A 57,671-nucleotide genomic window follows, 5' to 3' on the forward strand; every position below is an offset into this window, starting at 1 on the left:
TACTGTGTTCCGGACTCGCAGCGATGGCCATCGTGGGCAACACCAGCACCGGCGCACTGGCTGTATCCAGCTGTTCGAGTGCGCCGCCCAACAGGCCCTCGCCAATGGTTACATCGGTGGACAACGGCAGATGCGGGCCGTGTTGTTCGATGGCGGCGACCGGCAAGACCGCCAGCGCGCTGTCGTCGGCCAGTTCAGCCAGTTCCGGGCCGCTCAGATCCTGCCAGTGGTGCCAGGCCACGATCAGGCTTCGCTGTCGCGCGGCATCCGGCCCATGAGATAGAACTCGTCGTTGGGCCGCATCGAGGTCAGGTTGGCCATGCGATTCGACAACGCGAAAAAGGCCGCGATCGCGCCGATATCCCAGATATCTTCGTCACTGAAACCGTGTTCGGCCATCCGTGCATGGTCCTCCGGGCCGACCATATGGGCGGCATTGGACACCTGTACGGCGAAATCGAGCATCGCACGCTGTCGCGGCGTGATATCGGCCTTGCGATAGTTGACCGCGATCTGGTCGGCGATCAGCGGATTGCCCTCGCGAATACGCAGAATCGCGCCATGGGCAACCACGCAGTACTGACATTGATTGATGCCCGAGGTCGCCACCACGATCATTTCCCGCTCGCCCTTGGTCAGGCCGCTCGGTTTTTCCATCAGCGCATCGTGATAGGCGAAAAACGCACGAAACTCATCGGGACGATGCGCCAGCGCCCAGAACACATTGGGCACGAAGCCGGCCTTGTCCTGCACCGCGAGAATACGCTCGCGAATATCGTCCGGCAGATCGTCGAGTGCCGGTACGTTGAAACGGCTGATCGGTTTATCCATTACACGCTCGATGCTTGAAAGACGCCGCGCAACAATAGCAGCGATCGGTGCTGCTCGCGGCTAATTGCTGTTCTCGCCGGCGCGCGGGGCGGGCTCGCGTACGAAGCCCAGCGTTTGCGGCATTAAGGCGCGATCGCAGCGATACACGGGCAGGCGCGCACCCGCGAAGGCGATTTCCAGCTCGGTCTGTTCGCCGCTGGGGGTATCGAGCGCGCCTTCGAGCGCCTGCTCGTCGATCTCCGCTTCACTGCCTGGCTCGTGCAGGCGTTCAAGCACCCAGGCGAGATCAGCGCCCTGGATGAGCACCGCACCCAGCGGCGTATCGAGCACGCCCGCACTGTCTTCATCCAGATACAGCGCGGTGGCGCTATCGATGGGGTTGCCGCTATGGGTCACCAGGCGGTCGTCGGCCTGGACCCGTGCGACCAGCGGTGCGTATTCGAGTTCGATATAGCCACGCTGCGGGCCATTCTGAAAGAACCAGCGGCCGTAGTCGTCCACGCCGTAATTGCGCGCGATCGTATCCACGATACGGCGATGGCGAATCACCTCGCCCTGAATCAGCCATTCGCCGCGCCGGTTGAGCCCCAGCCAGCCGAACAGTGCCGGCACGTTCGGCATGCGCGCCATCGCGCGTTCCACCCAGTCGTCCATCGCTCATGCTTGTCGTTGATTCAGAGCGTGATCATACGCTGCGCGTAGCGCGTGCCGACACGTCGACCGCCCGCGACCCGCTTGTGCTGGCACGCCCCGCCGCGATCTGCTGCAATCGCGACATGTACGATTGCATTGTCGTTGGCGGCGGTATCGTGGGCCTGGCCACCGCGCGTGAACTGCTGCGCCGCGAACCGGCGCGCCGCGTGCTGGTACTGGAAAAGGAAGCCGAACTGGCTGCGCATCAGACCGGCCACAATTCGGGCGTGATCCATGCCGGCGTCTATTACCCGCCCAGGTCGCTGAAAGCCCGGTTCTGCGTGGCCGGCAATACCGCCACGCGCGCGTTTTGTGCCGAGCACGGTATTGCCTACGAAACGCCCGGCAAATTGCTCGTGGCAAGCGTCGAGGCCGAGCGCGCGGGGCTCAAGCGCCTGTTCGAGCGTATCGCGGCCAACGGCATCGCACGCCACTGGCTGGAAGCCGACGAACTCGCCGAACGAGAACCCGCGCTACGCGGCGTGGCGGCCATCCACGTGCCGAGCAGCGGTATCGTCGACTACCGCGCGGTCAGCCGCGCGCTGGCTGCGGATATCGAAGCCGCCGGTGGCGAAATTCGTTGCCAGACGCCGGTGCGTGCCCTGCACGAATATGCCAGCGAAGTCGTGGTCGAAACGCCGAACGACACGTTGCACACGCGTGAACTCGTGGCCTGTGCCGGGCTCATGGCCGACCGGCTGGTCCGTATGCTCGATATCACGCCCGATTTCATCATCTGCCCGTTTCGCGGTGAATACTATCGTCTGCGCGCGGCGCGCCGCGATCTGGTGCGCCATCTCATTTATCCCGTACCCGAGCCGGGCATGCCGTTTCTGGGTGTGCATCTCACGCCGATGATCGACGGCTCGATTACGGTCGGGCCGAATGCCGTGCTGGCAACCGCGCGCGAAGGCTATCGCCTGCGCGACGTGAATCTGGGCGACACGGCCGAACTACTGGCCTTTGCCGGCGTACGTCGCATGCTCGCCCGCCATATTCGCCCCGGGTTGCATGAACTACGCAATGCCCTGTCCAAACGCGCTTATCTCGCGCGTGTACAACGCTATTGCCCACAACTCGAACTCGACGACCTCAAAGCCCACCCGGCTGGCGTACGCGCGCAGGCGGTGGCCCGCGACGGCAGCCTGATCGGCGACTTCAAGTTCATCGACACTCCGCGCACCCTGCATGTCTGCAACGCGCCCTCGCCCGCGGCGACCTCGGCCCTACCGATTGCCACCCATATCGTCGACCGGCTGAGTACTCGCGACTGAATACACGTTGGTCTTGCACGCCGCCGTGCGCGCGTTAGCATCGCCGGCATGATGCGCCCCGCCAAGGAAACCCCATGACCGATCAGAACGCCGTTCATTTCTACGAGCCCCGTAACGGCCACGGCCTGCCCCACGACCCGTTCAATGCCCTGGTTGCGCCACGACCGATCGGCTGGATTTCATCGAAAAGTGCGAACGGCACGCTCAACCTCGCGCCCTACAGCTTTTTCAACGCCTTCAATTACACGCCGCCCATCATCGGCTTTTCCAGCGTGGGCTATAAGGACAGCGTGGCCAATATTCAGGAAACCGGCGAGTTCGCCTGGAATCTGGCCACCGAAACGCTCGCCGAACCCATGAACGAAAGCTGTGCCGCGCTCGGCCCCGAGGTCGACGAGTTCGAACTGGCCGGGCTCACGCCCGCGCCGTCTCGCGTAATCGACGTACCGCGGGTGGCCGAAACGCCGGTATCGTTCGAATGCCGGCTCAGCCAGGTACTACGCTTGACCGGCGCCGATGGCAGCCAGACCGATACCTGGCTGGTGCTCGGCGAAGTGGTGGGCGTTCATATCGACAAACGACTGCTCGTCGACGGCGTTTACGATACCGCGGCCGGCCAGCCGATCATGCGCGCGGGCGGGCCGGCCGATTATTTCCGCATCGGTGCCGATCAGCTGTTTCGCATGCGCCGGCCTGGCGCATAGACAGCAGCGCGACTCGGCGACGCCGGCTAGCCGGCGTCGCTATCGGTCTTTCCACTGGCCTTGCGAATACGCTCGATCACCGGCCCACATTGGTTTTCCTCGCCGCCGGTGGGCGAAACCAGCGCCAGGAGTGAGGCGGCCGGGGTGGCAGCCACGCCCAGTGCCACCGCCGCCGCGCCGCGTGCAAGCAGCGGCCCGGCCTTCACGCCGGGCGACGGGTCGGCAAAGGTGCCACGCACATACAACGGCGAGCGCAGTGTGAACAGACGCGGGCCCTTGCTCTTGGGCGTAATGGTCAGATCCAGCGTTTCCGGGCCGAAATCGATATCGCCGGTGATATTCACGATCGCGTTTTCGGTATCGAATACGAATACCGTCGGCGTTGCCAGCCCCTGGTCGACCGGGATATCGGCCGCCGCGCAATTGATACGCACCAGTTCGTCGCCGAACAGCTTGCCGACGACATAATTGCCCACGTTCAACCCGGCCAGTTCCATGAGATTGCGGCTGATCGCACCGCGGTCGATGAGCACGGTCAGCCGCCCGTTCGCCCCGCCGAGCAATGCCGCCACCGAGTTGCCGGTACCGGTAATACTCGCATCGGCATTGATCTGGCCGAGACTGCCGTCCAGCGCTTCGACCTCCGGCACGATTTCGTCGAGCTGCAAGCGCCGCGCATGCAGATCGGCACGCGCGGCCAGCGGCGACTTGTTGCCCTCCAGGCGCACCGTGGTGTTGAGCTCGCCCTTGGCCACACCGAAACGCAACGGGTCCAGCAGAATTTCACCGTTGTCGAGTACGAGGTGGGTATACAGGTCGTTCAGCGGCAAGGTGTCGCCGTGCTGGATGCTTTCGGCGGTGAACTTCACGTCCGCATCCATCGCCGCCCAGCTGTCGGTATCGAAGGTTTCGACGGGCAATACCCTGTCCGCAGGCTGACGCGTGGATTCGCCGCGCTCGGCCTTGTGTTCATTGGAATCCGCGCCGATCAATGACGCGAGATCGGCGAAGCGCAGCTGTTTGGATTTCAGTTCGCCGGTAAGCTTCGGACGTTCGCCGCGCTCATCAAAGCGCAGGCTGCCGTGGATATCGCTGTCGCCGATGTGCCCGGAGAAATTGCGATAGGCAAAAGTCGAGCCCTTGACGTGATTGATCTCGGCGCTCAGATGCCCGCGCGTTGCATAGGCCGGCGTCGGGGGCAGCGTCACGCCGGTCAGGCGCTGGAGGTTGTCGAGACTGGCGCCGGGAAAGGCGACGTCCAGATCCGCGCCGCCGAAATTCAGCGGCTGGCTGATCGTACCGGCCACTTGAACGCGCGTACTGCCCGAGCGCACATCTGCCTGAACCGGGAACGGCGTCGTTTCGCTCTTGAGCGCCAGTACGCCGCCGATCTTGCCCTGGCCGGACAAGGGCGCGCCGCGATAGCGCCCGTCAATACTCCAGCCGAAAATATAATCGCGCACCGCTGCGGGGTCGGTTTCCAGGGCGCTGTCGTCGCCGGTGACCTGGGCAAAGGGCACGGCCTTATCCAATGGCTTGACCGTGAGATTGATATTCGCGTCGAGTGTGGCATCGCGGTAGTGCACCGTGCCCTTGTCGAAGGCGATTTCGTCGATGTCCACCGACCAGGCGCTGCCTTGCGAGGCATTGTCATCGCCGCCCGTGTCGCCGCCGATATCGAAGGTCCAGTTATCGCGCCCATCGCCCTGGCGAACGAGCGTGGCATCGGCGCCAGCGAAGGCAATACGCGGCAACGATATTTCTTTGGAGAACAGCCCCAGCGGCGCCAGCCAGGCATCCACGCGCGCAACACGTGCCATCTTGTCCGGCTCGAAACCTTGCGCATTGGCCAGGGTGATGTCCTGGGCGTGCACATGCGGCCACGGAATCCAGGCCGCCAGACCCTGCTCATGTTCGGGCCGATCCCAGTCCAGACCCAGATCGCCGTTGATGGCGAAATCGCGTCCGATCGCATCGGAAACCTGCGCGTTGAGCCAGGGCTTGATACGGTTGAAATCAAACAACAACACGAATGCGACCAAAATCAACAACACGGCCACCAGTCCGCCGAGGATGCCGATTCCGATTTTCGGTGCACGCTTCAAGGCGCTCTCCTGAAAAGAAATATGGCCTATGCAGAAGCAATTATGGCGCTAAACGGCACGCCGGTGTAGAACAGCCCCCTCGACCCATTTCCAAAACGCAGATCCGCCATGACCCGACTCCCCTTCTCCGCTGTCACGGCCGCGCCGTTGCTTGGCGCGCTACTCCTGGCCACCGGCTGCGCGAGCAGCGTCGATCAGACGGCACCGGCGCCGGCACAATCCGCACCGGCACCCGCGGTCAAATTACTGACCTATCGCTGCGAAAGCGGTGCCCGTGTACGCGCGACCTATCCCACCGATTCGGTCGCACTGGTGCGCTATCAAGGCGAAACGCGTCAGTTGCAGGTGGTGCGCGCGGCCAGCGGCGTGCGTTATGTCAACGACGATCTCGAATGGTGGACGAAAGGCAGCGGCACCGGCTCCACCGCCATGCTTTCGCGGCGCGCCAGCGATGACGTACTCGAACGCTGCGAGCAGGTCGCCGTCGAGGGCTGAGTCAGCCGCGCCTGCCAACCCGAACGGTCGCGCGTATCGATCGGGTCACAGCGCTTGAAGGCCTGCTATCCCGCCCCGATAATCCGGGCATCACGTTGAATCACGCACCGCGCGCAAGGACTTTTCATGGCCGACAAAAAATCCATTCTCACCGAAGATTCGCTGGATTTTCTCGAGCGCTATCTCAACAACGCGTCACCGACCGGCTATGAGTCGGCGGGCCAGAAACTCTGGATGGATTATCTGGCGCCCTATGTCGATGAATTCATTACCGACGCCTACGGCAGCGCGGTGGGCGTGATCAATCCGGATGCCGATTACAAGGTCGTCATCGAAGGGCATGCCGACGAAATTTCCTGGTATGTGAATTACATCACCGACAACGGCCTGATCTACGTACTGCGCAACGGCGGCTCCGATCATCAGATCGCCACCTCCAAGCGGGTGAATATTCATACTAGCAACGCCATCGTCGACGGTGTGTTCGGCTGGCCGGCGATTCATCTGCGCGATCCGCAGAAGGAAGAGACACCCAAGAAAGACAATATCTTCGTCGACGTGGGCGCGACCTCGAAAGAAGAGGTCGAAAAGCTGGGCATTCACGTCGGCTGCGTGATCACCTACCCGGACGAATTCTTCGTACTCAACGGCGACAAGTTCGTCTGCCGCGCGATCGACAACCGCATGGGCGGCTTCATGGTGGCCGAAGTCGCTCGCCTGATTCACGAATCCGATGAGCGTCCGAACTTCGGGCTCTACGTGGTCAACTCGGTACAGGAAGAAGTCGGGCTCAAGGGCGCAGGCATGATCGCCGAGCGCATCAAGCCCAATGTGGCGATCTGTACCGACGTGACCCACGACACCACCACGCCGATGATCGAGCAGAAGAAGACCGGCACCGCCAAGATCGGCGCCGGCCCGGTGATCACCTATGCGCCCGCGGTGCAGAACCGCGTGCGCGAGCACTTGATCGCGACGGCCGAAAAACACGAGATCCCGTTCCAGCGGCTGGTCAGCGCGCCGGCCACCGGTACCGATACCGACGCCTTCGCCTACAGCAACCAGGGCGTACCCTCGGCGCTGATCGCGCTGGCCCTGCGCTATATGCACACGACCGTGGAAATGGTGCATCGCGACGACGTCGAGAACGTGATCCGCCTGATTCACGAATCCGTGCGCAGCCTGGAGTCGGGCACGACGTTTAGCTACTTCGACTAAAAACGCCGGCGAGGCGCGCGGTGCTTAAAAAGATTCTCATCGCCTGCGGTGTCTTTTTCATCGCGCTCCTCGTCATTTATGCCGGTTTGTTTATCTGGGCGTTCCGCCAGTCCTATGTGGTGGCCGAGGACGTCACGCCCTACGTAGAAGGCGTATTGCCCGAGCTGACAACCTGGCAATATGCGTCGTTCGAACAGGAACTCACACCAACCCTGCGCGAACAGCTCGAGACGACGAACGGCGAGAAGGTTCTGCGCCAATTCGCCACACTCGGCGCGCTTGAGTCCCATGAGCCGCTACAGGTAATACGCGCTGAACGCGGCTTCAATTTGAGTGCCGGTCGCTATAACCGCGCGATCGTACTCATTCCGGCGCACTTCGAAGCCGGAGACGCGCAGATTCAGTTGACCTTGGACAAAGTCACGAACGGTTATGTCATCAACGGCATTCATATCTCATCCGTTGTCTTCCTCGAATAGCTCGGTTGCGCGCACTGAGATGGCGTCTTGATCGGTAGCCTGGCCGCCCTGCTTCTCTTCCAGCTGGCTGGAGAAATCATCGTGCGCCTGACCGGCGCGCCGTTGCCCGGCCCGGTGCTCGGCATGATTCTGTTGTTCGTCGCACTCGTCGTACGGGGGCGCACGCCCGCCGTGTTTGCCGATACCAGCCGCGGGCTGCTCAATTACCTTGCGCTGCTGTTCGTGCCGGCGGGGGTGGGCATTATCAGCTATCTGGGGCGCGTGGCCGACGAATGGCTGGCGATTACGATCACCCTCGTTGCCAGTACCGCGCTCGCCGTTATCGTGACCGCGTTCACCCTGCGCGCGCTGACCGCCAATCGGGGCGATTGATATGGACCGGCTAGCCCAGATCTGGGTCTATATCGAGGAAACGCCGCTACTGTGGCTGACCCTCACGCTGTGCGTGTTCTGGCTGGCGCAACAGCTGTATCGACGCCTGGGCAACTTTGCCCTGCTCAATCCGGTACTGGTGAGCGTGATCGTGCTGGTCGTCATCCTCAAGGCAACCGGCACGCCGTATGCGGATTATTTCGCGGGCGCCCAGTTCATCCATTTTCTGCTCGGCCCTGCCACGGTCGCGCTGGCGGTACCGCTAGCGGCGCAGGCCGCCGAGCTGCGCCGCTACTGGCTGCCGATCACCATCGCGCTGACTGCCGGCTCGGTTACTGCGGTGGCGAGTGCGATGCTCATCGGGTGGGCACTGGGGCTGGATTCGCAGACGCTGCTGTCGATGCTGCCCAAATCCGTGACCACGCCGATCGCCATGGGCGTGGCCGAACAGATCGGCGGTCTGCCCTCGCTGACCGCCGTGCTGGTGATTCTCACCGGCATCACGGGCGCGGTGATCGGTATTCCCCTGTTGCGCCTGCTCGGCCTGCGCGATCCGGTAGCGAAGGGTTTTGCCATGGGCGTGGCCGCGCATGGTATCGGTACCGCACGCGCCTTCGAGCACAGCGAACGCGCCGGCGCCTATTCCGGGCTTGGCATGGGCCTGAACGGCGCCCTCACCGCCCTGCTCGTGCCGCTGCTGGTGTGGCTATTCGGCCTGTAGACACAGGGGCTTGTCTCGACCGTGCCCTGTACCCATGCTGGATCTTATAAAGACCCACGCCAGGTTGGACTCAAACCGATCGAGTCTGCGGCACGGCGCTTAACGATTTAGCGCCCTGCCTGCGCGCCCGCCCTGGCCCGATTCGAAGACATCATGAACGACGAAACCAACGAAGCGACCGAACAACACAGCACGCGAAGCAACCATGCCGACGAGATCAGCCATACGCTGGTCCACAGCGGCCCGGCCCCCAAGCCGGAGGTGATCCAGATTCTGCCCATGCGCGAGACGGTGCTGTTTCCGGAACTGGTCATGCCGGTGGTGATCGACCAGCCCGGCGCGATCGCCAGTGCCCAGCATGCAACGCGCAACAAGCAGCCGGTCGGCCTGCTGCTCTCCGCCCCCGATAACGACGACGACAATGGCGATACGCCCGGCGCGGGCCTGCACCGTATCGGCACCGGCGCCAACATCATGCGCTATGTCACCAGCCCCGACGGCGAGCATCACCTGGTGTGCCAGGGCATTGCGCGCTTTCGGGTACGCGAGTTTCTCAAGGACGACGAAGGCCGTCTGAGCGCAAAAGTGGAGTGGCTCGAAGAGCCCGCGCCGGAGGGCGACAAACACGTCGATGCGCGCATGGATAACCTGCGCAACAGCGCGCTGGAGGCCATCGAGCTGATGGATCAGCCCTCGCGCGAGCTGGCCCATGCCATTCGTTCGATCACGTCGGCCGCCCTGCTCGCCGACGCCGTGGCCGGCTATCTCGGCCTCAAGGCGAAGGAAAAACAGCAGATTCTCGATGCCGTGGATCTGGAATCGCGTCTGGATCGCGTGCAATCGTTTCTCGACTATCGCCTGGAGGTCATGCGTCTGTCGCGCGAGATCAACCAGCAGACCCAGCAACGCATGGGCGAACACCAGCGCAAGGCCATGCTGCGCGAACAGATGCGCTCGATCCAGCGCGAACTCGGCGAAGACGAAACCGTGGCCGAAGAGGTCGAGCGGCTGCGCGAAGCCCTCGATGAGGCCAAGCTGCCCGAGGAAGCCGCCGAACAGACCGACCGCGAGCTGCGCCGGCTTTCGCGCATGTCGGATGCCTCGGCCGAATATTCGATGGTACGCACTTATCTCGAGCTCATGGCCGAGTTGCCCTGGTCCAAGCTGTCCAGGGACCGGATCGATATCGACGAATCGCGCGCGATTCTCGATGAAGACCACTACGGCCTGGACAAGATCAAGCGCCGTATTCTCGAGCATCTGGCCGTGCACAAGCTCAACCCCGAGGGCAAGGCGCCGATTCTGTGCTTCGTCGGCCCGCCCGGCGTGGGCAAGACCTCGCTCGGGCGCTCGATCGCGCGGGCAATGAACCGCGAATTCGTGCGTGCGTCGCTGGGCGGCGTGCACGACGAATCGGAAATCCGTGGCCACCGGCGCACCTACGTGGGTGCGATGCCCGGCAGCATCATCAGCCATCTGCGCAAGGCCGGCACGCGCAACCCGGTGTTCATGCTTGACGAAATGGACAAGCTCGGCGCGTCGGCCCACGGCGACCCCGCCTCGGCGTTGCTGGAAGTGCTCGACCCGTCGCAGAACGACAGCTTCAACGACCACTATCTGGGCGTGCCCTTCGATCTGTCGAAGGTGATGTTCATTGCCACCGCCAATGTGCTCGATTCCATTCCGGGGCCGCTACGCGATCGCATGGAAGTCATCGAAGTGCCTGGCTACACCCGCGAGGAAAAACTCCAGATCGCCAAGCGCTATCTGGTGGATCGCGCGCTCGAACAGGCCGGACTGACGCGTACGCAGTGCGATATCGCCGATGCGACGCTGGAAGCGCTCATTTCCGATTACACCCGCGAGGCAGGCCTGCGTAACCTCGACCGCGAAATCGGCGCCATCGTGCGTCATGCCGCGGTCCAGGTCGCCGAAGGCAAACCCGGCCCGGGCACGATCGCGCCGCAAGATCTCGCCGAGATTCTCGGCCCGAAACGTGTCGATAACGAAATCGCCATGCGTACCAGCATCGCCGGTGTCTCCACCGGCCTGGCCTGGACGCCCGCCGGCGGCGATATTCTGTTCGTCGAAGCCTCGCGCGCGCCGGGCAGCGGGCGGCTGACCATTACCGGCCAGCTCGGCGATGTCATGAAAGAATCCGCCCAGGCCGCGCTCAGTCTGGTCAAGGCCCGCGCCAAGGATCTGGGCATCGAGCAGAAACGCCTGGACAAGTCGGATATACATATCCACGTACCGGCCGGCGCGATCAAGAAGGACGGCCCCAGCGCGGGCGTGGCCCTGTATACCGCGCTCGTGTCGCTACTCACCGACCGCAAGGTGCGTGCGGATGTCGCCATGACCGGCGAGATCAGCCTGCGCGGGCAGGTACTGCCCATCGGCGGCGTGAAAGAGAAAACACTCGCCGCTCACCAGGCCGGCATCAAGACCGTCATGCTGCCCGAGCGCAACCGCAAGGACGAAGAGGATATTCCCGACAACGTACGCAGCGCACTGGATATCCGCTACGTGTCGCATGTCGACGAGGCGATCGAAATCGCGCTGTCCGGAACGGACTAGCCAATACTGCGTTGGCGCGCTGGTTTCGACACCGGCGCGCGAGCGCAATGCTCCGACGCATCTGCGTTGCTCCGGGTCACGCTGCGGTTAGCTTTAAACCTGGCCCCACGCGAAAAGCTATGCGTGGTTGGAACGGTTTTGAGGCACCTTCGTTGAAGGCATAACCGCCGATTGCGCGGGCTGACTCATTACCGGCCCTGCCGTGCGGTGGGCACAGGCGCGATTGCGCTTTACATGTCCGCAGATCGACGCCGATCAGCACAGATCGGGAAAGCCTTTCGGCGCATTGTCGAGATACATCTGCGTAGATCTGCGTCGATCTGCGGACAATGCTTGAGGAACCTCGCCTCCGCACGAACATCTACGCCGAGGCTGGAAAGGTTGCTGGGCGCGGCCGCGCCGCCTCGATTTAGCGCTTAGCGCCCGTGTTCAGCTTCGATCTCGCGCAGCCGTGCCTCGATGGCGCATACGTGGGCATCATCGGCCTCGAGCTTGCGTAGCGCGTCGGCCAGATTGAGCAGGTAATCGCGGTTGGGCCCGCTGGGCCCGTGCGAGACGGCGATCTGGCGGGCGATGGCATCAATGGGTGCCTCGCCCAGCCAGGCCTCGTTGTCGGCCGTGGCGATATACGCCAGACCTTCATCGTGGCTGCCGTCGGCAAAGGTCATCTCGGTGGAAAAACGCAGATAGCCGTTTTTCTCGCGATGATCGAGATGCCCGAATACGGCCGGGGTAATACGATAGGCCATGCCGGTGCAGACCATGCCCGGCGCTTCGACCAGCGTAGCCACCCGCCCGGGCGCCTCGGGCGTACCCCGATGATCGTGCGAGCCCTGCCAGAAACGCCGCTGCCAGCCCGTGATCGTGGCCGGCGTTCGGTCGATATAGTCGAAACCGGCCTTGTAGATCAGCGAGCCGTAGCCGAACAGCCACAGCTCGTCACGGTCTTCGAAACGCGCCGCTTCGCGGTTGGCCGCCGTCGTATCGAAAGACATGCGTCTGCTGCGTTCAGGCGGCCTTGGGCTCGGTTTCGCCGGCCACGCCGAAGTGGGTATACAGCCGATCGAGCACGCCCCGCAGCGCCTCACCCTGCAAGGCCACTCGCGCGGTGAGCTCGGCCACGGCATCGCCGGCGTCGAGCGAATCCAGATCGTCCTGAATCAGATCGAGCGCGCGAATACGCTTGAGATCGAGATTCTCGTCGAGATCGAACTCGATGGCATCGTCGACCGCCACATTGAGCTTGACCACCTGCATGCCGGCCGCCAGATGCGCCAGCACTTCGTCGCGCTGCAAATCCATGGCCGTAATACGCACGCTGGATTTCACCTCGTCGGTGGTCTCGAACACGCAGCGATCGCCACATTCAAAGCCGTTGGGCAGCGCGTTGACGTCTTCGAGCCAGCGCGACATTTCCTCGGCCGGGCGCACACGGGCATCCGGACGCGCGACCGGCAGGCTGCCCAGGGCTTCGCGCAGGCGCGCCACCACATCCTCGGCGCGTTTTTCCGACGAGGCGTCCACCCAGACACGATTGGCCCGCAGATCGATGATCAACGGGGTGCGCTTGGAGCGGGTGAATGCCCGCGGCAACAGCTCGAAATGGGCCTCGTCCTTGATATCGGCCTTTTCGCGGCGACTGACCTTGCGCCCTTCGGAGGTTTCGATACGCTCCACGCGCTCGTCGACTTCCTCGGCCAGCACGGCATTGGGCAACACGCGTGTGATTTCCTGATGCACGCAAATCACCAGACCATCAACCGCATGCACCATCGCATGTTCGCCCTTGATCGGCGGCACGAACCCATCGACCCGCGTGGCCTGGTCGCCGCATTCCGGGCAGAGCGCATCGGCCAGCTTTTCGTCGAGTTCGGCCGCTGTCCAGGAAAAGGATTCGGTGCCGAGAAACACACAGAGATTACGTATCCACATAGCGATCGATAACCCATGGTCGGGGAAGGACGCGATCGGCTCGAGCCGACGGCGACAATGGAGCGCGACCATACCCAACCGCGCAGATCGCCTCAAGCCGACGCCCGGCCGGTCGCTATCCCTGACCGGCGCGCTGTGGCAACATTCGCGCCGCATCGCGCCGGCCGGGCACGCGCATGCAAACGCTGCGCGCGAGCGCATGGTAACGACCCGGCGTGAAAACATAGAACACAGGGTTTTACCGGGGTGACCTGCCGCATGTGCCTAGCGCATGTGGCCCGCGGCCCAGCGCCGCGCCGCCGATAAGAAAACGAAAGACCGACGTGCGCCCACGTGGGCTTGCAACGGCCGACGCACCGCTGTGCCGATGCGTAACGCGTATGAACCGGCTGTTATAAGCATCGAACGCTTTCGTATTGGTGAAGTCGGCCCGGTGCCCGCATGTCCAACGCTTTACCCAGCCAGAGCAGGCCTGCCATGTATCGATTGTCTTCCGTCGCCCGTGTGTTGTCGCTGCTGCTGTTCGTTAGCGCCGTGAGCATGCTCGGCGCCTGCTCGTCCGAAAGTAACGACACCAACGACAACGCGCAGCCTGCCGAACGCGTACAGGCCGAAATCGGCTATATGCCGATCCTGCCGGACGCGCCGCTGTTCGTGGGCCTGGAAAACGGTGATATCGCCGAGGCCGGTATCGATACCAAGCTGGTGTCGTTCCAGAACGGACCGGCGATGGTGCAGGCGCTGCTCGGTGGCCAGCTCGATATCGCCTATTTCGGCATCGGCCCGACGATGGTCGCCCGCGGCAAGGGCGCGGATATCAAGGTGGTGGCCTCCAACATCATCGAACAGATCAGTTTCGTGGCACTGGGCAACCTGGCGCCCTATTTCGAGAACGGCGACCCAGCCACCGCGTTCGCGCGTTTCGAAAAAGACAACGGCCGCAAGGCCAAGATTTCGACATTCCCTGTGGGTTCCGTGCCCCAGACCGTGCTCGCCTACTGGCTCGACAAGCAGCTGGGCGTTGAAGACGATGCCATCGACGTGGTCTACCAGGGTGCGTCGCAGGTCCAGCAAGCGCTGCTAACCCATGCCGTGGACGGCGCGGCCATCCTCGAGCCGGTGGTCAGCATCGTGAAAAACCGGTTGGACGAAGCACGCGTGGTCGCCCACGGCGAAGCCATGTTCCCGGGTCAGCCCGGCGCCGTACTGGCGGTCCGTGCTGAATTCATCGACGCCCATCCCGAGATCGTGCAGAAACTGGTCGCGGCCCATGTCGCAGCCACGGAACAGCTCAAAGCTGGCGACGAGGCCGCTATCGATGCCGTGCATAAATATGTGGGCGGCGGGCGCCTGCCGCGCGAGGTCGTGGCCGAAGCAGTCGCCCAGTCGGCCGACAGCTTCGTGGCCGACCCCAATCGCATCATCGATGGCACCCGCCGTATGCGTGATTTCCAGCAGGCCACGGGCACGCTCGGCGCGGATACTGATATCGATGCGCTGTTCGAAACCCGTTTTTACGACGCGCTCGGCTCCAGCGAATCTGACTCGCAGCCGTAGCGCATGGTAACGAGCCCGAATAAAACACGTTCGCGCCGCGTTGCCCGACCGGCGCATGCCGCAGCCGCGCGGCTGCGCCGTATCCTGCTCGGGCTGGCCGGGGTGGCCGCATTCATTGCCCTGTGGAAGCTCGCCTATCTATTCAACTGGGCACCGCGGGGCACGATACCGGATCCGTTTGCCGTGCCGGGCGCGCTCTGGGATGAGTATCAAGGCGGGCGCCTGATCCCGGCGATCGGCTCCAGTCTCGTGCACTATGTCTGGGGCCTGGGCATCGGCACACTACTGGGCTTTGCGGTCGGTCTGCTCGCGGCCAGCCTGCGCGTATTCGACGAGGCCCACTACATGCTCGCGCGGATTCTGCGCCCGATTCCGCCGCTGGCCTGGGTGGTGTTCGCCATCGCCTGGTTTCAGGTCAGCCACGCCGGCGCCGCCTTCGTGATTTCCATCGGCGTGTTCTGGGTGAACTATTTCGCCACCGCGGCCGGCGTACGCGATGTCGACCCGCGCTATTACGAACTGGCGCGTGCCTTCGGCCACGGCGGCTTTTTCAAGCGAATTACCAGCATCACGCTGCCCGGCGCGGCCCCCGGTATTCTTTCCGGTATGCGCACGGGTGTCGGCCAGGCCTGGATGACGCTCATCGCCGCCGAGCTGCTCGGCGTACCCGGCATGGGCCAGGAAATGAATTCGGCCGCGGGCGTGGGCGCCTATGATGCCGTGGTGGTCTACATGCTCACGATATCGTTGATCTATACGCTTTCGGACGGGCTGTTCGCACTCGTGGAAAATCGCGTACTGCGGTGGCGACCATGAGCGGCACAGGCGCAAAACTGCTGGCGCTCAACGAGGTCGGTTATCGCTACCCGAACAGCGAACAGCCGGTTTTCGATGGTCTGAATTTCAGTATCGGCCCAGGCGAATTCGTCGCCCTGGTGGGCGGCTCCGGCGTGGGCAAATCCACGGTGCTGCGCTGCGTGGCTGGATTGGCCGAAGCCTCGTCCGGCCAGATCGTGCGTCCCGCACATACCGATCGCGGCACGCGCCCGAGCGCGGTCGTCTTTCAGGATACGCGCCTGCTGCCGTGGCGGCGTATTCGCGCCAATGTGGGCTACGGGCTGAGCGGGCTGGGCCTGTCACGCAGCGAGCGGGATGCGCGTATCGACGAGGTGCTGGATTTAATCGGTATGACCGAATTCGGCGACCGCTGGCCGCACGAGATCTCCGGCGGTCAGGCACAGCGCGTGGGCCTGGCCCGTGCGTTGGCCGTGCGCCCGCATATCCTGCTCATGGACGAGCCGTTTTCGGCGGTCGATGCGCTCACGCGTAGCCGCCTGCAGGATGAACTGCTGGCCATCTGGCAACGCCTGAACATGGCCGTGCTGTTTGTCACCCACGATATCGCCGAAGCCGCCTATCTGGCCCAACGCGTGTGTGTGATGCGCGGCTCGCCCGCACGGCTGGTGTTCGACGAAGCCGTTCCCGCCCCCTATCCGCGTGAACGCGACGACAGCCAACTCAATGCATTCGCCCAGCGCGTGGCGGATGCGCTCTAAAGGTGTACCGATGTCCGATTCGCCGTTGCAACTGATCATTCATGCAGCCGACGCGGCCTCGCTGGCTCGGGCTCGCAGCAATGCCGCGAACTTCGTCGCCGCCCGGCCACAGGCCGAAGTGGAAATCGTGGTCAACGCCGATGCCGTGGCCGCGGCACTCGAGGCGCCGCATACCACCGACGACTATCTGCGTCTGTGCGCGAATACCCTCGAAAAAAAGCAGCTCAACGCGCCCGCCACGCTGGCACGTGTGCCGGCTGCGGTGGTGTATATCGCCGAGCGCCAGCGCGCCGGCTGGGCCTATATGCGTGCCTGACCGCGCCGACGCGCTGCGCTTACGCGCCGGCGCGTATCTCGGCGATCAAATCGTGCGGGCAGTCCGAAAGCGTCTCGATAGCCGGGCGTGCATACAAATAACCCTGCTGGAGCGTAATACCGCGCGCATAGAGCCAGCGCGCCTCCGCCAGCGTCTCCACGCCCTCGGCGATCAGGCGAATATCCAGCCGATCGGTCAGGGTTACCAGGCCATCCATGATGGCCTGGCGGCGTTCGTTACGATCGACATCGATGATCAGATTACGGTCGGCCTTGATTACGTCCGGGCGAATATCCACCAGCAGTTCGAGATTGGCGTAGCCGGCGCCGAAGTCGTCGATGGCGGTCAGAAAGCCCATCGCCCGATAGGATTCGACGATACGCTGCAAATGCAGACGATCGCGCACGTATTCGGTTTCGGTGACCTCGAACATGATGTTATGCAGCGGCCAGCCAAGCTCGGAGGCCAGCTTCAGGGTCGCCTGGATACAGGCATTGGGTTCGTACACCGCATTCGGCAGGAAGTTGATCGATACCGGCCGCTCACAGCCCAGACCGTGCGCGATTTCGATCGCGCGGGTACGACAGGCCTGGTCGAACCGATACAGTGACGCCGGTGTGACCTTGGCCAGAATCTCCCCCGCGGACTGGCCGTCTACCCCGCGCACCAGTGCTTCCTGGGCAAAAACCTCGCCCGCGGCGATATCCACGATCGGCTGGAAAGCCATGGTGAAATCGAAGTCGAGGCCGTGGTCGCAACGACGACACGTCCCATTCTCATCGCGAAGACATTTGGACATTATTTCCCCGTGTTGCTTTTTTGCGCGCGCAAGAACTTCGGCCGATACAGAGTCTTATCGGCAAGCAAGGGGCGAACTTGCCCCCTGCGGGCGCACATTTTCGGCAAATAACGCCACAGCGCGACACCGGCGCCGGCCGCCGTGCGTGCGGGTGGCGGCCGATCATCGCCGATCGTGGTCATGAAGATATCGCCGTGCGACGGTTTGGCTTGAGCATGACGCGCAACCCTGCTGTGATGTCGGCGATGACGACCCGATTGAATCCATTCGTATACCGCGCCCATGCCCACAGGGAGCCTGCGCAATGACGCTTCGCAATATCGATGCGCTGTTTCATCCGCAAGGCGTGGTGATCTACGGCGCCGCGCAAGGCGCCGCCCAGACCCAGCTGCTGCGCAATATCGAAGCCAGTGTGGATGCCGAGCACTGCCGGCACGTCAAGACACGGGCCGATCTCGCCCGGCTCGAATCCTTCGACGCACGCCTGGCGGTCATCCTGGATGCACGCTGGGGCACCGAACAACGCATCGACGCGCTCGGGGCGCGTGGATGTCGTGCCGTGCTGTGGGCGGCCGAGCGGCGTATCTCCGGGAAGGTGCTGCGCGCCGCCCAGCCGTACAACCTGCGCCTGCTGGGTTCGCGCACCGCCGGTATCGTCCACACGCGCGACGGCCATAATTTCAGCACCCTCGCGCTGGAACCGCGCCCGGGCAAGGTCGCGCTCATCACCCAGTCGCAATCGCTGGCGGCCGCCTCGCTCGACTGGGCACTCGGGCGCAATATCGGTTTTTCCTGGCTTGCCTGCAGCGGCGCGGAAGCCGATATCGATATCGCCGATCTGCTCGACTATGCCGCGCTCGACCCGCGCACCCGTGCGATCGTGCTGCAGGTCGGCCATATCCGCTCGCCGCGCAAGTTCATGTCATCGGCCCGCGCGGCGGCGCGGGTCAAGCCCGTGCTGGTACTTCAAACCCGACGCGCCGTGGATGACGGCCCGCTCGGGCCGGACCCGGTGCGCTCGGCGGCCTTTGCCCGGGCCGGCCTGGTGGAATGCGAAAACCTGGGTGGGCTGTTCGACGGGCTGGCCGCCATGGAGCTCTTACCCACCATCGGCAGCCATCGGGTGGTCGTCGTGGGCAACGGCGCCGGGGCCTGTGCGCTGGGTACGGATGCGATGTTTCGCCACGCCATCGAACCGGCACGCCTGTCGAGTGCCAGCCGAGAAGCGCTCACCGAGCAAGCCCCGCAGGCCGTGGATCTGGGTGTGGCCATCGATATCGGCCGTTCGGACATCGATGAAACGCTCGCCGCACTGGCCCATACCTGTCGCGATGAGAATGTCGATGCCGTGCTGTTCATTCACAGTCCCATCGCCGGCCAGCCGCACGAACCCATGGTCAAGGCGATCGGCGCGGCCGAGTTCTCGCATCGCATCATGAGTGTCTGGCTGGGTCTGCATACTGCGCTGCCGGCGCGCGCCGCCAGCGCGAAAGCACGGCTGGCCACTTTCGTGACCGCGGACGATGCCGTGCGCGCGGTGCGCTATCGTGCCCGCTATCAGTTCACCCGCGAACTGCTTACGGCCACGCCGCCCCCCGACCCGACCGTGACGGCGGATGTCGACAGCCTGCGCGAACGCCTGACCATGCTGGCCAGCAGCGGCGTGGAATGGCTATCCAGCGACGAAGCCAGCCATCTGCTCAGTGCCTACGGCATCGCCGGCGAAACCCCGGCAGAAGCGGCCGTGCGCGTGCGCGTTCGTGTCTATCGCCACGGCGAACTGGGCATGGTGATGAGCGTGCGCGACGAAGCGCTGGGTATCGAACCCGCTTATGGCTTCGCACCACTCGATGCGTTGCTGGCACGGCGCATGCTCGAAGGCGCCAGTGCCGGGCGCCTGCGCGGTACGCGGGCAGCCTTCGAAGCGCTGGCCCAGGCGCTGGTGCGACTGGGCAAGCTCGTGGTGGACCTGCCCCAGCTCGCGGGTCTGGACGTACGCGTGGCCGCCGGCCCGCGTGGGCGCTTGCAGGCGCCGGCCGATAGTCTGATCGAAATCACCGATAAACCGCTTGCCGAGCGCGACCGGCTGGCGATGTCGCCCTACCCGGCGCGCATGCGCCATATCGTGTCGTTACGCGGCGGCACTCGCTATATCGTGCGCGCAATTCGCCCTTCGGACGAGCCGCTGGTATTGGATTTGCTGGAAAGCCTCAGTCCGGAAGAAATCCGCCTGCGGTTCTTCAATTTCATCCGCCATTTCTCGCACGATATGGCCGCCCGTATCACCCAGGTGGATTACGACCGGGAGGTCTCGCTCGTGGTCAGCCCCTACGACCGCCCGGACGCGCTCGCCGGCATGGGCACGCTGATTGCCGACCCGGATAACATGGAAGCCGAATTCGCCATTCTCGTGCACCACGACCACACCGGCGTCGGGCTGGGCCGGCATCTGCTCGACTGTTTGCTGCGTCAGGCCAGTGCCCGCGGTACCGAGATCGTCTATGGCGATGTGCTGGCTCAGAACCGGCCCATGCTGCAGCTCGCTCGCAGCCTGGGCTTCAAGGTCAAGCGCTCGCTCGACGATGCCAGCAGCGTACGGGTGGAAATTTCCGTGCGTAACTATACGAGCGTCTTACCGAGCTAGGAGATTCCGCCATGGCCGGATGCTGCCACGAAGACGATGCCCACCTGCAAGCCATGCGCGACGGCCAGCGACGTGTGCTCTGGACCGTGCTCGCGCTCAACGCGGTGATGTTCGTCGGCGAATTCACGGCCGGCTGGATCGCCGGTTCCACGGCGCTGCTCGCCGATTCGCTGGATATGCTCGGCGATACCCTGGTCTACGCCTTCAGCCTGGCCGTGATCGCGCGCGGCGCACGCGCCAAGGCATTGTCGGCCGGCTTCAAGGGCATGGTCATGCTCGTATTCGGGCTCGTCGTCTGTGCCCAGCTTGTCGCCAAGCTTGTCTATGGCCTGCCGCCGGCCGCGCCCATCATGGCAGTCGTGGGCACGCTTGCATTGGTCGGCAATATCGTCTGTCTCGTGCTGCTTACTCGTCATCGGGAAGACGATATCAACATGCGTTCGGTATGGATCTGCTCGCGCAACGACCTGTTCGCGAACAGCGGTGTCATCGTGGCGGCCGCGCTGGTTGCCTTCACCCACAGTATCTGGCCGGATCTGATTATCGGCGCGGCGATCGCGGCCCTGTTTCTACGCTCCGCCTTTGGCGTGCTCGGTGATGCCCGCGGCGCCTACCGGGAGGCAGCACAACCCGGGCACGTCTTGGACCGGTCGGCATGAGTCATCACGGCGTCGAAACGCCTGACACGACGGTATCGCCGGGCTCGGTCATCGACTTCTGGTTCGACACCCTCGCGCCCCGCGACTGGTTTCGAAAATCCGCCGCGCTCGATCGCCGGATCGCCCAGCAGTTCGGTGCCACCCTGACGGCCGCGGCCCGCGGCGAGCTTGCGCACTGGCGCGCCACGCCGCTGGGGCGGCTGGCCGAAATCCTCGTACTCGACCAGTTCTCCCGCAATATCCACCGCGACAGCCCGCGTGCCTTCGAAAACGACGAGCGCGCGTTGAACTGTGCCCGCGAGGCCATTGCAAACGGCGACGACACAATGCTTACGCCCCAGCAGCGTGCCTTCGTCTATATGCCGTTCATGCACAGCGAAACATTGGCCGATCACGAACGGGCACTCGCGCTGTATCAAGCGCTCGGCCTGGCCGGACATCTCAAATCCGAACGTGAGCACTACGCGATCATCGAACGTTTCGGCCGCTATCCGCACCGCAACAGCCTGCTCGGCCGTACCAGCACGCCCGCCGAAGCCGCTTTCCTTCGCGAGCCCGGCTCATCGTTCTGAACGGCGAGCGGGTAGTGGCTCGAGCGCTTCGGCGAGTGAATACTGGCTGACAATCCGCCGCGGCTTTTCGCCACGCATTCGAAAAACAGGAACGAGGATATTCGCGGCTGACGTCGCTTACCCTTCGGGCTCGTCGCTACGCGACGATTCGGCTCCGCTGCGCGAAGCCGTCGAACCAGCATTGTTGGTTTTGTCGCAGGTTCGACGCTTATTCGAAAGACCATATCAAAAGCCGGCGCTACGGCCGGCTTTTGATATGGTGCCCCGAGCAGGAGTCGAACCTGCGACCTGCCGCTTAGGAGGCGGCTGCTCTATCCTGCTGAGCTACCGGGGCATGGCGCGCGCCGCGGCTAGCCTACCGCAACCGCCGCAATATCTCGACCGCGTTTTGATGTGCGTCATTGAACTACGCGCCGAACGACATAGTATTCAGGCGAGCTCTGTATAACCTCTCGCGGCTCGCGTTCGCCCTGACGAAGACTTTCAAGGGCAAATGCGTTGCGACAAGGCGTGCGAGCGCAGCGCCTGCCTGATTGGCAGGTCAAGCTCGCACAACTAAGTCGTAGCACTTTTGAGGCCGAACCCCTTCGGGCCGGCGCGACCGTGACAGGTTGTGCAGAGCTGCCCTAGCCATTCGACTTCAACGGAAAACGCTGCTATTGGCAATTACCATAACCACTGCGTCATACATTGACTCCAGTGATATGGCCCCGCTAGCATGCGCCAAATATACCCTATGAGTCATACCGCCGTGTCCGGTAACGAAAAGTCGCCGTTGAAACCGACCACTGCACGTGGCGAGGCGACCCGACAGAAACTATTGGCGGCCGCCGAGGACGCGTTCGGTAACACTGGCTTCTTTCGCGCTTCGATAAGCGATATTACCCGTGCCGCCGGCGTCGCTCAGGGCACTTTCTACCTTTATTTCCGTAACAAGGAAGACGTGCTTGCGGAACTGGTCCGGCATATGGGGCGTGAATTGCGCCGTATGCTCGCCCACTCCATCCCGCCGGGCCTGTCGCGCCTGGACGCGGAACGCGAAGGCATGGCCGCGTTCATCCGCTTTGTCGGCAAGCGCCGCAACCTTTATCGGGTGGTTCAGGAATCGCTGTTCGTCGACGAGCAGATCTATAAGGACTACTACATGGATTTCGCGCGTGGTTATATCAGCGCCCTGGAGAAATCCGTGGAGAAATACGAGATTCGCGACGGCGATCTCGACGTCTGGGTCTGGGTACTCATGGGCACCGCCCATTTCCTGGGCCTGCGTTATGGCCTTTGGCAAAACGAAGGCCTGAACGAGGCCGAACTGGATGCAGTCATGGACTTCATCCGTAACGGGATCGCGATTCGCTCCAGCGAGACCCCGTAAACGCACCCGTGCCCGCCCGCAGGCACGCTATGCGCGGCACCCGAGGCCCGACTTAGACAGTCCGGAAAGCCCGGATTCGCCTCCAGGCAGACCCGTTCCACGCGGCAGAATCGCCGCCATTTTTGCGCCGCGCAACACCGCTTTTGTCCATTTGCTGTATTACACACCAATTCAGTCGAATTATTTTTAATGTCGAATTAGTGCATTAGCACAGTTCGCGAAAAATGTTGCAGTGCATTCCTTGAATATACACATATCTCGCCATACGCTATACCCATAGCCGAATAGCAATACGACTTTCGTTTAATACCGCGCCAAATCGCGCGAACACGTTTTCAAGGAGACCGCAATGAACACCCGTATCGCACACACCGCCCTTTCCACCGCGCTAATCGCCGGGCTTGTTGGTTTCTCCTCGCTCGGTTTCGCCCAGTCGGAAGCGGTTCAGGCGCTTGACGCCCAGAATGCGCAGCCCCAGGCCAACGCTACGGTCGCCAGTCACCCGCAGGCCGACCAGCTCGCCGCGGAACTCGATGCATTCAACCGTCAGGATACCCAGGGCCGTATCGTCGGCAATGGCCTGGCGAGCAGCGATCAGAGCGCCGAAGTCTCCCGCACGGCGATGCAGCTGAGCAACGAAATCGAAAACTACAATGCCCAGGCCAGCGAAGGTCTGGTACCGGAAACGCACATGCCTGCCGGCACCACGGTCCATACCTATCCGCAGACCGAAGCACTGGCCGCCGAGCTGGCCCGCTACAACGAGACCGGTGGCAACCTGAACGCACTGCGCTTCTAACCCCCTGAGAAGTGCATGCGAGCCGGGAGCGATTCAATCGCTCCCGGCTTTTTTGTGAGCGTTATGGGTATAATGGTTACGCGCTCGTTTGCATAAAAAGCGGCAAAATACAGCTATCACCGTCTACGAGCGCTGAAACCAGAATAAAAGGCTGCCCTAAGGCCCAGCCGACCACTCAGGAGAGATGATATGCACAAACCGGCAAAAACACGTTACGCACTGATCTGCGGCTTTGCCTTGGCGGGCACGATGGGCAGCGTTGGCGTTGCACTGGCCGAGCAGGATCAGGCCAATGAGCCGACCCGCGCCGAGGAATTGTCGCAGGAAGTCGAGCAGTTCAATCAGAACCACGGCTCTTTGAAAGAAGAAAGCGCGGCCCGCTCGGGTGCGCCCACCGGGCATATCGACGCCGATGGCGAATCGCTGCCGAAAACACCGGCGGACCACGAAAAAGCCGACGAACTCGCCAACGAAGTGCGCGATTACAACCGTAGCGGCGGCTCACTCAACCGCGACAGCGCGGCCGACAGCCAGGTCAACGACGATCTGTCCACGTCGAAGCCGATCGATCACGAACGTGCGGATGAACTGTCGCACGAGGTTCAAGACTTCAACAAGAGTGGTGGTTCACTCAACAGCGACAGCGCGGCCGACAGCGACCTCGACGACGACTGATCTGCGGTCTGTCTCTGTAGACAGATAGCGCGTTGATCCAGGGCGCCGACAGGTTTTTACCGCTTGTCGGCGTTTTTTTACGTTCTCTCGACAGCCGGCGACAACAACACCTGGCCCCGTCAGGGCGCTCGAAGCTGCCACCCTCGAACGCGTAACCGCAAAAAAAACGCCGGCATAAAGCCGGCGTTTTCGCGAGGCCGAAAAGCCTCAGTCGGCGTACGTAAGCCGATCCTTGGGTTTGGGCATTTGGCCAGACACCTGCTCGGCCAGCGAAATATTCTCGCCGACAAATTCCTTGATCCGAACACGGCCGACTTCCGGGCCCGGCTCCCAGGCGATCACCTGGCCGCTGGGCGAACGCACCAGCGAGCCTTCGCTGTGTACCGCCAGCTCGTCACCCACTTCGAGGCCCGCCGCCCGGCCGGCATTGATATACATATCCTCGCCCTTGAGCGCGAAACTGTGACCGAACCAGGGCGCGATGCCAATCCGATCGGCCGCGGTATCCAGAATACGATCGCTCCAGATTTCCAGATCCGAGTTCGACCCATCGGCAACCTGCACGCGTGTGGACAACGGCTCGTAGCGAATATCGAAATCCGGATCCATCATGCGCGACTCAAGCGTCACCGAGTTGCCACTGCCTTTGGGATCCACGACCAGCAGACCCCGGATACCGGGGAAGATCGCCAGCAAGCGCGGACAGTCGAGCGGGCTTTCCGAGCCACAGGCATCCGAGCCGCCAACGGCTTCATCCAGTTCGTTGGGCGAGATCAACGTCAGGCCATGGCGCGCCGACTGGCGTTCCAGTGCCGCGAGCAGACGATAGGCGGTCATCGAATCGCGCTGATCCTTGGCGATATAGACACCGATCTTGGGTTTCATCCCGGATGAATCGATCGTCTCCACCGGCGCCGCAGCCACTGCGGCCGCCGGCGCCTGACCGGATCGTATGGCATCGGCACGTCCTTCTTCACGCGCCTTGTCCATCCATTTTTCCCAGAAGGGTTTGCCCCAGTCCGTCTGCTCGTAACCAAACGCCGCGTCCGAATCGGCCAAAGGCGCTTCGCCGTTGTCACCGGCGGGGTTACCGGGCCCCGAGGCACAGCCCGCCAGAACACCTGCCGCCGCGGCGGCCCAGACAAGCGATTGAACGCGTTTGAAACGATTCGACAACACAGCGACTCCCGATACAAAAAAAGAGGGGCCTTCGCCAACGGCGAAGACCCCTTCAACCTTACTGACGCTTAGAACTGTACGCCAAGATTCACGCTGCCGGCGATTACCCGATCGTCGGCAAAGCTGCCGCCGTTCGGCGTGCCGCCGCCAATCAGGCTATTGCCACGCAGAATACCGACATCGTTCTCCTTGAGCATACCCAGCGTGGCCCAGGTACGGACCGCTTCGTTGAGCTGATAGCTGGCCTGCAAGTCGTAGACCGTGCTGGTATCGCTGGTTTCACCATTGACCGCGGCCGAATCCGGCACTTCGATATCCAGGAAGCCCAGCGCGCCGCGCACGGCGAACTTCTCGGTCACATTCATGCCGATACTGGCGATATACAGCGACTCGTCGAAGCCTTCACGCCCGAGGTAACGACCCATCTGATACAGGCTGGTCGGATTGGCGGTGGATTCCGGGCTGGAGTTGATCAGGCTCGAGTAGGTATCGAAGCCGGTCGACATCAGACCGCCGTCGCGGGTCGCCACGTACTGTGCCTTGAGTTCGAACATGCCGACGTCGGCGCCGATGCGGAAGTAACCCGAATAGGCGTCGTCGTTGAAGTAATCGCCGCCTTCTGCGGTCTGGTTCGCATTGACGTTGCCGCCTTCGAGCCAGTTACCACCAAAGGAAATATCTACCGGGCCCACGCTACCCTGCATGTAAGGCGAGTAGATATTCGTGTTCGACAGCACATAGGTATTACGCGGTCCGGCCGGCCCCACCAGGTCGCCGTTGTAGTTGTCGAGCCAGTGCACGTAGAGGAAGCCCAGCGACCAGCCGGATTCGCCCAGCGGGGCGACAAAACCCGGGAAGATTTGGTCGCCGTTGTCTTCGTTGAGGTAGCCGGTGTTGTCCTGACGACGGTCATAACCGATGAAGGCACTGACCTTGCCCAGCTTGGTCAGAAACAGCGCACGATCGCGACGGTCGTCGCAGACCAGGAAACAGTTGTTCCAGTTGGCTTCCTGCCGGCCGACGCGCAGCAGACCATATTGGAACGGAATCTGTACGAAGCCCAGGTCGAGCCGGACGTTGTCGCCGCGGTTGTCCGCATTGAACGAGTTATCGGAACTGGTCTGGTAATCGCGCTGGTCGCCACTCCAGCGATCGCCGGCCAGTTCCACGCGGGTATGGACTTCGACACCGGTTTCTTCGTGCTTGAGATCGGCCTTGACGCGTAGGTAATGCGCAAAGCCGTTATCGTTGTCTTGCGGGGTGATTTCCGGGTCGGTGGCCGGCGTGGCAAACGACTCGGACTCCACATAGAAACCGGTGGCGCGATAGTCGACGCCGATATCGGTCTTGATGGTGGCATTGGCTGTACCCACACAGCCCAGCGCTGCCAGGGCGGACAAACCGATGACGCGGGTCAGATGGCCCCGACGGCCCGGCTGTTTCGCCTCGATTGCTTTATTGAGATCGCGGATCATTTGTTCTTTCTCCCCTCTAGTTACTACGGGAACGCATGGACTGGTGTTCTCGAGTACTCCGCACACTGCTTGGGGCGTCGGTCGACCGGTTCGCGCCTCAGGCCCGCCTGGTCTTTATCGCTCGCACCCGCGTCGTGCTTTCAAGCCCAGGCCGTCGCGGCGACCGGTGGGCTCTTGGCCGACTTGCTCGATGTTGAATACTCCCCCTGGGTGACTCGTGAGTCATAAGTCACGACTGTCTGTTTATAGTATTTTTTTTTACCGTGCAAGCGGTTAGTGAACTCCTGTTTCATTTTTATTGACACAACCTGAAAGGCGGATTTTCCGATATGAATGCATTCGCCCCATCGCACTGTTTAGAAAAGATATATCCCGATTTCATACCGCAATGCAGCATCCGATTCGACTTTAATCGAATGCACCATACAGGCGTTGATGTGCATTGCAGCATGCGCATATTCGCCCGTCGCTTGTCGGGCCGTAAAAACGCATACCAAACCGGACTTTCCAAGGCGTGATCCGCGCAGAAATTTGGGCAAATGAACCCCGCGATTCGCGCGTTGGCGCCATCGAACCACCTCGTTGTCGGCTGGCTGCCACAGGGATAGAGGCTTGCCGCAGTCACGCGAATGGCGATACGTGGCGTATCCTTCAGAGCCGAAAGCGGCACTGCCGTGATGTGTGCGTTATCGACTGGCCGGCGAATGTTCTATCTGTATCACCACAACGATCTGAGCCGGCTGGCCGAGCTGTTCGGCGCACTACGTCAGCAACGGCCCGCACCGCCCCTGATTCGCGACACCGTGCTCGCCCCGAACGCCGGTATCGGCCGCTGGCTGCGTATTCAGCTGGCCGAGAGCGAAGGTATCGCGGCGAACATCAACGGCCGTCTGCCCGGTGAGTTCATCTGGGCCTTGCTGCACGATCTGATCGACGATGCCGACGCCGGCGATCATTTCGAGCCCGATTGCCTGCCCTGGCATCTGTACCTGGCATTACCGGCGATGGCGCATGAAATTCGCGCCGTGGCGGATTATCTGGGCGACCCGGTCGACGAGGTGCGCCGCTACCAGCTCGCCCGTCAGCTCGCCGATGTGTTCGATCAGTATCTGGTCTACCGCGCCGACATGCTGGCGCGCTGGGAGGCCGGCGAAACACCCGCGCACAATCCCGGCCACTGGCAGGCCGCGGTCTGGCGCTGGCTCACCCGGGCGGAACGGCTCGGCGCCCGTCATCGCGCCCGCGTGCTGACCGATTTCATCCAGCGCCTGAAAACCGACCGCGTCCTGCAACAGCGCCTGATCGCCCACTGCCCCGACCCGCTGTATTGCTTCGGGCTGGTCGCGCTCGCGCCCGATCATCTGCGCCTGCTCTATGCGCTGGCCGAGCACGTCGACGTGTATTTCCTGTTGCCCAATCCCAGCGAGGCGTATTGGGGCGATATCGTCGCCGGCCGCTTGCCGCTGGAACTGCCGGACGACGACGACACCTCGCTTTTGCCCGGCGAGGCCGCCGTAGAAGCCGGACATCCGTTGCTCTCGGCGCTTGGGCGCATGGCACGTGACACGGTGCGCGTACTGTATTCCGACGAATTCGCGGGCATGATCGAACCCGAACTGGGCGATCTGATGGCCTACGAGGTACCGCCCGACGACAGCCTGCTGCATCGTATCCAGGCCGATATCGTGCGCCTAGGCTGTCGCGACAGCGCCCAGGGCATGGCCGACGACGACACCTCGTTCGAAGTGCATGCCTGCCACAGCCCGCTACGCGAAATACAGGTGCTGCAGGATCAGTTGCTGGACCGTCTCGCCGCCGACGATGCCCGCGTGGCCGCCGGTGAGATCAACGCGAGCGCGCGCCTGGCCCCGCGTGACATCATCGTCATGTTGCCGGATGTGGCCGCCTACGCGCCGGCCATCGAAGCCGTGTTCGGCGGTGCGCCGCCCGATCGCTATCTGCCGTTCGGCCTGGCCGATCGCGCCCGCTCGGCCGCGCATCCGATCGTGACCTGTGTCTCCGCCCTGCTCGATCTGCCATTATCGCGCTGGCAGGCCAGCGAACTGCTGGATCTGCTGGCCGTACCCGCGGTCATGCGCCGCTTCGGCCTGTCAGCCGGCGAACTGGACGCGATGACCGACTGGGTGGCCGAGGCCGGCATACGCTGGGGCCGCGACAGCGCCCACCGCGCCGAACTCGGCGCCGGCGCATTCGAGCAGAACAGCTGGCGTTTCGGTCTGGATCGTCTATTGCTCGGCGTGGCCCAGTCCGACGACCAGACGCTGACCGCCGGTGTGGCCCCCTGGGCCGATCTGGAAGGCGGGATTACCGCAGCCCTTGGCAAGCTCTGGCGTTTCGAACGCGTACTCGCCGATACCGCCGACGCGCTGGCCGAGCCGGCCACGCCCGGCGAATGGCAGACCCGGCTCAATACGATGCTCGATGCGCTCGTCGCACCGGCTACCGACGCGCCCGACGAACAACGCGCGGTCGACAGCCTGCGCAGCGTATTCGCCCGTTTCGAAACCGCTGAACGCTGTACCGCCGAGCGCACACTAAGTGGCGATCGCCGTATCTTCTGGCCTGCCGTGCGCGACATGCTGCGGGCCACGCTCGAATCCGCGGCCGAACGCCAGCCATTCCTGGCCGGCGGCATCACCTTCTGCGGCATGGTGCCGCTACGCGCCGTGCCGTTTCGTGTGGTCTGCGTGCTGGGCATGAACGACGACGCCTTCCCGCGCCAGGACACAGCCCGCGCCTTCAACGTGATGTTCGATGCGCCGCGTCTGGGCGATCGCAATATTCGCGACGACGACCGGCTGCTGTTCCTGCAGGCGCTCACCGCCGCGCGCGACGCCTTCTATATCAGCTATCTCGGCCAGGACATGCACACTGGCGAAAGCCTGCCGCCCTCGCCGATCGTGGGCGAAACGCTGGAATTCGTACATCGCCATTATTTTCGTGATCACAGCGCGAAGGCGTTCAAGCAGCGCCTCGTCCACGATCAGCCCATGCAGCCGTTCTCGCCGCGCTACTTCACGCCCGACGAACCCGACGCGCGCGTATTCACCTTCGCCGGTGACTGGCGCGATGCCACCCGTGCGGCGATCAGCGCTCGCGCCACGGCCGCCCCGCTAGTGGACAACAGTAGCGCGCCGCTGCGCGAGGCCCTGGAGACGATCGACCTGGAAAGCCTGAAACGGTTTTTCGACCATCCACCGCGGGCATTCTTTCGCGAACGAATCAAACTCGACCTCGACATCGAGGACGCCCGTATCGACGATGCCGAGCCCATCGCGCTCGACCCGCTCGCCGCGGCCGGGCTGCGCCAGCGTCTGTTCGACAGCGCCGATCGTGCCGACCTCGATGCGATCGATCTCCAGCCCACCGCGCTCGAACGCGCCCGCGGCACGCTGCCGCCGCCACCCCTGGCCGATGTGAACTACGCGGATCAGGCAGACGCCGTGAACCAGCTGTTGCCGATCTGGCAGACCTGGAAGGCCGAGGCCACGCCGACCACCGTGGATATCGATCTGTCGATTGCCGGCGTGCGGGTGACCGGCCGCGTGCCGCAAAAATGGCCGCAGGCGCTTCGGCGGCTGCGTACCGGCAAGCTCAAAACGCGTTTTCGCTTGCGCTACTGGATCGATTATCTGGCCGTGGTCGCATCCGGCCACGACGTCGCGCTGGAAATGGCGGGCTTCGCGCCGAAGAAGAAGACCCTCGAAACCGCTCATTACGCGGGCCATATCGACACACAGACCGCCGCGACCATGCTCGCCGACCTCATCGCGATCTATCGCGACGGCCAGCGCCAGCCGTTGCCCTACCACCCGGATCTCGACGACGAATACGACGCCGACCAGAACAAGGCCTTCGACAACGTCAGCTACCGCTTCAAGCCGGATGCCTATTTCCCCCACCACCTGACCCGCGACCCGTACTTCGCGCGCCTGCTCGGGCCCGATGACGCGCCGCTGGGCGACAGCGCCGAGCAAAGCCCCTTCATTCAAGCGATCGAGGCGATCAGCGGGCCAATGAACGCCGTACTCACACCGGTCGATGATGGCTGACATCTCGCGTTGCTGCCGCCTCGAACCTCCGCCCCGCCGTGGCGCGCCGGCACGCCGGGGAAAATTGCGGATTCCATCGGCCCGGCCGAGCGTTTAGCCTACGCGCCGGTTGAGGCATGACAGGCTATAGCGCAGCGTGAAATATCTTTCTATCGTCGTTTTCGGGCTCATCGGCGCGGCTGGCCTGGGCCTGGCCATCGCCAACCTGCTTTCGCTGATTCCCAGCGATATCTGGTGGATTCGCATCACGGATTTCCCGCGGCTGCAAAGCGCTGTAATCCTGGGCGTGTTGTTGCTGGGCGCGGCCTGCTTTCTGGGCCGCTATCGGCGCACGAGCCTGGCGTTGATGGCCGTCATGCTGGGCACGCTGATCTATCACGCCATCGTATTGCTGCCCTACGCGCCCCTGCACGGCCCGATTGCCAACAACGCCTGCCCGGCCGAGAAACGCCTGACCGTGATGGTCGCCAACGTGCGCCTGACCAACAACCCGGACGGTCGGCTGATCGAGCAGGCCCGCCGCTACCAGCCGGATGTGTTCGTGGTGCTCGAGGTCAACGATCAATGGCTGAATGCGCTGGCGCCGCTCGAACAGACGATGCCCCACATCATCCGCCATACCACCGGCTCGTATTTCGGTATCGCGCTGTATTCGCGCCTGCCGCTGCATTCGAGTGAAGTGCGCCATCTGGCCGGCCAGGACACCCCGCAAATCGTCACCGAAGTCGAGCTTCGCACCGGCGAGCATGTCGATTTTCTGGGCATTCATCCGCGCCCGCCGCATCCGTCGCAGTCCGCACTTGGCCGCGACGCCGTGCTGCTCAAGGCCGGCTTGCTGCTGCACGACAGCGACCACCCCGGCGTGGTAGCCGGAGACCTCAATGCCACGCCCTGGGAACGGGCCGTCACGCACATGCGCGAGATCGCACGCCTGGTCGACCCGCGTCACGGTTACGGTTTTCTGCCCACCTACGACGCCAACTCCTGGTGGATGCGCTGGCCGCTCGATCATGTGTTCTACGAAGCGGGCTTCGATGCCATCGAACTGATTCGCGGTGACGATTTCGGCTCCGATCATTTTCCCTATGTCGCGCGGCTGTGCCGGGTCGAAAAAAGTGAAAGCGAAACCCGCGACAAACCCGAACAAGCCACCCTACGCAGCGCGCACGCCACCATCGAACGCGCCCGGGCCCAGGCGAACAAGACCGATGCGCCCTGACACGGCCGCGCGCTAGGCGCAGGCGGCGTCCACGCGGGCTGGTGGTCGTGCCACACTTGGCCCATGCCGTGTGCACTGTCCAACGCTGCGCCCCGCGTGGCCCAACGATCTGAATGAGCCCAAACCAGCCTTTCGATGCCGCCACCCTGCCGCTGCACGGCCTGCGCCTGATCGAGGCCAGCGCCGGCACGGGCAAGACCTTCAGCCTGGCCGGGCTGTATCTGCGCCTGATCGTGGAACAACGCGCGAGCGTGCGTGAAATCCTGGTGATGACCTTCACCCGCGCGGCCACCCAGGAACTGCGCGAACGCATCCGCGCACGTCTGGCGGATGCCGCGCGTATCGCCCACACCCGCGAACTCGCCGTCGCCGGCAACGCCGAGCACGACTTCACCCTGCGCGTGCTCGACAACAGCGACGAACCACGCGAAGCCCTGGCCCGCCGGCTCGCCGATGCCGCCGCGCGCGTGGACGAAGCCACGATCGTGACCATCCACGGTTTCGCCCAGCGCGCCGCCACCGAAAATGCCTTCGAATCCGCCCTGGCCTTCGACCGCGGCGACCCGATCGACGATCCGTCCATCTACCGCGAAGCCACCACCGACTACTGGCGCGAGCACGTGTTCGGCGCGCCCGCGAAGGCCGGCGACGTACTCGCGCTCTGGCCAACGCCAGACGCGCTGTATGCGACGCTCGCACCAATACTCGCGCGCCCGCATGTGCAGCTGGCCGGCATCGACCACGCGCGGCTGGCCGAGCTGGGCGACGAACTGGCCCAACACTGGCCGGGCACGGCCGACATCGTCGCCAAAACACTCGCCGAGGCGTTCGAAGCCGATGCGCTGCTCAAAAGCGGTGAGCTGTACAAGACACTGGCCGCGTTCGACGATATTGCAGGCGAAATCGCGGCCATCGACAGCCGTATTCGCGACGCACTCGCCGCGGGCACTACGCCGGCCTTGCCCACATGGATACGCGTGCTCGCCGAGCCGGCACCGCAGTTCAAGAAGGCCGCCAAATCGCAGGCGTACGGCCAACCGCTGGCCGATCTCGCCGCCCTGCCGTTGCTGGCCGAGTTGCAACCGCTGGCACGTCTGGCCGCGATCGACAATGCCGCGCGGGCCGTGCGCGCGCTCGCCGCCCAGCGCAAGATCGAACGCCGCCAGTACAGCTTCGACGATCTCATCGCTGCGCTTCATGCGGCATTGCACACGCCCGGCACCGGCGAGACGCTGGCCGATGCCCTGCACGAGCGCTGGCCTTACGCGCTGGTCGACGAATTTCAGGACACCGACCCGCTGCAATACGCCAGCCTCGCGCGTGTCTATCTGCACACACCGCGCGAGCGCGGCGCGCTGCTGCTCATCGGCGACCCGAAACAGGCGATCTACGGTTTTCGGGGCGGCGATATCTATGCCTATCTCGCCGCCGCCCGCGCGGCCGGCGATGCACGCTATACGCTCACCACCAATTTCCGCTCCACCCAGGCCGTGCTCGATGCGATCGAAGCGCTGTACACGCTGCCCGCCCAAGCGCCGTTTCTGGTCGACGAGATCGACTTTCCGCATATTCAGGCAGGCCGCACAGCGAACGACAAACGCATTGTCGACGCCCACGGCGACGAACTATCCGCACTCACTGTCTGGCAGTTGAGCGGCGGCAAAGGCACGAAAGGCGAAGACCGCCCGCTGCTCATCGACCACACCGTGGCCGCCATCGCACGCCTGCTCGACGGCGCCACCCACTGGCAAACCCGCGACGGCGACAACCAGCCGATCGCGCCCCGCGATATCGCCGTGCTGGTCAATAGCCATCACGAGGCCACGGCCATTCAGGCCGCACTCGCAAGCACGGGCATCATGGCCGTCTGCCAGCATCGCGACTCGGTGTTCGCGAGTGCAGAAGCCGACGACCTGCGCCGGGTGCTGCGCGCCATGGCCACACCGGACGATGCCATGGCCGTACGCGCGGCCCAGCCCACGGCACTCATCGGCAAACGCCTGGCCGATCTCATCGCGCTGGCCGACGACGACCATGCCATGCAGCAGGCCATCGAACGCTTTCACGCACTCCACGAAGCCTGGGCCAGCCGCGGCGTACTGACCGCGCTGGAACGGCTGTTCGTCGCCTGTGCACCGGCGCTGCTCGCGCTCACCGACGGCGAGCGCCGCATGAGCAATTACCTGCAGCTGGGCGAACTGCTCGCCAGCGCCGAAGCCGAATGCTTTGGCATGGCCAGCGTCGTACGCTGGCTGGACGAGCGCATCGCCGCCGCCCTGGATGGCACGGCGAACGCCATCGATGACGACAGCCAGCTACGCCTGGAATCCGACGCCGATCTGGTGCGTATCACCACCGTGCATGCCGCCAAAGGTTTGCAGTACCCGATCGTGTTCATGCCGTTCGCGCTGTGGCTGGGCACCGCCGGCACGCCCGACAAGCCGCCGCTGATCTTTCACGACGACAACGGCCAGGCGATGATCGACCTGGTGGGCGATAACGCCACCCATCGCGAACAGGCCGTACTCGAGGCGCGTTCGGAAGCGCTGCGCCTGCTCTATGTGGCCCTCACCCGAGCCGAACAGGCCATCGTCGTCGGCTGGCGCGAGGCGCCCACGACACGCGCCAGCGCCCTGGCCAGCCTGCTCAGCCGTGGCGAACAAAGCGCCGCGGCCGCGCTGGAACAGCTCACCGACAACCCGTCGATTACCATCGAGCCGATCGATGCCGAAAGCACGCCGCCGACGGTGGAACGGCGTACACCGCACAGCGAGCAAACGCTGGGCGAGGCGCGGGATGATTTGCCCGTCCCGCGCCCGCGCTGGTCGACCTACAGCTTTTCGCGCCTGGCCCATGCCCCGGCCGACAACCGCCCGGCCGAACTGCCCGAAGCCGGCGCCGAAGACGAACTGGCCAGCGCGCCGTCGGAGATCGTCGCCGCCGATAACGAAGACAGCTTGCCCGCCCTGGACGCGCGCCTGGCCGGCGTGCGTTTTGGCTCGGCAGTACACGACGTGCTCGAAGAGTGGGTAGCCAATGCCAAACGTGCGGCCTGGCCCGCGCCAGGCGCACCGCTTACCGACGAGCAGCGCGCCTTTCTGATCAAAACGCTACGAAAATACGGCCTCGTCGGCGACGACGAACAGGACGTACGTATCGAACAGACCGCCGCGCTCATCGCCCGCACCGTCCATACGCCGCTGCCCGAACTCGGCCCGCTGGCCGCACTCGATGCCAACCGCAGCCTCGCCGAAATGGAATTCATGCTGCGCCTGCGCGGTAATCGTCTGGGCGCGCTGGTGGCATTGTTGCGCGATGCCGGTTATCTGCCCGCTGCCCTTGGTGGCACGCCGCAGCAAACGCTCTATGGCCTGATGCAGGGTTTTATCGATCTCGTCGTGGAAAAAGACGGCGCCTATTACGTGCTGGACTACAAGACCAACCGCCTGGGCGACACCGCGGCAGCCTACAACGAGGCGGCGCTCAGCCGCGCCATCGGCCGGGCCCACTACGACCTGCAATATCTCATCTACACCGTCGCCCTGCACCGGCATCTACGCCAGGCGCTGGGCGATGCTTATGACCCGGCCCGCCATCTGGGCGGCGTACAGTACCTGTTCGTACGGGCAATGGACGGCGAAACCAGCACCGGCGTATTTACCGACACACCACCCGTCGCGCTGATCGAAGCGCTGGATGCGTTGTTCGATGCCGAACTGACCGCGCAGGGGGCGACCGCATGAACTCGCAACCGCACGTAGCCCCTGTAGTCTACGTAGGTCGGCTTAGGCCGAAGGCCGTAAGCCGACACTCCGGCGTCGCAGTCGGCGTAGCGCTCGGCGCTCAAACCCGCGAAAATCGTGCGTCATGGCCCACACGTAAACCGAGCGCCTATCGCTGCTCACGAGGTTTACGCCCCCTCGGTTTAGCGCTGCAGCGCGATCCACTGTCGTTTGCTTGTCCAAACGGAAGTGGGCAAAGCAAAAGACAACCCGGTTACGCTTCGGCCCTGCGCCAGCGCAATATGAAGCGCTCGGGCCGAATGGACATGGCCCCGGAGGCATTTGACCCGGTCGCGTCGCATTGGCATCGCATACGCGTTATCGCCCAGCCATTTACGCCCAAGCTATGCGGCAACGATCGGCTCAATATGCCGCTTGGGCCGGTGCGCGGACAAATCGTATGTCGTCTGCATATTCACCCAGAATTCGGGCGATGTATTGAACGCCTCCGACAAAAGCCATGCCGTATCTGCAGAAATGCCCCGCTTACCGCGAATGATCTCATTCACGCGCTGAACGGAAATACCCAGATGGCTGGCCAGCGCCTTCTGGCTCAAACCCAATGGTTCGAGAAATTCATGCAGCAGGATCGCACCCGGATGGGTCGCTGTTCTTTGCGTGGGAATCATCTCGGTACCTCCAAAAGCTTGATGTCGCACCGCTCATCTGTGGTAATCCACGATGGCAACATCATGCGCGTCCGCGCTGTGCCATCGAAATACGATCCGCCACTGGCTGTTGATTCGAATGCTGTGGAATCCCTGGTAGTCGCCGCGCAACGCCTCAAGCCGATTGCCCGGCGGCACCTCCAGATCGCGCACCGTCGTCGCCGCGTTGATCATATCCAGCTTGTAGAGCGCCGAATCGAGTATTTGCGAAGGCAACCGCCGTACTTTGTTGCTGGATACGCCGTTGAACAGATCCGCGGTCGCGCGGTTGCCGAAAGATACGATCATCATAGCAAATTAACGGATACCGTTAATCCATGCAACGGGAGCAAAGCCAGCCAACCTCGATCAAGTCGTGGATCCGCAAACCGCGCCCGCCGCATGCCGTGCTTCTCTGTTCAGCCCAGCCAGCCCAGACCCGAGAGCCGGCATTCCAAAGCCAACGACCGCGCTCGCCCGGCGACAACTGCGTTGGCCCGCGGCGACAGGAGTGCGGACCCGCGCCCGGCGACCGCCGTTGTCGTACGCCGCCGCGCTCCATAACGCGAAGCTCGCAATGACCGAATCCCGCACAGGCGACTTGTTCGACGCGCCAAGCAAAAGCAACAAAGCGACGAAAACGCCCGCCCCCATAGCCGTGGAAAAAGCACCGACATCATCGGCCGTAAACGACGCCGCGCTGTCCGATCTCGACCTCGCCCTGGCGGACTGGGCGCGGCGCCACGGCGCAGACCGTCTCGTGGCCCGTGCCTTCGCGCTGGCCAGTTGGGCCGTGGCACAAGGCCATACCTGCCTCGCGCTGGATCAAATCCCCTCCGCATTGATGAGCAGCGCCAATCAGGCCGCGCTGGGCGACGCGCTTGCCGCGAGCGATCTGGTCACCGTGCTCGACGGCGAAGCGCACGAAGACATACCCACCCGCCCGCTGATCCTCGAAAACGGCCGGCTCTATCTACAGCGCTATCACGCCTACGAAACCGCGCTCGCCCAACGTCTGCGCAAGCTGATGAACGCTGCGCCGAACCCGGTGAACGTCGACGCGCTCAAACCCGGCAACGGCCTGTTCGCCGCGGACGCCGCCAACCCGAACGCCACCAACTGGCAAGCCGTGGCCGCCTTCGCTGCCCTGCGCCATCACTTCACGGTGATTTCCGGCGGCCCCGGCACGGGCAAGACCTACACGATCGTGCGCCTGCTGCGCGTGCTCATTGAAGCCGCACTCAGCAACGACGACACACCGCCGCTCATCGCCCTGGCCGCGCCCACCGGCAAGGCCGCTGCGCGCATGCTCGAATCCGTACGCAACGGCCTGGACGACATGGGCGCCGACGCCACCTTCGACAAGCAGCGCGCAGAAGAACACGTGCCGCAAACCGCGCGCACGCTGCACCGCCTGCTGGGGCTCACGGGTGCGACCACCCGCGCCCGTTTCAACACCGACAACCCACTGCCGTATGACGTGGTGATCGTCGACGAAGCCTCGATGGTGGATCTGCCCATGATGGCCAAGCTGGCGGAGGCCATACGCGACGACGCGCGGCTGATTCTGCTCGGCGACCGTTACCAGCTCGCCTCGGTCGAATCCGGCTCTGTGCTGGCCGAAATCTGTGCGAACGCCGGCGTGAACCGCTTCACCGAAAACCAGCAAGCCGCTGCCGGCGAACTGTTGGCGCAACCGATGCAACCCGCCAACCATACCCTGGCCGATCACGTCGTCACGCTACAAACCAGCCGCCGCTTCAACGCCGACAGCACCATCGGCCAACTTGCCGCCGCCGTAAACGCAGGCGACATCAAAGCCGCCGAAGCGCTGCTCACTGCGGGCCACGACGATCTCGTCTATCACCCACGCGCCGACGCCGCGGCGATCAGCCAACTCATGGATCGCCTTACGGAGAACTACGCCAGACTGGTCGACGCCACGGACCCCACGCTCGCACTCGCCGAACTGGGCAAACAAACCGTACTCACCGCCGTGCGCCAGGGACCGGCCGGGAGCGAAACCATTAACGCCGGCATCACCGAACACCTGGCACGGCGCTTCGACTTCAACCCGACACAGCCCTGGTACCACGGCCGCCCCGTCATGGTTAGACGAAATGACTACAAGACCGGGCTCTACAACGGCGATGTAGGTATTGCGCTCAAAAACGCAGACGGGCAACTTAGAGTCTGGTTTGAGGGGGATAACGGCCTGCGGGCTTTCCTGCCGAGCGCACTACCCGCGCACGACACCGTGTACGCAATGACCATCCACAAAAGCCAGGGCTCGGAGTTCGATGCCGTCATACTCGTACTGCCGGACTACGACGTGCCGGTTTTGACGCGGGAGCTGTTTTATACGGGGTTGACGCGTGGGCGCGAGCGGTTGGTGGTGTTCGCTGAACCATCGAGTGTGGCGCGTGCGGTTAGCCGCCGGGTCACCCGGATTTCCGGACTCGCAGACCGGATCGGTAACGGAGAATAAAACATGTCGAAAACAGCTTTCGAGAGCATAAAAGCTGGACTGCTCGAAGCCATTCAGCATCAGCGCAAGCAACGGTCTGGCGTCGTGGTTCTCAAACAGAAGGCGGTTAACCGCCTTGACGCAAAACGCAAGACCTGACCCCGATTACGACCTTTCTGATTTTTCAATATTATTTCTCAAGTAAAACTGGTAACTCAATGCCTAGCGGAAAGAAAATAGACCCCTCGATAAAAATAATCCGCGACTTACAGACAAAAAACTCGTTGCGCGGCTTTCTGGCTAGCGAACCCGGGTCAGTCACCGCCAAGAGAACAATGGCACGACTGAGAAAACGGTGCCCAGTTAATGAAGCTAATAATTTCTTTAGGTATGTTTATAGCAATCCAGTAGCTAAACGTGCTAGACCTGTGGATTTTCCGCGTTCAGCCCGCGAGGTTGAAGAGATACCTTTCTGGCAGTCCGGTGCTTTCGAGTTTGAGTTAGCAGGCGAACGCCTGCGGCTAGCTGAGGCCACAGAGAGTATAGCCAATGCGCTAACACTGATAAGCGAACTAAACACCTCGATACTCGCCGGCGATATCGATAACGCCAAGCGTAAATTTATGCTCTTCAAGGCTGAATTTGGCGCGTCGCTTTGGATAGCGAATAAAGCAAATAGCCTGAGGCATTCCGCGCTGCCTACAGAGTTTAAGCATTTTCTATATCATAACGTCGTCTCGCCGTTCTTAGTCCCCCGTCGCCACCTACTGGCTGTCGCATTCGAAGACTCTGTGGACCACGAGCGCGATTACGTCGATATACGCCGTTCACTCCAACGGCTGATCAAGGAAGATAGAGCGCCCATAAGCAACGCTATAATTATAAAAGATATTTTCAACCCGTTCGACCTTCAGACTTTTTCGGCTAGCGACCGGGTGCAGGCATATTCGCGATGGGGAGTGCTCGATTCCATAGCAAATCTCATGCGGTTGCGCGAACTTTTTAGACTAACCGGCGATACTCGCTCACGTGAACTCCTCGAGTCAGCAATTCCCGATAAGCTGATACGGCATTGGGAGTCCGTATTCCATCCTAATAAGCTGCGCGAATTTTGCCGACTGCTAGGAGCAACTGATCAATTTCGCGACTTGACACTACTCTCCCACGCACCAGCCTGGGATGAGTTCCCAAATGTCTTTGCGTACCGTTTGAATATCGAGCGCGCCATAGGCTCCCGGCTGGACGGCATATTCCCCTCGCCCAAAAACGCCGCATCATACCTCCCCGCCGCAAGTAGCGTAGGCGAAATCTTAGAACCACAAATTGCGACCGAGCGAGAACTTGGCCCCGAGGTTTACGGCGCACTCCACCGAACAATACAACTCATAGCGTCCTGCGAGACTAGTGAGATGAAAATTCCCGATGGTCGCGAGCTGTCGAAACTCTTAGATGAAACAATTAACGTACCCATCCTTTTATCATCGTCTGAACTGAGAAATCTGCTCCCGAGAAAAACTGATGATGGGCTGTACGAAACTCTTAGAGCTGCGCTTATAGATACTCAAGAGACCACCCAAAAGACAGATCATCATATGCGCCGGTCCCTTCAACAGCTCGTAGGGCAACAGTTTGGCGGCGACCTCACCAAATTCTTGGAACATATCGATACTCATAGAGCACACGTCTCCTCTTTTTTCTTGAACACGTTTAACGAAGCTTTCCTAACAAGCCTATACGACCTTTTCAAAACTCCTGACGACGTAAATGAAGCGCAGATAGCTGTCCTGGAATGGCATGCCGACCGATTCGACGACCAAATAGTGCGAACGTCCGCAAAATCCTATCGACTAAGCCAAGTGCTAAGAAAAATACGTGGCTCGATCGACGAGACACGTATATATGTCGACCCAATACGCTTTTTTGAATGGATTCAAGAGTATAAGTCAAATGACCTCCGCGCTTTGTCGTTGCAAGCCCAAGAAGTGCTAGAGGTGGATGACGGCGATTTGGCACTTGCGGACCCCGTGCGCGTACGCGTCGACCCTCGGACTCGCTTGTTAAAAGTTCTTGACGACTGCTACGCCGAATTTTGTCGGAATAAGCTATTCGGCATAACGTCTTACGTAGGTCGCAGGATCCGTCACGGAACGCTTCACGGTACTCTCGTAATTGAGCTACAAACTTCCGTCAATGAAATTGCCACAAAGTTTCGTTTATCTTGCCCGCGCTTCGTGCGATACCTTGAGTCTTGGTTTTCGGATTTTGATGCGGCGATCTATCACATGGCAGCTGAACAGATTCATGTGAGATCAAAAGATAAACCGGAGGGATTAATCCACGCCACATTAAATGAACCTCGAAAGCTCGACATCGCGAACACTATGTCGCAAGACATAGCGCAGCGTATGATGGACTACTCTCAAATAAACTACAGCATCGTTGCGATACACGAATACTGTTGGCGTATATTCGAGATAGACCTTGAACGTACACGCGAAGTCTTAGAAGGCCTTAGAAGGAAGTTTATTCTAGATCCGGACAGGCGCTGGACAACCGATTCAATGGAATTGAACGAGTTAATCTCCTCAGATTTACGAGGGCTAAATTCGGAGCTGCAACGCCGATTTAAAATCGTTCAGTCATGGCTAACCAAGCCGTCATCGGCTAGCCCCAGCGCTAGTATCGAACTCATGTTTGAAGCCGTTCTAGACGAGATCAAACAACGTTACGAGCACTTTGATCCGCAAGTATCTCTTAAAGGGAATACAAACCTCGACCTTATAGGACATCGCTTCCATTACTTCTACGACGCTATATACATCCTGGTGGGAAATGCGGCGCGCCACGGCGTTCAGGGTGGCCTTCTGGAGTTAGAAGTTTCGTCAAATAACGATGAACACGGTTTATACTGGTCCATTTCAGTCACATCGGAGCTCAGGCCTGGCCAAGAAACCGAAAGCAAACGCCAAATAGACGCTGCAATGGTGGCAGATACGGACGATGCTATATCGACCAACACCAACAGTGGGATTAAGAAGCTGCGCCGTAGTGTTCAAGAAGTAGACGAAATAATTGGCGTAAGACATTTATACCATACAAACAAAGTCACGCTAACTTTCGACTTGCGGCTTCTTCGAGGTTGAGTATGGAACACGCGATCCTTTTAGTTGAGGACGATGAGTATAAACAGGAACTCATCGAAGAATTTTTACATGAAATACTCGACATCACGACGATTTATGTAGCGAAGTCCGTACGAGACGCAGTAACTCTGGTTCGCAAGCGAGAATTTTTCCTAATCATCCTAGACATGTCGCTACCGAGCTACGAAATGACTCCAGGAGGCGCGCAGCCAATCTCTCAACCAACCGGGGGTATCGAGGTACTGCTCGAATTATCATATGACGAGCGTAAGGATACGGTTATTATCTTAACCCAGTTTCCGGATATTGAGTTCGACAATAAAGTCCTTCCGCTCGAAAAAGCCGGGAAAGCCCTAACAAATACGCTAGATGTTGTTGTTAAAAGCGTAATTTATTTTAACGCTCAAAACTTAACTTGGCGAAAGCATTTAGAACAGGCAATTAAATGACATCGGTACGAGTATTGGTTATCGAAGACGAAGCTGATAAACGCGACAGCCTCACGCGAGAAATAGACAACTTCTTCGATGCGACGACATCGGAGATCGAGTTCAGCGAAACCTTTTCCGACGCGACGCGAAGTCTGCTTCGTTCGACTTATGACCTAATCGTTGTGGATCTAATTTTGCCGCGCCGGGCTGGGGACGAGCCCGCCGATGTCTCCTACGAAATTTTGGAACACATCACCGAAAGTGGACTCAACAATAATACGACTATTGTCGCTATTTCTCGCTTCGAAGAAATTGTCACCGAACATTCAAAAGCCTTCGCTAGGGCCGGTATTTTTCTAATTTCGTATGGCGATGAGAGTCATTGGAAAGCTTGCTTGAACATATGCATGCAAAAAGTTTGCTTCTCTAACACTTATAAATTCGTCATCATATGTGCGCTAGAGCTTGAACGTAGTGCATACCGAGCAGTTAATGATCAGTCATTCGAATATGGGGAGCTAACAAGTTTCTCAGGATTGGACATCCGTGAAATGCAATTGGCTGGCGTGCGAGGCGCGTGTGTAGTCTTACCCCGAATGGGCATCGTAGACTCAAGCATCGTATCGACGCGTATATTGGAAGTTTTAAAACCAGATATTGTTTGTATGTCAGGAATTTGTGGAGGGTTCCCGGACGAAGTTGAAGTCGGAACGTTACTTGTTTCCGATGTCTGCTGGGAGCATCAAGCCGGAAAATGGCGCGGAGATAGCTTTCAAGTTCGCTCTTTTCAAGAGCCGCTTAACAACGAAGTACGCGTAATAATTCATCAAATTCTTGAGAACGACCCAAATTTTCGCTTGTTAGAGTCGAAGTACGGGCAAATAAATGTGCCCCATGTCGGTGGTAAGATAGCGCCTACGGTATCGGGCTCAGCCGTTATTGCCTCAGAGATCTATCAACAGCAGATAAGGCGGCAACATGGCAATGTAGCTGGAATAGACATGGAAATATTTGGATTGCACCGCGCTGTCTCATTGTCGCAAACCAAACCAATCTGCTTCGCCGTTAAAACGGTTGTCGACATGGCCGACGAACAAAAGAACGATGATATCCACGATGGCGGCGCTATCTTGGCAGCCAGGTTCACCGTCGCTGTTTTGGTTAAGTTATTGGAATAGACGCTTTTACAAGACCCACAGTCGGGCCAACATCGCGATCCAGGCGATCTGGGACGGTATCAGGCGATCCGGTGACAGGGAGGATCCGGACTGATCCGGTGACAGTATGCTGAACTCCTCCGCCCCGCTTCGCTATGCGCCCGATCTCACGCGCGAGCCCAAGCTTAGGGCCTCTATCCACAATTCTGCCTTGCGAGTTCAACTCCCGCAGCAAAAGCGCGATCCGGCGCGATCCGGGGGACGCGATCCGGGGACAGTATATGGAACTCTCCGGTCCAGCTCCGCTAACGGTGTGCGAGCGCCCCGGAAAATGACACCTTTGTAATTCGAACTCCCGCGTCGCCCAACCACGGCCGCGACGGCCACTCCCCTTCGCCGCACCACTTTTCGTCGGCGGTATATCACATCGCACCGAGCCGCTCGCCACAGGCTGTCGTCATGGCCACGGTAATACTGCCGTGCACCTGAACGCGGCGTCTTCACGCCAACCGTGCTAGGCGTCGAGCGTTGCCGCATGCGTTGCGGAACTCTTGAACTTCAACCGCGAATCGCGAACACGACACATCGTCCCTTCCAAAACTTACGTCCGGCACTACTTGCAGGCTTAATTCAAGGCCCGCCGGGTGCCGCCGATAGTCGATTAAGCTGTGCGCAATCTATCGCCGGAATCGTCGACAGAACAATGGCTTGACCATACAACGAATGTGCTGATCCGGGGTTCGCCGTCGCCTACGTGTGGCGTTCCGGAGAGGCCGTGGCCCTTTCGTTTAATCGATTGTTTTGGAGAATTACATTGACTCGAATCGACCGAACCCATTCGGGCGCGTCGCGTGCCGCACGCTGGCCCGCCCGTACGACGCTGGCTGCGGCCTGTGCGATTGCTTTGGGCCTGGCCGGCTGTGGCGGTGGTAGCGGCGGCGGTGACGACAGCGACTCGACGAGCACCACTACCGGCTCGACCAGCGAAAGTGTGTTCGCCCGCGGGCCGGTCACCGGCTTCGGGAGTGTCATCGTCAACGGCCGGCGTTTCGCGACCGAAGATGCGGCGATCCTGTTTGGCGATGAAAGCGACGTCGAGGCGCGCCTGCGTGTCGGCCAGATCGTCGAAGTCAAAGCACGCCGCGAAAACGGGTTGCTGGTGGCCGCAAGCGTGCGCTACGACGCTTCGCTCAAGGGCCCGATCACTGCCCTGGCGATCGACAATAACCGCTTCCAGGTCGCCGGCCAACCGGTGAAGGTCGTCGGCGCCACCGTGTTCGACGACGATAACGCGTTGGACACGCTCGCGCTCGGCGATGTGGTCGAGATCAGTGGTCAACGCACGGGCGCCGGGTTCACGGTCGCAAGCTATGTGGATGTCGACAACGAGAGCGACGCGGATGCCGTCACCGTTACCGGTGATGTCCGCAATCTCGATACCCAGCTGCGACGGTTCACAGTGGGCGGTCTGACGATCGACTACGGCAACGCCGAGCTGGAGATCGACCGCGACGGCGGCCTTGCCAACCGGTTGCTCGTGAAAGTCGAGGGCCGCCTCGATGCAAACGACGTTCTACTGGCCGACAAGGTCGAGGACGAATCGTATGACGAGGATTTCTTCGATGACGGCGCGGAAGTGGAATTGTTCGGCCAGATCAGCGAACTGACCGGTACGAACGGCTTCGTGCTGCGGGGCGTGACGATCCGCTTCGACGCCAATACCCAGTTCGACGATGGCAGCGTGGCCAATCTCGGCGTCGGTGCGGTGGTCGAGGTCGAAGGTGTCGTTGACGATAACGGCGTTCTGCTTGCCAAGGAGATTTCCTTCGATGAGGATTTCGGCGATCGGGACGACGATAGTAATGATGTTGAAGACGACGATCGTCGCGAAGACATCGAATTCGCCGGCCGTGTCAGTTCCGTGGCCAAAGACGCGATCGAACTCTTCGGCGTGACGGTCCGTGTGGAGGATCGCACCCGCCTGCTCGACGAGCGCGACGACCGTCGAACCTTCAGCCTGGCGGATATTCAGCCCGGCGACCGGGTGGAACTGCCCGCGCGCAATGACGACGGCACGCTCTTCGCAAGCCGTGTCGAACGTGAGGACGACGAGAAACGCGATGAAATCGAAGGCTTTATCGATCGCTTCGATGGCGGCCTGAAGACGCTCGTGGTTTCCGGCGTGACCATCGACGCCACGGCGGCGTCGTTCGACAATCTCACCGAATCGGATTTCTTCGCGATGGCCAAGGAAGGCGTTCGTATCGAGATCTCGGGCCGCTTTAACGGCAGTGTCTTCGTCGCCGACGAGATCGAACTCGACGACTGATCCGTTTCGATCGAGCCACTGGGGGCCGAGCCATAGGCCCAAGCGAAACGGCCGCGGCGCAACCTGCGGCCGTTTTTTTGCCAACACTGCGCCCAGCACGCGTCACTCAGCCCCACACCCGGCTGACGCCGGGTCGTTGGCGGGTGACTTACAGCCCATAGATTGCCGTCGCCCAGCCGGGCATATCGCCTACGGCTTTATCGAGCTGGCCATGCTTGAAAGTCAGAATATGACGCGGCGGTGCATTCGCCTTCGAGCTGTCGAACACCTGGGCAAGATCGCACAGTGCAACGGCGGCACGAATATACCGGGGGTTGCGTGCGTATCGCTCCCGTATTTTATGCTCCGGTACGTCATGCCCGCCCTGGGTGACGCGAAAACGCACACGGGCGACCGATATGTCGGCACTCTGAACGTTGACGTGAAAGATGACGACACGAAAGCCCTGGGCCTTGGCATGCCGGATCAGATCGAGCTTGCTTGAATGCGAGAAGACGGTTTCGGTGACGAACGAGCGCTGGTCGTTCAGGTAGGCGTCTCGGGCCGCCGCGGCTAATCGCGCAGCGGCGTAGGCATCGAGCATCTCGCCCTGGGCCTGTCTTTCCTTGCGTATTTCGTCCGCATTGACGAACGGCACGTTGGTCATCGGACCAAGCCGTTGCTCGTAGAGCGTCGACTTACCCGCCCCATTCGGGCCAACGAGCACATACATCGTTGGCCGCGACTCCACTTCAGCTGCCTAAGTCTTGCGGATCGATGCCTGCGGCGCGCTGCTTCGCGGCGAGTTGTTTGAAAAAGGCCTTTTCTTCGTCGCCGGCCTTTTCCATGAGGGCTTCATGTTCGACGTCGTATACAGAGCGCTCGTAGGGGTCCAGTTCGTCGGGCGCGACATGCCCACGCAATGCGTCCTGCACCTTGTTACGGTCATATCCGGGCGCGTTTTCGATCGCCTGGCCAACGCGTGCCCAATGCTCGAGCTGCGCTTGAACGGTGCGCGACATCACGCCCGCCTCTTTTCGCGCCTGACCGAGTATGGCGCGTGATAGACGAACACTTTCAGTAGCCATGACCAGCCTCCTGCCTTGCCCTGATTATCCGACGGTGCGGCATCACGCGCCCATCGGCAACGGTTCGAATTTACCACAAATGTGGCAGAAAGGCGCTAGCCTAGCCGCAGGGTAAGCTTGGAGCGGACTGACGTCGCCTATTGCGACCGGTGCCGATTAGTTCCCAAAGCCGCTGGTTTGGTTTGACTCGTCATGTCGTTCGACGGGCGCTCACCGCCCTTTCACAGACGAGTGCCGTTCGGCCACGCTTCCATCAAATCGCTCAGGCCATAAAAAACGCCCAGCGAACTGGGCGTTTTCTATGCTTTCGTACGGCCGCTTAGCCGCCGAATTTCTCGTTCTCGCCAATGTCCGGCGTCTTGTCGCTCTGGATGTTGGCCTTGGCCATTTCATAAAGCTGGAAGACCTTGCTTTCCTTGGCCGCCCAGTGCTCGCCCATCTGAATATCGATTTCGAGCATGACGACGTCCGGATCTTCCTTTTCCGGCAGCCAGGCGGCGACGCCCGGGTTCCAGTAGCGGTCGATGATGGCCTGATCGTCGGTGATACGCGCGGTACCCGACATCGAGACATAAACGCCCGCTTCCTGGTCGGAGAACGTCAGGCAGATCTCGCTGTCGCCCTTGGCTTCCAGCACTTTCTCCGAACTGCGCCGGGTGTAGAACCAGATCGTGCCGTCGTATTCATCCTGAACCAGATGCATGGGACGGGCACGGGGCACGTCGTCGTCCAAAGTGACGAGCATCCCGACCTGGATGTCTTTGATGAGGTTCCAGATCTTCTGCTTGTGTTCCGGGCTAGACATAATGTTGCAATCCTTCGGATGCCTTGAAGTAAATTGAACGCCATAAACGAACGTGGCGTTCGATTGGGATACGCCTGCGACCACCGCCATTAACCTTATCCCTCAACCCATCGGCCCCAGCCGTGATGGACAAGACCGGTTCGGACTGACGGCCTGTCCCGGCATAGCGGACGGAGTGGCTTAGCAGCGGCATGTATCGCGACTTATTCGCGTATCTTGATCACTGTACGCAACCACGGCGCCTGCGGATCAACGTAGACGCCTGTGAAGCTTGGAATCGGCCGGTGGCTACGTAAGACGAGGCGCCTGTCGTTGCTGGTCAGCGATCGCAAAGCCCACGCGCGATGTACACACGCCCGACCCGATTGACGCGAACGCCGTTCGCTTTGCCCTGTGACCGGGCCGGCACGCGCTACCGGCGCCGTTCGGTTCACCGAGCGATATTGACACCCCCATCCACGACCAGCGTGGAGCCCACGACATAATCGCCGGCTCGGGATGCGAGGTAGATCGCAGCACCGGCCATGTCTTCGGGCTCGCCGATACGGCGCGAGGGGATTCGGTCCGCGATCTCGTCACCGTGGTCGCGCGCGACCTTGTTCATGTTCGAGGCGAATGCGCCGGGGGCGATGGCGGTGACCACGATGCCTTCGGGGGCCAGGCGTACGGCCATTCGCTTGGTCAGGTGGGTCAGACCGGCCTTGGAGGCGTGGTAGGAATAGGTTTCCTGCGGATTGAGCGACAGGCCGTCGATCGAGGCGATGTTGATGATCTTCGCGAGCGGCCCGGCAGCGCGCGCTTCCAACAGCATGGGCTTGAATGCCTGGGCCAGGAAGAACGGCGCTTTCATGTTGAGATCCACGGCCTTGTCCCAACCGCTTTCGGGGAAGGTATCGAATTCCGCGCCCCAGGCCGCGCCCGCGTTGTTCACGAGGATGTCGAGGGTTTTCTCGTGCTCGCCGTACGCGGCGACCAGCGCTTGAATGCCGTCCATGGTGGACACATCCGCCGGCAGCGAAACACAGGGCCCGATTTCGGAGAGTTCGCGCGCGGTTTCGTCGCAGGCCTCGGCTTTGCGTGCGCTGATATAGACGCGCGCACCCTGGCGCAGCAGGCCTTCCGCGATCATGCGGCCGATGCCGCGGGACCCGCCAGTGACGAGTGCACAACGACCTTCAAGGGAGAAAAGAGCGGCGGTATCCATCCTGAATCCTTTTATCGATATGTTTTGGCCCGGCGCATAAACCAAGCACGGGCGAGCGGTTCGAGAGTGGCGAAGCCCGGTGGAACCGTCAACGCCTCACCGGCCCAGCATGCGGTGGCGGCTTCAGTCGCCACCGCGGGCCCACGTCAGGTGCCGCAGAAGGTGCGCTGCACGACCTCTTCCGGCTTCGGCGGCTGCGCATAATCCGCAAGCTCCGGATGGTCGTCGAACGGATTCGCGACCACCGTGAGCAATTCGTCCAACGGCTGGTAATCGCCCGCCTCGGCCGCATCGATGGCTTGCTGGATACGATGGTTACGCGGGATATAGGCGGGGTTGACCGCGCGCATGGCCGCGCGACGTTCGGTGTCGTTCCGGGTTTCGTCGACCAGGCGCTCGCGCCAGCGTGCTGCCCAGCCGTCGAAGCTGGCCGGGTCATCGAATAACGCGCGTACGTTGTCGTCCCGGTCGTCCGCTTCTCGGCCGAGATCGGACAGATACCGGAAGGTGAGCGTGAAGTCTGCGCCCTGCTCGGTCATGCACTTGAGCAGATCGTAGGCGAGATCAGCGTCGCCTTCGCAGCGTTCTTCCAGGCCGATCTTGGCTGCCAGACCGTCGTGATAGGTCGTTTCGAAACGCTCGACATAACGTTCGAGCACGGCCTGGGCCTGCGCTACGGCTTTCTCCTGGTCATCGTCCAGCAACGGCAGAAGGCACTCGGCAAAGCGCGCGAGGTTCCACTGGCCAATCCCCGGCTGGCGGTTGTAGGCATAGCGTCCGCCATGATCGATGGAGCTGTACACCGTGGCCGGGTTGTAGCTGTCCATGAAGGCGCAGGGGCCGTAGTCGATCGTTTCCCCCACAATGGAGACATTATCGGTGTTCATCACCCCGTGGATGAATCCGACCAGCAGCCACTGCGCGATGAGGTCGGCCGTATGTACCGCCACCTCTTCCAGCAGGGACTGGTAGGGGTTATCGGCATCGGCGCAATGCGGGTAGTGGCGCTCGATGACGTAATCCGCGAGCGCGCGCACGGCTTCGTTATTGCCGCGCCGGGAGAAGTATTCGAACGTGCCCACGCGTACGTGACTGGCCGCAACGCGGGTCAGCACCCCGCCCGGCTCGGCGCGCCTTCGAAGCACCGGTTCGCCGGTCGCGACCATGGCCAGCGCGCGCGTGGTGGGAATCCCAAGTGCGGCCATGCCTTCGCTAACGACATATTCGCGGATGACCGGGCCGAGCGCAGCGCGCCCGTCGCCCCGGCTCGAAAACGGTGTCGGCCCCGCGCCTTTGAGCTGGATATCGCGCCGAACGCCGTTGCGATCGATCATTTCGCCCAGTAGCACGGCCCGGCCATCGCCCAGCAACGGCGAGAAGTTGCCGAACTGGTGCCCGGCATAGGCCATCGCCAACGGTTCGGCGCCCTCGGGCACACGATTGCCGGCCAGAATGTCGACCCCCGCGGGGCTTTCGAGCGCCTGCACATCGAGGCCGAGCTGTTCGGCCAGGGGGCGATTGACCCGAAGCAGACGCGCCGCTGTAACGGCCGTCGGCATGGCACGGGCGTGGAATTCGCTCGGCAGGCGGGCATAAGTGTTGTCGAGCACGAACGGCTCGGCGGCTGCGGTTTCGGTCATGGCGATGCCTCCGCGGCAAACGATATTGCCAGCGCGATGTTGGGCGGCTGGCTGGGCTTGACCTTATCAAGGGTGCGGGCCGTGACCGCGAGGTTCAACGGCTCGGCATGGGTTCATCCAAGTATGCGCATTCATGACGCCGCAGCAATGTCGTGGCACGAAAGCGCCCTTTCAGGCTGGCGCGCCCGGCGATACACGCCGCCCGATGCAAACGCGCCCCCAAGGCGGTCCAACTCGCACGGCGTGCATGCACCTGAACAATCGTGCTATCAAGCCTGCTGCATACACCCGACTGATAGGACTGTCCATGTCGCTCACCCCGGAAGTCGCTGGCGTTGTTGCCAAAATGCGCGAAGCCGAGATCTCGTTTGCCGATCTCGAGCTGGCCGAGGCGCGCCAGTTCTATATCGACACCCTGGCCGCGAGCGGCGGCGAGCCGGTGCCCATGGCCGAAGTCGTCGACCAGACGCTCGCGCTCGACGGCCGCGACCTGGGCGCGCGGCGCTATCGCCCGGAGGGGTTGGCTGCGGGCGCGGCCCCAACGCTTGTGTATTTTCACGGCGGCGGCTGGGTGCTCGGCGATCTGGCATCGCACGATCGCATCTGCCGTCAGCTGGCCCAGCGCGCAGGCTGTCAGCTCATTGCCGTGGATTATCGCCTGGCCCCGGAACATTGCTTGCCGGCGTCTTCCGACGACGCGATCGCCGCCTACGGCTATCTGGTGGAACACGCGCAGGATTTCGATATCGACGTGCAAAGACTCGCGGTCGGCGGTGACAGCGCGGGCGGGCATCTATCCGCCGTGGTGGCGCTGGCCGCCCGTGACGCGGGCTGGCCGCTGGCCCTGCAGGTGTTGATCTACCCGGCCACCGACTTGCGCGAAGCGGCGGGCCAATATCCATCGAAGGGGCGCAATGCGAATGTGCCGCCGCTTACCGCCGAGCTCATGGCCTGGTTCGGCCAGCGCAGCGTGGATGCCAATACCGACCCGCTCGACTGGCGGGTATCACCGATTCTGGCAAAAACACTGGAAGGCACGGCACCCGCGCTGGTGATCACCGCCGGCGCGGATGTGCTCATGGATGAGGGTGTGCTCTATGCCGCGCGGCTGGCCGACGACGGTGTGGATGTCGACCATGCCCACTACCCGGGCGTGATCCACGGCTTTATCGAAATGCATGCATGGCTGGCGGCCACTGGCGATGCGATGGATCGAATCGCCGCGGCCGTGCGCACCCATCTGGGCAGCACCGGCTAACGGGCGTTGGCTGGCGCGTGTTTTAAACGCATCGCGCGGCCACCGCACCCGGCGACTTAGCCGACGACGCGGTTGCGGCCACCAAACTTGGCTTGATAAAGCTTTTCGTCCGCCGCGTGCAGCATGCGGTCGAGCGGTTGGCCCGGCTTGGTGGTACTGACAAACCCGATACTCGCGGTAAGCGGCAGCACGTCGTTGTTGTGGCGATAGTGCAACGCTTCAATTGCTTCGCGCAGGCGTTCGGCCAGACGGGCGGCCGCACTGTTATCGGTATTGGGCAGCAATACACAGAATTCTTCCCCGCCGAGGCGACAGGCCACATCGTCGCCGCGGGTCTGTTCGCGCAGGGTATCCGCGATCTTGCGTAACACGGCATCGCCGGTGGCGTGGCCGTGGGCATCGTTAATGCGTTTGAAATGGTCGAGGTCGAGCATCAGCAGCGACAACGGCAGCGTTGCCGTACTCGCCAGACGGCCAAACGCCTGTTCGAGCTGAACCCGATTGGCCAAGCCGGTGAGCGAGTCGGTCAGCGCCTGATGGGAAAGCTGATCCTCGGCGGATTCGCGGCTGGCCTCGTAGAAATAGGCAAACAGATAGGTCCAGAGGGTTACGCCAATGATGTTGGCCGTGGCCCCGGGCGTACTCAAAGCGAAATCGATACCGAAGCGCCAGACAAACAGGCTCGCCGCCACGACGAGGTAGAACATGGAAAACAGACCGCCCAGACGGCGTCCCAGCAACAGGTGCGCCGTCAACGGCATCACCAGCACCCAACTGAACACCGTGATCGAGGTGGTCGGCGAGGCCAGCGCATAGAGTGTGGCCGCATAGATCGAAACCAGATACCACATGCACCAGCGCCGCAGGTGAAATGTTCTGCGCACCACGGGAGACAACGCCAGCGCGACCACGGTGATGGCCAGATCCACCAACATCAGTCCATAGCGTCCGGCCTCGAAGTTCACGACCACGAAAACAAAGCCGAACACGGCCGTGACCAGCAGCAGAAGTCGCAGTAGATTGCGGCGATGACGATGCGAAAGCGGCATGCCCAGATCGGGCGAGGCAAGGCTCATTCGTTCCCCTGTCCGTACCGAGGGCGTGCCCTCTAATTCATGTTTCCCAGCGGTTATCGGCCGTGTCAGGGTATGTTTAATGCGTTTCAGGCTAGAACGTGTTTGCCACTGAACCCGACGCCAGCCCGCACGATGGGGCTGGCATGCGTCGCGAATGAAACCGGGCCGCTCTGCACAAAGCCCGGCACGCCGCGCTAGCCTGCACTCAGGCGCCCGCCATACGACTGTGACACGCGGGCCCGGTTACGCGCCGTGGGCGATTATTTGCTGCAACCGTTCGGCGAGCGCTTCATATCGATGATCGAAATGATGCCCGCCAGGCAAGGCCACCAGGTGCAGCCCGGCCGCCTCAAGTTCCTGGCATATGGCCTCTGGATCCTCCACGCCGTAGAGACAGGTGGTGCGATCCGCAGGTAGCTGTCGCGCCTCGGGCAGCACGGCAAGCCCCTCGGGCCCAAGGCCGATCCACGACAGCAGGTGATACTCGAAGGTGATATGACTGGCCAGGCCAAGCAAGATGATATCGGCGGTCCGGGCTTTTGTTTGCGCACTCAGCCGATTGAACAGGAACGGCATGACATCGGCACCGCGTGAATAGCCGATCAGCACCACATGCCCCAACTGCCAGCGTTGCCGATAGGTTTGCACGACGCGATCGAGATCGGCCGCAGCCTGGGCGGGCTCGCGCCGGTGCCAGTAATAGCGCAGCGAATCCCAACCGACCACTGCATAGCCGGCCTGTGCCAGCGATTGCCCCACCGCTTTATCCAGCCCCGCCCAGCCGCCGTCGCCCGAGAGCATGACAACCAGCGTATCCCGCGCCGTCGCATTCGCGTGCGTCATTGCCTGCGGCGGATAGATCACCAGCGGCAGATCCGCGACCGCGGCGGCGACGGGCTCACCCCCCGGATGAAAAATACAGCCCGGGGTGCCGACAACAATAGCGGCGAGTCCGAGCAACCAGGCCACGCGCTCACGAAGAAATCGCCGATTCATGTCGTATCTGGTCAAGTGGGGCCGATGCGGCCGATACAATGCCACGCCAGTATATGCGAGCCCACGCAGGCGGACTTCGAAACGTACAATGCCGCCTATTAATCCGGCACCAAAACAGCTGACTGGGTCCGCTGTTTTCAACGCCATCGAACAATAAAGGCCGGCCCGTGTCCCTGTTAATTTTCCATGGCTTCGCAGCCGCTGGCTGCGGCGAGCATGGTTTCACATGCCCGCTTTATTAACCCGAAAACGCATCCATTTTCACGCGGGGTTAATAATTGCAGTCTTCTGCCAGCACCACGCGATTGCGTCCGCCCGTCTTGGCCAGATAGAGCGCGGCATCGGCCTGGCTGAGCAAATCATGGCTGCGGCGCCGGTTCGGCCCGGCCACGCTCACGCCGATGCTGACCGTTACCTGCGGGCCTTCTCCCGGTTTGGGCTCCAAGCTTGCGTCGGCCACGGTCTTGCGTAACCGTTCGGCCACCGCGAGCGCCTGCGCGGCGGTGATGTCGTACAGCACGGTGGCGAATTCTTCGCCGCCGAGCCGGGCAAACAGGTCGCGGCGTTTGATACGGGCACCGCAGGCGCTGGATACCGCACAGATCACGGCATCCCCCGCGGGGTGGCCATAGCGGTCGTTAATGGTTTTGAAGCGATCGATATCCATGATCAGCAAGGCTATACGGCTGTTCTGGGTATCGTATTTGGTGAGCGCTTCGTTGAGCGCGTGCATCAGACGTCGGCGATTGGGGAAACCGGTGAGCTCATCGGTTTCGCTGAGCCGACGCAGGCGTTGTTCCATCTCGTGGCGGGTGGTGATGTTGCTGGCCAGCCACAGTACAGCGCGCTCGCCGTTCACGGGCGAGCGGATCGGCTGTACGCGGCCCTCGAAGCGAATAGGGGTTGCCGGGCCATCGTTGCTATCGACGCCGGCGACATCGGCAGCCGCCAGGTCGTACTCGACGATACGCAGGCAGTTGTCGGCCAGCGTCTGGCGAATTTCGCCGATAAACCAGTCGGCCTGTGCCTGCGACAGTACGTCGTAGAGGCTGAAGTCCACGAGAAAGGAACCGTCGTGGTAATACTCACGATCCTGGCCGCCGAAAATCGCGGCATAGCGCCCGCTCTCGGTCAGCACGAAAACCGGGTCCGGGAGCGCAGCCAGCGCCTCGCCCATGAGTTGCGTTCCCCGCCGGTCGAGATTTTCGATGTTGATCCCCCAATCAATCAGGCCTACAAATCTGACCGGGCACGTCACAATCTGCAAGTCTGTAGTGATAATTGGGACCAGCCTGCGGCAAAACGCGCGGCGCGAGCCCCTGACTACATCAGGTCACTCGCAAGCCGGCCGTTGCGGCCCGCCCCAATCATCGTGCGCAATCCCACCGCGCTCATAGTCGACACACGCCTGCCCGAAGTTTGTCGCGCGGCCCTCACTTTTTGAATGCAACTTTCAGCTGAGTTGCGACGGCGTGGACCGATGGCGCCTTACGAGCGATGACCTACGGGTCCGTACAATAGTCGGATACCACCCGAACACGATCGGAACCCGCCAATGAAAACCTCGATTGCACCGGCCCTGCTCGTCCTTACCGGCCTGGTTGCGCTCCTGGCAGGCTGCGTGGGCATACCGGATGGCACGCGCGCGGTCGAGCCGTTCTCGCTCGATCGATATCTGGGGCGCTGGTACGAAATCGCGCGGCTGGATCACCGTTTCGAGCGGGGTTTGGACTGCGTAAGCGCGGCCTACAGCAAACGCGATGATGGCGGCGTGCGCGTGGTCAATCGCGGCGTGGATCTGTCCAAGGGCGAAGCCAGCGAGGCGGTCGGCAAGGCCTATTTCGTGGCGGGCGAAGATACCGCGCGCTTCAAGGTGAGCTTCTTCGGCCCGTTCTATGCCGGCTATAACGTGCTGGCGCTCGACGATGACTACACCACCGCCGTCATCGGCGGCTCCAATCGCGGTTATCTGTGGATTCTGGCCCGCCAGCCCGAACTTCCAAAGACCGAGCGCGCCGCGCTCGTGAACAAGGCCCGCGCGATGGGATTCGATACCCAGGATCTGGTGTATCCGAAACAGGGCGATGTCTGCACGCCCTATCGACAATCCTGATCCATGAACGCCGAACGGCAACTGCCGGCTTGCGATGCACCCGCGGCGCCGAGGTAGCCGACGCCCGCAGGCCATGCTATGCCACCGACCGAATCGGCGTGGCACTGGCAAGGCGTGTCGAGGCCATGCCTACGATTGATACCGCAGCTACCCACAACCACGCACGTCTATAAGGAGTCCAGACCATGCTGATACCGGCTGCTGCCCTTCTGGTGGGCCTGGCTGTACTGGTATGGAGCTCGGAACGCTTCATCGAAGGGGCCGTGGGCACGGCACATCATCTACACCTGCCCTCGTTTCTTATTGGTAGCGTGATCGTGGGCGTGGGTACCTCGGCGCCGGAGTTTCTGATTTCCGGGCTATCGGCCTGGCACGGCCAGCCGGGACTTGCCATTGGCAACGCCTACGGCTCGAACATCGCCAATATCGCACTGGTGCTGGGCGTCGCCCTGTTGCTCTCCCCGATTCCGGTGGCAGCGGGCGTGGCCCGCCGCGAAATTGCCCTGCTCGTTGCGGTGACATTGCTCTCGCGATGGCTTATTGACGATGGGGCAATCAGCCGGCTCGATGCGAGTTTGCTGCTGCTGCCGCTCATCGGCTATCTCGCCTTGGTGGCGATCGAGGCACGACGGGCCGGCCAGTCCGCGACCGCGGCGCCGACGATCGACCCGGAGCCGGAGGTGGCACCGCTGGGACGCTCGCTGCTCTGGTTGATCCTTGGCCTGCTTTTGCTGGTCGCAAGCTCACGCCTTCTGGTTTGGGGTGCGAGCACGATCGCGACCGCGCTTGGTGTGAGTGATCTCGTGATCGGTCTGACCGTCGTCGCCGTCGGCACCTCCCTGCCCGAACTGGCCTCGTCGATCAGCGCCGTGCGTCGCAAGGCCTACGCGCTGGTGCTGGGCAACGTGGTGGGCTCGAATTTGTTCAATACGCTTGGCGTGGTTGGCATCGCGGGGCTGATCAATTCGATCGAGATCGAGCCGAGCGTGCGCCACCGTGACTGGCCCATCATGCTTGCGCTGACGGTGTTGCTCTGGCTCTGCGCGATACGATTCGGCCGCCCCAGCGCGCAGCTCAACCGCACGCAAGGCGGGATTTTCGTGCTCGCCTTCATCGTCTATACGGCCTGGCTTGTTATCGGTGCGTTCGCCGCCACCGAGTGAGCTCGGATTGCCGCGGCACGCAGGCCGCACATCGGCACCGCCCGATGTCGCGACATATGCCCGCCGCACGCAAGCTGCGCGCACGGGCGCCTGCCGG

Annotated in this window: 50 protein-coding genes and 1 tRNA gene (1 of these 51 running past the window's edge); 30 read left to right on the forward strand and 21 right to left on the reverse strand. The window is 62.0% G+C overall.

Annotated features, from left to right (window positions below):
• The 3 genes in view from T5B8_RS02020 to T5B8_RS02030 are tightly spaced (at most 60 nt apart) and all read right to left on the reverse strand, a layout consistent with a single transcriptional unit that may run on beyond the window.
• Positions 1–241, reverse strand: the 5' portion of a protein-coding gene (locus tag T5B8_RS02020; protein ID WP_353175788.1) for a creatininase family protein. Its footprint begins 563 nt before the window's first position; the window shows 241 of its 804 coding nt (coding positions 1–241); it begins with the start codon at positions 239–241; the stop codon falls past the left edge of the window.
• 2 nt (positions 242–243) lie between these two features.
• Positions 244–831 (reverse strand): peroxidase-related enzyme, encoded by a 588-nt coding sequence (locus T5B8_RS02025; RefSeq protein ID WP_353175790.1) that lies wholly within the window; start codon positions 829–831, stop codon positions 244–246.
• Positions 832–891: 60 nt separating this feature from the next.
• The gene (locus T5B8_RS02030; RefSeq protein WP_353175792.1) at positions 892–1,485 is read right to left on the reverse strand and encodes a DUF2946 family protein; all 594 of its coding nucleotides are present in this window, start codon (positions 1,483–1,485) and stop codon (positions 892–894) included.
• 5 nt (positions 1,486–1,490) lie between these two features.
• Here T5B8_RS02030 and lhgD point away from each other — a divergent pair, with 5 nt between their 5' ends.
• Together lhgD and T5B8_RS02040 are read left to right on the forward strand one after the other, a co-directional pair.
• Positions 1,491–2,798, forward strand: a complete 1,308-nt coding sequence (lhgD, locus tag T5B8_RS02035; protein ID WP_353175794.1) for an L-2-hydroxyglutarate dehydrogenase — start codon at positions 1,491–1,493, stop codon at positions 2,796–2,798.
• A 74-nt stretch (positions 2,799–2,872) separates the two neighbouring features.
• Positions 2,873–3,502, forward strand: a complete 630-nt coding sequence (locus T5B8_RS02040) for a flavin reductase family protein (protein ID WP_353175796.1) — start codon at positions 2,873–2,875, stop codon at positions 3,500–3,502.
• A gap of 26 nt (positions 3,503–3,528) precedes the next feature.
• Here T5B8_RS02040 and T5B8_RS02045 read toward each other — a convergent pair whose 3' ends face one another.
• Positions 3,529–5,607, reverse strand: a complete 2,079-nt coding sequence (locus T5B8_RS02045; protein ID WP_353175798.1) for an AsmA family protein — start codon at positions 5,605–5,607, stop codon at positions 3,529–3,531.
• A 108-nt stretch (positions 5,608–5,715) separates the two neighbouring features.
• Between T5B8_RS02045 and T5B8_RS02050 the strand changes: the two genes are divergently transcribed.
• The 6 genes from T5B8_RS02050 (at position 5,716) to lon (ending at position 11,469) form a co-directional block, all read left to right on the forward strand.
• A complete protein-coding gene (locus T5B8_RS02050; protein ID WP_353175800.1) occupies positions 5,716–6,102 on the forward strand; it encodes an MliC family protein in 387 nt (128 codons plus the stop codon).
• Between the two features lie 126 nt (positions 6,103–6,228).
• A complete protein-coding gene (locus tag T5B8_RS02055) occupies positions 6,229–7,320 on the forward strand; it encodes a M42 family metallopeptidase (RefSeq protein ID WP_353175802.1) in 1,092 nt (363 codons plus the stop codon).
• Between the two features lie 20 nt (positions 7,321–7,340).
• Positions 7,341–7,799 (forward strand): hypothetical protein, encoded by a 459-nt coding sequence (locus T5B8_RS02060; protein ID WP_353175804.1) that lies wholly within the window; start codon positions 7,341–7,343, stop codon positions 7,797–7,799.
• Between the two features lie 27 nt (positions 7,800–7,826).
• Complete coding sequence (locus T5B8_RS02065; RefSeq protein WP_353175806.1) at positions 7,827–8,171, forward strand: CidA/LrgA family protein; 345 nt, start codon at positions 7,827–7,829, stop codon at positions 8,169–8,171.
• A 1-nt stretch (position 8,172) separates the two neighbouring features.
• Complete coding sequence (locus T5B8_RS02070) at positions 8,173–8,892, forward strand: LrgB family protein (protein WP_353175808.1); 720 nt, start codon at positions 8,173–8,175, stop codon at positions 8,890–8,892.
• A 153-nt stretch (positions 8,893–9,045) separates the two neighbouring features.
• On the forward strand, positions 9,046–11,469 hold the full coding sequence (gene lon / locus T5B8_RS02075; RefSeq protein ID WP_353175809.1) for an endopeptidase La: 2,424 nt from the start codon (positions 9,046–9,048) through the stop codon (positions 11,467–11,469).
• A gap of 416 nt (positions 11,470–11,885) precedes the next feature.
• On the opposite strand, the gene T5B8_RS02080 is transcribed toward lon, so the two are convergent.
• Entirely contained in the window at positions 11,886–12,464 is a 579-nt protein-coding gene (locus T5B8_RS02080) for a gamma-glutamylcyclotransferase (protein ID WP_353175811.1), read from the reverse strand.
• A 13-nt stretch (positions 12,465–12,477) separates the two neighbouring features.
• A complete protein-coding gene (locus T5B8_RS02085) occupies positions 12,478–13,401 on the reverse strand; it encodes a recombination-associated protein RdgC (RefSeq protein WP_353175813.1) in 924 nt (307 codons plus the stop codon).
• Between the two features lie 477 nt (positions 13,402–13,878).
• On the opposite strand from T5B8_RS02085, the gene T5B8_RS02090 reads away from it, so the two are divergent.
• The 4 genes from T5B8_RS02090 to T5B8_RS02105 are packed head-to-tail and all read left to right on the forward strand — an operon-like array spanning position 13,879 to position 16,830.
• Positions 13,879–14,958, forward strand: a complete 1,080-nt coding sequence (locus tag T5B8_RS02090; protein ID WP_353175815.1) for an ABC transporter substrate-binding protein — start codon at positions 13,879–13,881, stop codon at positions 14,956–14,958.
• 3 nt (positions 14,959–14,961) lie between these two features.
• Complete coding sequence (locus T5B8_RS02095) at positions 14,962–15,774, forward strand: ABC transporter permease (RefSeq protein ID WP_353175817.1); 813 nt, start codon at positions 14,962–14,964, stop codon at positions 15,772–15,774.
• On the forward strand, positions 15,771–16,514 hold the full coding sequence (locus T5B8_RS02100) for an ABC transporter ATP-binding protein (protein ID WP_353175819.1): 744 nt from the start codon (positions 15,771–15,773) through the stop codon (positions 16,512–16,514). Before T5B8_RS02095 ends, T5B8_RS02100 begins: the two co-directional genes overlap by 4 nt.
• Before the next feature lie 10 nt (positions 16,515–16,524).
• Positions 16,525–16,830, forward strand: a complete 306-nt coding sequence (locus T5B8_RS02105) for a hypothetical protein (RefSeq protein ID WP_353175821.1) — start codon at positions 16,525–16,527, stop codon at positions 16,828–16,830.
• A 19-nt stretch (positions 16,831–16,849) separates the two neighbouring features.
• Here T5B8_RS02105 and T5B8_RS02110 read toward each other — a convergent pair whose 3' ends face one another.
• Together T5B8_RS02110 and T5B8_RS02115 are read right to left on the reverse strand one after the other, a co-directional pair.
• Positions 16,850–17,557 (reverse strand): EAL domain-containing protein, encoded by a 708-nt coding sequence (locus T5B8_RS02110; RefSeq protein ID WP_353175823.1) that lies wholly within the window; start codon positions 17,555–17,557, stop codon positions 16,850–16,852.
• Between the two features lie 71 nt (positions 17,558–17,628).
• Positions 17,629–17,811, reverse strand: coding sequence for a hypothetical protein (locus T5B8_RS02115; protein WP_353175825.1), 183 nt, complete (start codon positions 17,809–17,811; stop codon positions 17,629–17,631).
• A 122-nt stretch (positions 17,812–17,933) separates the two neighbouring features.
• Between T5B8_RS02115 and T5B8_RS02120 the strand changes: the two genes are divergently transcribed.
• Genes T5B8_RS02120 through T5B8_RS02130 form a run of 3 tightly spaced genes read left to right on the forward strand, consistent with a single transcriptional unit; the run spans position 17,934 to position 21,504 of the window.
• A complete protein-coding gene (locus T5B8_RS02120; protein ID WP_353175827.1) occupies positions 17,934–20,273 on the forward strand; it encodes a bifunctional acetate--CoA ligase family protein/GNAT family N-acetyltransferase in 2,340 nt (779 codons plus the stop codon).
• 11 nt (positions 20,274–20,284) lie between these two features.
• A complete protein-coding gene (locus tag T5B8_RS02125; protein ID WP_353175829.1) occupies positions 20,285–20,932 on the forward strand; it encodes a cation diffusion facilitator family transporter in 648 nt (215 codons plus the stop codon).
• The gene (locus T5B8_RS02130) at positions 20,929–21,504 is read left to right on the forward strand and encodes a DUF924 family protein (protein ID WP_353175831.1); all 576 of its coding nucleotides are present in this window, start codon (positions 20,929–20,931) and stop codon (positions 21,502–21,504) included. Before T5B8_RS02125 ends, T5B8_RS02130 begins: the two co-directional genes overlap by 4 nt.
• A gap of 257 nt (positions 21,505–21,761) precedes the next feature.
• Here the strand turns inward: T5B8_RS02130 and T5B8_RS02135 are convergent.
• A tRNA-Arg gene (locus T5B8_RS02135) sits at positions 21,762–21,838 on the reverse strand.
• 402 nt (positions 21,839–22,240) lie between these two features.
• Here T5B8_RS02135 and T5B8_RS02140 point away from each other — a divergent pair.
• The 3 genes from T5B8_RS02140 to T5B8_RS02150 all read left to right on the forward strand — a co-directional run bounded on the left by T5B8_RS02140 (position 22,241) and on the right by T5B8_RS02150 (position 24,350).
• Positions 22,241–22,876 (forward strand): TetR/AcrR family transcriptional regulator, encoded by a 636-nt coding sequence (locus tag T5B8_RS02140; protein ID WP_353175833.1) that lies wholly within the window; start codon positions 22,241–22,243, stop codon positions 22,874–22,876.
• A 349-nt stretch (positions 22,877–23,225) separates the two neighbouring features.
• Entirely contained in the window at positions 23,226–23,675 is a 450-nt protein-coding gene (locus T5B8_RS02145) for a hypothetical protein (protein WP_353175835.1), read from the forward strand.
• Positions 23,676–23,864: 189 nt separating this feature from the next.
• The gene (locus T5B8_RS02150; protein WP_353175837.1) at positions 23,865–24,350 is read left to right on the forward strand and encodes a hypothetical protein; all 486 of its coding nucleotides are present in this window, start codon (positions 23,865–23,867) and stop codon (positions 24,348–24,350) included.
• Positions 24,351–24,557: 207 nt separating this feature from the next.
• On the opposite strand, the gene T5B8_RS02155 is transcribed toward T5B8_RS02150, so the two are convergent.
• Entirely contained in the window at positions 24,558–25,529 is a 972-nt protein-coding gene (locus T5B8_RS02155) for a hypothetical protein (RefSeq protein WP_006915204.1), read from the reverse strand.
• Positions 25,530–25,597: 68 nt separating this feature from the next.
• A complete protein-coding gene (locus tag T5B8_RS02160; RefSeq protein WP_353175839.1) occupies positions 25,598–27,004 on the reverse strand; it encodes a hypothetical protein in 1,407 nt (468 codons plus the stop codon).
• 704 nt (positions 27,005–27,708) lie between these two features.
• On the opposite strand from T5B8_RS02160, the gene recC reads away from it, so the two are divergent.
• The 3 genes from recC to recB all read left to right on the forward strand — a co-directional run bounded on the left by recC (position 27,709) and on the right by recB (position 36,039).
• Positions 27,709–31,077 carry an exodeoxyribonuclease V subunit gamma gene (gene recC, locus T5B8_RS02165; protein ID WP_353175841.1) on the forward strand — a complete coding sequence of 1,123 codons (3,369 nt, stop codon included), beginning with the start codon at positions 27,709–27,711 and terminating at the stop codon, positions 31,075–31,077.
• Positions 31,078–31,213: 136 nt separating this feature from the next.
• Positions 31,214–32,296 carry an endonuclease/exonuclease/phosphatase family protein gene (locus tag T5B8_RS02170; protein WP_353175843.1) on the forward strand — a complete coding sequence of 361 codons (1,083 nt, stop codon included), beginning with the start codon at positions 31,214–31,216 and terminating at the stop codon, positions 32,294–32,296.
• Positions 32,297–32,409: 113 nt separating this feature from the next.
• A complete protein-coding gene (gene recB, locus T5B8_RS02175) occupies positions 32,410–36,039 on the forward strand; it encodes an exodeoxyribonuclease V subunit beta (protein ID WP_353175845.1) in 3,630 nt (1,209 codons plus the stop codon).
• 383 nt (positions 36,040–36,422) lie between these two features.
• On the opposite strand, the gene T5B8_RS02180 is transcribed toward recB, so the two are convergent.
• Positions 36,423–36,707, reverse strand: a complete 285-nt coding sequence (locus T5B8_RS02180; RefSeq protein ID WP_353175847.1) for a HigA family addiction module antitoxin — start codon at positions 36,705–36,707, stop codon at positions 36,423–36,425.
• 33 nt (positions 36,708–36,740) lie between these two features.
• Positions 36,741–37,037, reverse strand: a complete 297-nt coding sequence (locus T5B8_RS02185) for a type II toxin-antitoxin system RelE/ParE family toxin (protein WP_353175849.1) — start codon at positions 37,035–37,037, stop codon at positions 36,741–36,743.
• A 265-nt stretch (positions 37,038–37,302) separates the two neighbouring features.
• On the opposite strand from T5B8_RS02185, the gene recD reads away from it, so the two are divergent.
• The 6 genes from recD to T5B8_RS02215 all read left to right on the forward strand — a co-directional run bounded on the left by recD (position 37,303) and on the right by T5B8_RS02215 (position 46,252).
• The gene (recD, locus tag T5B8_RS02190; protein WP_353175851.1) at positions 37,303–39,213 is read left to right on the forward strand and encodes an exodeoxyribonuclease V subunit alpha; all 1,911 of its coding nucleotides are present in this window, start codon (positions 37,303–37,305) and stop codon (positions 39,211–39,213) included.
• Between the two features lie 3 nt (positions 39,214–39,216).
• Entirely contained in the window at positions 39,217–39,351 is a 135-nt protein-coding gene (locus tag T5B8_RS02195) for a hypothetical protein (RefSeq protein WP_353175853.1), read from the forward strand.
• Between the two features lie 269 nt (positions 39,352–39,620).
• Complete coding sequence (locus T5B8_RS02200) at positions 39,621–42,335, forward strand: hypothetical protein (RefSeq protein ID WP_353175854.1); 2,715 nt, start codon at positions 39,621–39,623, stop codon at positions 42,333–42,335.
• Between the two features lie 2 nt (positions 42,336–42,337).
• Positions 42,338–42,784: a response regulator gene (locus tag T5B8_RS02205; RefSeq protein ID WP_353175856.1), complete on the forward strand. Its 447-nt coding sequence runs from the start codon at positions 42,338–42,340 to the stop codon at positions 42,782–42,784.
• A complete protein-coding gene (locus T5B8_RS02210; protein ID WP_353175857.1) occupies positions 42,781–43,944 on the forward strand; it encodes a phosphorylase family protein in 1,164 nt (387 codons plus the stop codon). Before T5B8_RS02205 ends, T5B8_RS02210 begins: the two co-directional genes overlap by 4 nt.
• A gap of 793 nt (positions 43,945–44,737) precedes the next feature.
• Complete coding sequence (locus T5B8_RS02215) at positions 44,738–46,252, forward strand: DUF5666 domain-containing protein (RefSeq protein WP_353175858.1); 1,515 nt, start codon at positions 44,738–44,740, stop codon at positions 46,250–46,252.
• Between the two features lie 148 nt (positions 46,253–46,400).
• Here T5B8_RS02215 and T5B8_RS02220 read toward each other — a convergent pair whose 3' ends face one another.
• The 5 genes from T5B8_RS02220 to T5B8_RS02240 form a co-directional block, all read right to left on the reverse strand.
• Entirely contained in the window at positions 46,401–46,964 is a 564-nt protein-coding gene (locus T5B8_RS02220; RefSeq protein WP_353175859.1) for an ATPase, read from the reverse strand.
• Positions 46,965–46,983: 19 nt separating this feature from the next.
• Positions 46,984–47,319, reverse strand: a complete 336-nt coding sequence (locus T5B8_RS02225; protein WP_353175861.1) for a TA system antitoxin ParD family protein — start codon at positions 47,317–47,319, stop codon at positions 46,984–46,986.
• Between the two features lie 319 nt (positions 47,320–47,638).
• Positions 47,639–48,124, reverse strand: coding sequence for a pyridoxamine 5'-phosphate oxidase family protein (locus T5B8_RS02230; RefSeq protein WP_353175862.1), 486 nt, complete (start codon positions 48,122–48,124; stop codon positions 47,639–47,641).
• Between the two features lie 430 nt (positions 48,125–48,554).
• The gene (locus tag T5B8_RS02235; RefSeq protein ID WP_353175864.1) at positions 48,555–49,328 is read right to left on the reverse strand and encodes an SDR family oxidoreductase; all 774 of its coding nucleotides are present in this window, start codon (positions 49,326–49,328) and stop codon (positions 48,555–48,557) included.
• A 146-nt stretch (positions 49,329–49,474) separates the two neighbouring features.
• Positions 49,475–50,968: a protein adenylyltransferase SelO gene (locus T5B8_RS02240; protein ID WP_353175865.1), complete on the reverse strand. Its 1,494-nt coding sequence runs from the start codon at positions 50,966–50,968 to the stop codon at positions 49,475–49,477.
• 307 nt (positions 50,969–51,275) lie between these two features.
• Here T5B8_RS02240 and T5B8_RS02245 point away from each other — a divergent pair, with 307 nt between their 5' ends.
• The gene (locus T5B8_RS02245) at positions 51,276–52,226 is read left to right on the forward strand and encodes an alpha/beta hydrolase (protein ID WP_353175866.1); all 951 of its coding nucleotides are present in this window, start codon (positions 51,276–51,278) and stop codon (positions 52,224–52,226) included.
• A gap of 56 nt (positions 52,227–52,282) precedes the next feature.
• Here T5B8_RS02245 and T5B8_RS02250 read toward each other — a convergent pair whose 3' ends face one another.
• The 3 genes from T5B8_RS02250 to T5B8_RS02260 form a co-directional block, all read right to left on the reverse strand.
• Complete coding sequence (locus T5B8_RS02250) at positions 52,283–53,302, reverse strand: GGDEF domain-containing protein (protein WP_353175868.1); 1,020 nt, start codon at positions 53,300–53,302, stop codon at positions 52,283–52,285.
• A gap of 243 nt (positions 53,303–53,545) precedes the next feature.
• Positions 53,546–54,298 (reverse strand): AcvB/VirJ family lysyl-phosphatidylglycerol hydrolase, encoded by a 753-nt coding sequence (locus T5B8_RS02255; protein ID WP_353175869.1) that lies wholly within the window; start codon positions 54,296–54,298, stop codon positions 53,546–53,548.
• A 271-nt stretch (positions 54,299–54,569) separates the two neighbouring features.
• Positions 54,570–55,475, reverse strand: a complete 906-nt coding sequence (locus T5B8_RS02260) for a GGDEF domain-containing protein (RefSeq protein WP_353175871.1) — start codon at positions 55,473–55,475, stop codon at positions 54,570–54,572.
• A 378-nt stretch (positions 55,476–55,853) separates the two neighbouring features.
• Here T5B8_RS02260 and T5B8_RS02265 point away from each other — a divergent pair, with 378 nt between their 5' ends.
• A complete protein-coding gene (locus T5B8_RS02265) occupies positions 55,854–56,411 on the forward strand; it encodes a lipocalin family protein (RefSeq protein ID WP_353175873.1) in 558 nt (185 codons plus the stop codon).
• A 185-nt stretch (positions 56,412–56,596) separates the two neighbouring features.
• Positions 56,597–57,574, forward strand: a complete 978-nt coding sequence (locus T5B8_RS02270; RefSeq protein WP_353175874.1) for a calcium/sodium antiporter — start codon at positions 56,597–56,599, stop codon at positions 57,572–57,574.
• Positions 57,575–57,671 lie beyond the last annotated feature (97 nt).

The organism is Salinisphaera sp. T5B8 (assembly GCF_040361255.1).
Taxonomy (GTDB): Bacteria; Pseudomonadota; Gammaproteobacteria; order Nevskiales; family Salinisphaeraceae; genus Salinisphaera.

Excerpts from the sequence above, each read along its gene's own strand:
- T5B8_RS02070 (WP_353175808.1), top strand. The coding sequence starts at position 8,173 with ATGGACCGGCTAGCCCAGATCTGGGTCTATATCGAGGAAACGCCGCTA.
- T5B8_RS02080 (WP_353175811.1), bottom strand. The coding sequence starts at position 12,464 with ATGTCTTTCGATACGACGGCGGCCAACCGCGAAGCGGCGCGTTTCGAA.
- T5B8_RS02230 (WP_353175862.1), bottom strand. The coding sequence starts at position 48,124 with ATGTCTAGCCCGGAACACAAGCAGAAGATCTGGAACCTCATCAAAGAC.
- T5B8_RS02100 (WP_353175819.1), top strand. The coding sequence starts at position 15,771 with ATGAGCGGCACAGGCGCAAAACTGCTGGCGCTCAACGAGGTCGGTTAT.
- T5B8_RS02055 (WP_353175802.1), top strand. The coding sequence starts at position 6,229 with ATGGCCGACAAAAAATCCATTCTCACCGAAGATTCGCTGGATTTTCTC.
- T5B8_RS02240 (WP_353175865.1), bottom strand. The coding sequence starts at position 50,968 with ATGACCGAAACCGCAGCCGCCGAGCCGTTCGTGCTCGACAACACTTAT.
- T5B8_RS02025 (WP_353175790.1), bottom strand. The coding sequence starts at position 831 with ATGGATAAACCGATCAGCCGTTTCAACGTACCGGCACTCGACGATCTG.
- T5B8_RS02210 (WP_353175857.1), top strand. The coding sequence starts at position 42,781 with ATGACATCGGTACGAGTATTGGTTATCGAAGACGAAGCTGATAAACGC.
- T5B8_RS02225 (WP_353175861.1), bottom strand. The coding sequence starts at position 47,319 with ATGGCTACTGAAAGTGTTCGTCTATCACGCGCCATACTCGGTCAGGCG.
- T5B8_RS02050 (WP_353175800.1), top strand. The coding sequence starts at position 5,716 with ATGACCCGACTCCCCTTCTCCGCTGTCACGGCCGCGCCGTTGCTTGGC.
- T5B8_RS02270 (WP_353175874.1), top strand. The coding sequence starts at position 56,597 with ATGCTGATACCGGCTGCTGCCCTTCTGGTGGGCCTGGCTGTACTGGTA.
- T5B8_RS02250 (WP_353175868.1), bottom strand. The coding sequence starts at position 53,302 with ATGAGCCTTGCCTCGCCCGATCTGGGCATGCCGCTTTCGCATCGTCAT.
- T5B8_RS02125 (WP_353175829.1), top strand. The coding sequence starts at position 20,285 with ATGGCCGGATGCTGCCACGAAGACGATGCCCACCTGCAAGCCATGCGC.
- T5B8_RS02205 (WP_353175856.1), top strand. The coding sequence starts at position 42,338 with ATGGAACACGCGATCCTTTTAGTTGAGGACGATGAGTATAAACAGGAA.
- T5B8_RS02090 (WP_353175815.1), top strand. The coding sequence starts at position 13,879 with ATGTATCGATTGTCTTCCGTCGCCCGTGTGTTGTCGCTGCTGCTGTTC.
- T5B8_RS02265 (WP_353175873.1), top strand. The coding sequence starts at position 55,854 with ATGAAAACCTCGATTGCACCGGCCCTGCTCGTCCTTACCGGCCTGGTT.
- T5B8_RS02110 (WP_353175823.1), bottom strand. The coding sequence starts at position 17,557 with ATGGCTTTCCAGCCGATCGTGGATATCGCCGCGGGCGAGGTTTTTGCC.
- T5B8_RS02260 (WP_353175871.1), bottom strand. The coding sequence starts at position 55,475 with ATGGGCGAGGCGCTGGCTGCGCTCCCGGACCCGGTTTTCGTGCTGACC.
- T5B8_RS02150 (WP_353175837.1), top strand. The coding sequence starts at position 23,865 with ATGCACAAACCGGCAAAAACACGTTACGCACTGATCTGCGGCTTTGCC.
- T5B8_RS02235 (WP_353175864.1), bottom strand. The coding sequence starts at position 49,328 with ATGGATACCGCCGCTCTTTTCTCCCTTGAAGGTCGTTGTGCACTCGTC.
- recB (WP_353175845.1), top strand. The coding sequence starts at position 32,410 with ATGAGCCCAAACCAGCCTTTCGATGCCGCCACCCTGCCGCTGCACGGC.
- recD (WP_353175851.1), top strand. The coding sequence starts at position 37,303 with ATGACCGAATCCCGCACAGGCGACTTGTTCGACGCGCCAAGCAAAAGC.
- T5B8_RS02185 (WP_353175849.1), bottom strand. The coding sequence starts at position 37,037 with ATGATGATCGTATCTTTCGGCAACCGCGCGACCGCGGATCTGTTCAAC.
- lon (WP_353175809.1), top strand. The coding sequence starts at position 9,046 with ATGAACGACGAAACCAACGAAGCGACCGAACAACACAGCACGCGAAGC.
- T5B8_RS02040 (WP_353175796.1), top strand. The coding sequence starts at position 2,873 with ATGACCGATCAGAACGCCGTTCATTTCTACGAGCCCCGTAACGGCCAC.
- T5B8_RS02245 (WP_353175866.1), top strand. The coding sequence starts at position 51,276 with ATGTCGCTCACCCCGGAAGTCGCTGGCGTTGTTGCCAAAATGCGCGAA.
- T5B8_RS02085 (WP_353175813.1), bottom strand. The coding sequence starts at position 13,401 with ATGTGGATACGTAATCTCTGTGTGTTTCTCGGCACCGAATCCTTTTCC.
- T5B8_RS02160 (WP_353175839.1), bottom strand. The coding sequence starts at position 27,004 with ATGATCCGCGATCTCAATAAAGCAATCGAGGCGAAACAGCCGGGCCGT.
- T5B8_RS02180 (WP_353175847.1), bottom strand. The coding sequence starts at position 36,707 with ATGATTCCCACGCAAAGAACAGCGACCCATCCGGGTGCGATCCTGCTG.
- lhgD (WP_353175794.1), top strand. The coding sequence starts at position 1,491 with ATGCTTGTCGTTGATTCAGAGCGTGATCATACGCTGCGCGTAGCGCGT.
- T5B8_RS02145 (WP_353175835.1), top strand. The coding sequence starts at position 23,226 with ATGAACACCCGTATCGCACACACCGCCCTTTCCACCGCGCTAATCGCC.
- T5B8_RS02105 (WP_353175821.1), top strand. The coding sequence starts at position 16,525 with ATGTCCGATTCGCCGTTGCAACTGATCATTCATGCAGCCGACGCGGCC.
- T5B8_RS02255 (WP_353175869.1), bottom strand. The coding sequence starts at position 54,298 with ATGAATCGGCGATTTCTTCGTGAGCGCGTGGCCTGGTTGCTCGGACTC.
- T5B8_RS02120 (WP_353175827.1), top strand. The coding sequence starts at position 17,934 with ATGACGCTTCGCAATATCGATGCGCTGTTTCATCCGCAAGGCGTGGTG.
- T5B8_RS02130 (WP_353175831.1), top strand. The coding sequence starts at position 20,929 with ATGAGTCATCACGGCGTCGAAACGCCTGACACGACGGTATCGCCGGGC.
- T5B8_RS02030 (WP_353175792.1), bottom strand. The coding sequence starts at position 1,485 with ATGGACGACTGGGTGGAACGCGCGATGGCGCGCATGCCGAACGTGCCG.
- T5B8_RS02140 (WP_353175833.1), top strand. The coding sequence starts at position 22,241 with ATGAGTCATACCGCCGTGTCCGGTAACGAAAAGTCGCCGTTGAAACCG.
- recC (WP_353175841.1), top strand. The coding sequence starts at position 27,709 with ATGTTCTATCTGTATCACCACAACGATCTGAGCCGGCTGGCCGAGCTG.
- T5B8_RS02220 (WP_353175859.1), bottom strand. The coding sequence starts at position 46,964 with ATGTATGTGCTCGTTGGCCCGAATGGGGCGGGTAAGTCGACGCTCTAC.
- T5B8_RS02095 (WP_353175817.1), top strand. The coding sequence starts at position 14,962 with ATGGTAACGAGCCCGAATAAAACACGTTCGCGCCGCGTTGCCCGACCG.
- T5B8_RS02115 (WP_353175825.1), bottom strand. The coding sequence starts at position 17,811 with ATGACCACGATCGGCGATGATCGGCCGCCACCCGCACGCACGGCGGCC.
- T5B8_RS02195 (WP_353175853.1), top strand. The coding sequence starts at position 39,217 with ATGTCGAAAACAGCTTTCGAGAGCATAAAAGCTGGACTGCTCGAAGCC.